The organism is Micromonospora matsumotoense, assembly GCF_900091525.1.
Lineage (GTDB): Bacteria > Actinomycetota > Actinomycetes > Mycobacteriales > Micromonosporaceae > Micromonospora > Micromonospora matsumotoensis.
In genome coordinates, this window is record NZ_FMCU01000011.1 from 1 (window position 1) to 57,415 (window position 57,415).

Below are 57,415 nucleotides of genomic sequence, written 5' to 3' on the forward strand. Positions count from 1 at the left end.
GTCGATGCCGGCTTCAAGAACCGTGTCGTCGAACACGGCGCCCACCTCGGCGTCGACGTCGAGATCGTCACCAAAGACCCACAGATCAAGGGCTTCAGCGTCGTCAAACGCCGATGGGTCGTCGAACGCACCATCGGCTGGCTCATGCACCACCGCCGACTCGTCCGCGACTACGAAACCCGACCCCACAACTCCGCCAGCATGATCACCCTCGCCATGATCGACAACCTCGCCAAACGCCTCACCACCGAAACCACCCCAACCTGGCGAGAACCCCCACAACCACAACACACACAAAATACGTGAATCAGACGTCCTCTGATCGGCGTCCACCCTGGTTCAGGGTGCGTTCCTGCTGCTCTGGTGGCGGAGGGTGTGGGATTCGAACCCACGAAGACATCGCTGCCTTACCGGTTTTCAAGACCAGCGCCATCGGCCACTAGGCGAACCCTCCCGGACCGCCACCCGGGGGTGCGCGGCCTGTACCTAGTCTGCCACGAACCGCGTCCGGACGAGCCGGCCCACCACCGTCGGGCGCGGTCCGCCGTACCGGAAAGGGGTCCTTGATCCATGGCATGACCAGCGTGACCTCACCCGGACGGTCCACTGTGGCCGAAATTTCGGCCGTCCTGGACGAGCGGTGGTCCGCCCCGGGCGACGGGTGGTGGATATTGCCGACCGAAGGTGGTCGGAGTGGCAGTTGTCGTCAGACCGACGTGGTTTCGGATCGGATCGGGTAAGACTGGGCCATGCGCGCGATCACGATCCCGGTACCCGGTGGACCCGACGCACTCGTCTGGGCGGAGGTGCCCGATCCCGAGCCCGGCGCGGGTGAGGTGATCGTCGAGGTCGCCGCCAGCGCGGTCAACCGGGCCGACCTGCTCCAGCGGCAGGGGCACTACCCGCCGCCGCCGGGCGTGCCCGCGTACCCCGGCTTGGAGTGTTCGGGGGTGATCGGCGCGGTCGGTGCGGGGGTGACCGGGTGGGCGGTGGGTCAGCCGGTGTGCGCGCTGCTGGCCGGCGGCGGGTACGCCGAGCGGGTGGCCGTGCCGGCCGGGCAGTTGCTGCCGGTGCCGGCCGGCGTCGATCCGGTCGACGCCGCCGCGCTGCCCGAGGTGGCCTGCACGGTCTGGTCGAACCTGGTCCGGGTGGCCCACCTGGGCAAGGGCGAGACCCTGCTGGTGCATGGCGGCGGGAGCGGGATCGGCACGTTCGCGGTGCAGTTCGGCGCGGCGCTGGGGGCGACCGTGGTCGCGACCGCCCGGTCGACCAAGCACGACAAGCTGCGGGAGTTGGGTGCCGCGCACACCGTCGACTATCGCGAGCAGGACTTCGTCGAGGAGACCCGGCGGGTCACCGACGGACGGGGTGCGGACGTGATCCTCGACATCATGGGCGCCTCCTACCTGGCCCGGAACGTGGCGGCGCTGGCCGACGGCGGCCGGCTGGTGGTGATCGGCATGCAGGGCGGGCGCAGGGCCGAGCTGGATCTGGGCGCGCTGCTGGCGAAGCGGGCCTCGGTGGCGGCCACCGCACTGCGCTCCCGCCCGCTGGCCGACAAGGCGGACATCGTCCGGGGTGTCCGGGAGCAGGTGTGGCCGCTGGTGGAGTCGGGCGCGGTCCGGCCGATCGTGGACCGGCGGCTGCCGATGCGCGACGCCGCGCAGGCGCACCGGCTGGTCGAGTCGAGCGACCACGTGGGCAAGGTGCTGCTCACCACCGCGTGACGGCCCCGACCGGACGGCCACCGCCGGGACCGCGACGCCTCGCCGGCACCGGACCTGATCACCACCCGGGCAGCCGCGGGTGAGGACTCAGGACGGCGTGACCGGGCCGTCGCGGCGGGGCAGCACCAGACGGGCGCCGGGGCCCTCGCCGGCCAGCGTGTCGCCCGGGTTGTAGAGGGTGCAGCGCTGCAACGACAGGCAGCCGCAGCCGATGCAGCCGTCCAGGTCGTCGCGGAGCTTGCCGAGCAACTTGATCCGCTCGTCCAGCCGCTCCCGCCAGGTGCGGGACAGGGCGGCCCAGTCGTCGGGGCTGGGTGCGCGCGAGGAGGGCAGCGAGTCCAACGCGGCACGGATCTCCTCCAGCGAGATGCCGACCTGCTGGGAGATCCGGACGAACGCCACCCGGCGCAGCTCGGTGCGGGCGTACCGCCGCTGGTTGCCGCCGGTGCGTTCGGCGCTGATCAGCCCGAGCCGTTCGTAGTAGCGCAACGCCGACTGGGCCACCCCGCTGCGCGCGGAGAGCTGGCCGATGGTGAGTGACTCGTGCATCACTGCCCTTGAGTTGAAGTGAACTTCAGGTTGCACGCTAGCCACATGACCACATCGACCGCAACCCGTCCGCCGGGCCGCCTCCTCCCCGCGCCGGTCGTCGCTCCGCTGGAACGAATCCGCGCCGGTGACGCCTACGACGCCAACGTGTACTCCACCGTCGACGTGCACTGGGTGCTCTACGACCGGGTCCTGAGGGTCACCCCGGCCACCGTCGACGACCCCGACCGGGACCGCTTCCTGCTCTCCAAGGGGCACGCCGTGGCCGGCTACTACGCGGTGCTCGCCGCCAAGGGGTTCATCCCCGTCGACTGGCTCGACGACGCGGGCGGGCCGGACAGCCGGCTCGGCGGCCACCCCGACCGGACCCTGGTCCCCGGCGTCGAGATCGGCTCCGGCTCCCTCGGCCACGGCCTCGGGCTGGGCGTCGGCACCGTGCTCGGCCTGCGGGCCCAGGGTCGCACCACCCCAAGGGTGTACGTCCTGCTCGGCGACGCCGAACTCGACGAGGGCTCCAACCACGAGGCGATCGCGTACGCCGGTGCCGCCGGGCTGGCCGGGCTCACCGCGATCGTGGTCGACAACTCGTCGGCCAGCCACGGTTGGCCGGGTGGGGTGGCCAGCCGGTTCACCGTCAACGGCTGGACCGCCGCCACCGTCGACGGGCACGACCACGACGCCCTGCACGCGGCCCTCACCGGCCACGACGGCCACCGCCCGCACGTCGTCGTCGCGGTCGACACGCCCCGCCACCCGGCACACCGACCAGCCGACGCAGACCGACCGGAGCAGGCGGGCCGATCAGAGATCCAGGCCGTCCGGCCGGACCAGCCGGGCCGGTCGGTGGCCGGCGACGGACCTACCCCGGGGAGCGGGAAATGACCATGCGGGACGCCTTCGTCGCCAGCGCCACCCGGTTCCTCGACGATCCCCGGACCACCATCGTGCTGGCCGACATCTCCGCCGACGCCTTCGCCGGGGCGGCCCGCCGGTATCCGGGCCAGGTCGTCAACGTGGGCATCCGGGAACAGTTGATGGTCGGGGTCGCCGGTGGGCTCGCCCTCACCGGGCAGCGCCCGATCGTGCACAGCTACGCCCCGTTCCTCGTCGAGCGGGCGTACGAGCAGATCAAGCTGGATCTCGACCACCAGGGGGTCGGCGCGGTGCTGGTCAGCATCGGCGCGTCCTACGACCGGGCGGAGGCCGGCCGGACCCACCTGGCCCCGGCGGACGTCGCGCTGATCGACACCCTGGACGGCTGGACCGTGCACGTGCCCGGCCACCCCGACGAGGTCCCCGACCTGCTACGGGACGCGGTCTGCGGGCAGCACTCGACCTACCTGCGGCTGTCCACCCGGAGCAACGCGCGGGCGTACCCGCAGGCGGGTGGGTTGCACGTGGTGCGCGACGCCGGGCCGGGCGCGGCGCTGCTGGTGGCGGTCGGTCCGGTGCGCGACGAGGCGCTCGCGGCGGTTGCCGACCTGCCCGTGACGGTGGCCTACACGCACCGGCCCCGACCGTTCGACGTGACCGGGCTGCGGGCGCTGGCCGGCAGCGAGATGATCGTGGTGGAGCCCTACCTGGCCGGCACCTCCGCGCGGGTGGTGGCCGAGGCGCTGGCGGACCGGCCGCACCGACTGCTCAGCCTCGGCGTGGGCCGTGCGGAGCTGCGGCGCTACGGCACCGCCGAGGACCACGACCGGTGGCACGGCCTCGATCCGGCCGGGCTTCGCCGCGCGATCGGCGACTTCCTGACAGCGGGAGCCCCGGTCGGGTAATCGGACCGGACACCGGGCGACCCGACGCGGTGCCCGGACCGGAGGCGGCGACGGGACCCGGAAACAGGGGCGGGATCAGCGGGGTGAACGGGCGGGGCGGGGGCGGGGGCGGGTGCGTTCCCGGCCGAGGATCCAGATCGCCTCGACCCCGTCCTTCCACGTGATCTTCTTACCCTCCTCGCGCCCCCGCGCCCGGTAGCTGATCGGCACCTCATACGGACGGATCCGACGACGCAACAACTTGCCGGTCACCTCCGCCTCCATCCCGAAACCCCGCGACCGGACACCCAACGACCGGTACAACTCCACCGGCATCAACTTGAAACACGTCTCCAGATCACCGATATACGAGTTGAACAACACATTCGCCGCCATCGTGACACCCTTGTTACCCATCACATACCAAAAGCTGTACGCGCTGTGACTACCGAAGGTGCGGTTGCCATAGACCACAGTCGCCCGCCCATCGAGCACCGGAGCCAACAACCGGGGAATGTCCTGCGGGTCGTACTCCAAATCAGCATCCAGGATGACCATGTACTCACCCTCGGCACTGGCCACGGCCGTCTTGATCGCCGCACCCTTACCCGCGTTACGCGAATGGGTGATCACCCGCAACCGGCTGTCGTCCGCCCGACCGAGGATCTCCCCGGTGCCGTCCCGGCTACCGTCATCCACCACGACCAACTCGATCTCACACGGATAATCGACCGCCAATGCCTGCTTCAGGGCATCCGCGATGCGTTCTTCCTCGTTGTAGACCGGCATGAGGATCGAGAGCTTCACGGGAATCTCCACGGTGGCGACAGTGAGTCGGCCCTAGCCTAGCCTGGCAGGTCAGTTGGCGTGTCGACGCTGGCGGTGGGATCGGCGGGCTCGGGCTTGGGATGTTCGTCGCCGGGTCGACCAGCGCAGGATGTGCTGGGGTGGGAGCGACACGGCGAGGACGAAGGCGTGGAGGAGTCGACGGACTTCGGCGACGGTCAGCGATGATCGGCGATGACCAACTCCGGGGCGTCGTCCGCCAGCGTGAGAGCGCCGCGACACCCGCGCCGCCCTCAAGTCGATCCGGGCCGCCCCCGACGGGGCCCCGATCCACGTCATCCTGGACAACCTGTCCGCGCACAACGGCCGCAAGATCCGAGCGTGGGCGGACCACCCCCACCACCCGACGCTGACCCGGAAGCTGCAGGCCTGCCTGCGCTGGCGCAACGCCAACGCCCGCCACCCCGACATCCTGGCCGCCCAACGCCGTGAACGCGCCCGCATCCGCAGCGAACGCCGACGACGCTGGTGGACAACCCGCCACCCGCGCAGCCTGACCCCAACACCCTGAACGTTCGTGGTCACGGCACTAGCCAGGCCGTACCCGATCCCACGGTGTTCCAGATCGATGGGTGCGCCGTAGACCTCGTCACCGGTCACACAGATTTCTCAGGACATCCTGTCTCCGCGAGGCTGTTCAAGGCGTGTACGAGATCAAGCGCCAGCCGCGACGCGCATAGCAGCTGGGGTCGCCCACGAAATAGCGCCTGCAAATCAACTGCCAGGTCGACGTCAAGCGCTGGCACTATGGCCGTTGGTGGCAGACGAAAACTCGATACTCCCCGACGTCCTGGACCTCAATGATGTCCACCCTCGCGGGGGTCGATCGTGCAAAGGTATCCGGAAGTCCACTCGTGCGGGGCAGTACGTATGCCACGCGATCCGCTTGCTCCACCTGGGCGCGATACGGGCGATACCGATCGTGCCCGGGGTTCAGGTTGTCATCAACCACAGCGCAACGAATCTTCTCCGCGCTTGCATAGGCCAGTCTGTTGCACGTCCAATACTCGGTATAGATCCGTGTAAGCCCAGCAGCGAGCAGATGATCCTTCAATTGCCTTTCCTCAACTGCCTCTGCCGCGTACTGTGGCTGATGAAGAACTAGTTGTCCGGTGGCGACCAGCAAGCTGCCCACGAACGCACCGACCGTCGCGACACGGGCGATAGTCAAAACAAAGCCGCCGCCCACCTTTCGAGCCATCGTCGGATGGTTCGCACCGAAGTTGCGCGGTACCACGCTGCGGGACGTGAGACTCAGACCGGCCCACAGCGGCCAGAGAACTGCTGGCAGCGAAATGAGACCGTAGTGGAGATAGCGAGCGCTCTCCACGGGGGTCAGTGCTGATGAGGCGCTGAGAACGTAGGCGATCAGGGTCAGCCCGCCGCCGGCAAGGAGAGCGAGTCGGCTGGCATGTAGCCGTCGATCCTGAGTATCGGCCTGACGAAATGAAACTGCCCCCATTATGACCGCCGCGATCAGCAAAGTCAGATAGCCGGGCCCCCACCACATCTGCCACGCTTCACAGCGGCTCGGGCCACACACGCCAGAACTCAGTGGTAAACCGAGAAGAACTGCTCCGTGCAGTCGGTCGACCAACGGGGCCGACTCGGCGGCACCGCTGATGGAAAGCAGGACCGACAGTGAGTCGGGGTGGCCGGGCCGGAGGTTATACCAGATCAAGGGAGCCGCGCCCAGGGCGAAGCCCGCGGCGACAAGGAGTAGTCGCCCTTTAGTCAACACCTCTCGATTCGCCCAGCCTAGGAGGAACACGGCCACGGCTACGTATGGCAACGCAAGCCAGTGGGTCCACACGATGTAGCCGGCCAGCAACCCCCAACCAAAGTATATTCCCAGCCCTCCCGTTCTGCGCAACGCCAAGAGTGCCGATGCCGCCATCAATGCCGCCGTGGCCGCAGCCACGTCAGAGTATCCGCCAGCACCGATTAATTGGCTTTTTATGACGCGATCGGAACCGAATGCCATGATCGCTACAGAAAAAGCGGCAAACCATGGCGTGTAGAGAGTTCTCGTTAATTGGTAGAGCAGTATCAGAAATAGCGCGTACATGGCCAGAGCCGGCACCCGCATGACCCACCAATGCACGCCGAAAACCTGGACCAGGGGTGCCGCCAGGTAGGAATGGAACGCACCCATGTAGTGCTGGCCGTAGAAGAAGACCGGCCAGTGCCGGCCTTCCCCGATGTGCAGTGCCGCCAAGCCGGCGGTGCCTTCATCGCTGTTGGCGGGTGGAACGTCAAACGCCACCAGGAGAACCCGATAAAGGAGGCCAGCGAGACCGACGGCAGTGGCCAGCCGGCCGGGGGTCACTATTCGTACTACTCGCTGGGCGTTCGGCCCACCCGAAAGGGCGGCAGTTGCCTCACCATAATTACGAAGTCGATCATTGCTAACTGACCGCACCACCGCGCCCCCGTAATTACGAAGTCATCGAGCCAAGGCAGGATAGCTTATCGTCAGGCGACGCTGGCACCACACGATTGGTAGCGCTCAAGCCGTCGGCAGCGGCCTGGGGCTCGCGGTGGAGATTGACCTGGGCGATCAGACCGTCGCCACTCTCAAGACCTGGAGAGCCTTGGCGAAGCTATGGTGCTGCCACGCCGCGCCACCGCGACAGTGCAGGCCGTCCTCTCACGTCAGCGCTTGAGGCAGGGCCTGCGGCGATACGGCACGTCGATCGACACAGCGCTGTACGGACTTGACGCTGCCGGGCCGCGCCGGCCAATCAGCGCCTTACCAGGCTGGCACGCCGGCGGGTGCGTTCCCGGCCGAGGATCCAGATCGCCTCGACCCCGTCCTTCCAGGTGATCTTCTTGCCCTCTTCGCGCCCGCGCGCCCGGTAGCTGATCGGCACCTCGTACGGGCGGATGCGGCGGCGCAACAGCTTGCCGGTCACCTCCGCCTCCATCCCGAAACCCCGCGACCGGATGCCCAGCGACCGGTACAGCTCGACCGGCATCAGCTTGAAACAGGTCTCCAGGTCACCGATATAGGAGTTGAACAACACATTCGCCGCCATCGTGACGCCCTTGTTACCCATCACATACCAGAAGCTGTACGCGCTGTGGCTACCGAAGGTGCGGTTGCCGTAGACCACCGTGGCCCGCCCGTCGAGCACCGGGGCGAGCAACCGGGGGATGTCCTGCGGGTCGTACTCCAGGTCGGCGTCGAGAATGACCATGTACTCACCCTCGGCGCTGGCCACGGCCGTCTTGATGGCCGCACCCTTACCCGCGTTACGCGGGTGGGTGATCACCCGCAGCCGCGCGTCGTCCGCCCGGCCGAGGATCTCCCCGGTGCCGTCCCGGCTACCGTCATCGACCACGACCAACTCGATCTCACACGGATAATCGACCGCCAATGCCTGCTTGAGGGCATCCGCGATGCGTTCTTCCTCGTTGTAGACCGGCATGAGGATCGAGAGCTTCACGAGAATCTCCACGGTGGCGACAGTGAGTCGGGCCCTAGCCTAGCCTGGCAGGTCAGCCGTGCGAGGGTCGCCACCGGGCCGGCCGAGGCCCTGCCATTCGTCGCCACCGTACCGACCGGCAACGGCTCTTTCAGGGGGATGGTGTTTACTTCCGCCCATGTCGGCAGCCGGCTGGATGCTCGTGGCGGCCCCCGTCGTCGCGCTCGTGGTGCTCTCCGCTCTGCTGCGGCCCCGGGCCGCCGGGGCGGTCGCCCCGCACCGCCTCGGCGTCGTCCGGGCCGCCCTGCTGACCGGCGTCTTCGCCGTGCTGACCGTGGAGCTGCTCGGCGTCCTCGACGCGCTCACCCTGCCCGCCTTCGCCCTGGCCTGGCTGCTCTTCGTCGCCGGGGTGGCGGTGGCCGCCGGCCGGCGACGCGGCCGGGACACCCTCCGGCCCCGGACCGCCGCCGCCGAGACCCGCCAAGCGGTGCTGGTCGGCGCGACCGTGGGCGGCCCGACAGCGGAAAGCCCGACCGGGAGCGGCCCGACGACGGACGACCCGACCGGGGGCGGCCCGACGACGGACGGCCCGACCGGGGGCGGCCCGACGACAGACGGCCCGACCGGGGGCGCGGCCGCCGGCAGCGGGGCGACACCCGGACCGGAACTGCCGGCCACCGCCCGGGACGGCCTCGCGGCGCTGCTGTCCGGCTGGGCGGCCCGGCTGTCCCACTTCCGGCGTACGGCGACCCGGGGTGAGCGGCTGCTCGCCGGCGGGGTGCTCGCGATGGTGTCGATCGAGCTGGTGGTGGCGCTGCTGGCCGAGCCGAACAACTTCGACTCGCAGACCTACCACCTGCCGAAGGTGGAGCACTGGGTGGCCCAGGGCAGCCTGGAGTTCTGGCCCACCGCCATCCACCGGCAGGTGACCATCCCGCCCGGCGCGGAATACCTGCTGTTGCACCTGCGCCTGTTCACCGGCGGGGACGCCCTGCACCACCTGGTGCAGTGGGCCGCAGGGATCGGTTGCCTGCTGGCGGCCACCCGGATCACCGCCCAGCTCGGCGGGGGCCGGCGGGCCCAACTGCTCACCGCGTTCCTGCTCGCCACCACGCCGATGGTGGCCCTCCAGGCGACCAGCACCCAGACCGACCTGGTGGCCGCCGCCTGGGCCGCCTGCGCCGCCACCCTGGTGCTGGACGGCCTGCGCCGCCGGGCCGGCCTGGGCGATGCGCTGGCGCTCGGCGCGGCCACCGGCCTGACCGCGCTGACCAAGACCAGCGGGCTGATCGCCGTCGGGCCGCTGCTGCTGCTCTGGGGCCTGGCCCAACTCCGGCTCGCCACCCGCCCCACCGGGGTCGGCACCGGCGACTCCACCGGGCTCGCTCCCGGCGACTCCACCGGGGTCGGCGCCGACCGGGTCGGGCGGGCGGTCGGCGGTGTCGGGTCGGGCCCGGCGACCGGGACGGCCGACCGGCCGGCACCTACCGGGGTCCGGCAGGTGGCCCGGACGGTGGGCGGTTCGCTGCTGGTGCTGCTGGTCGCGGCGACGGTGGTGGGGCCGTTCCTGGCCCGGGAGACCGCCGAGTTCGGCCACCCGTTGGGGCCGCCCCGGCTGCGGGAGTCCATCCCGATGGAACGACACGATCCGGTCGCCGTGCTGGTCAACGCGCTGCGGATCGGGCACACCGCCTTCGACACCCCGCTCTCCCCGCTGCGCGCGGGCACCGCCGAGGCGATCATGGCCGGCTCCCGGGCGGTCGGTGTGGACCCACAGGACCGGACCATCACCTTCGGCCGGGAGGTCTTCCCGGTGCCGGCCTGGTATCCCGACGAGGACCGGGTGGCCTTCCCGCTGGCCGGGTCGCTGGCGCTGCTCGGGGCGGTCTTCGCGCTGGTCCGACCCCGCCGGGTCAGCCCCGGTCGACCGGGGGCGCTGCGGGCGTACGCGGCCGTGGTGGTGCTCGCGGTGGTCCTGCACACCGCGATGATCAAGTGGCAGCCGTGGGGGAACCGGCTGCTGCTCTACGCGCTGGTGCTGGCCGTACCGCTGGCCGGGCTCTGGGTGGACGCGGTGCTGCGGCGGCGGGCCGGGGCGGGCCGGCGGTCGGTGGCCGCCGGGCTGGTGGTGACCATGCTGGCCACCTCCGCGCTGGCCGGCGTCCTGGCCTTGTCGTACGGCTTCCCGCGCCGGCTGGTCGGTGCCGGCTCGGTCTTCACCACCACCGAGTGGGACACCCGGTTCCTGCGCCGGCCGCAGTGGGCCGACGAGTTCCGCTGGGCCGCCTCGGCGGTCCGGGCGAGCGACGCCCGACGGATCGGCCTGGTGCAGCAGAACGACAACTGGGAGTACCCCTGGTGGTTGCTGCTGCGCGACGACGACGGCCGGTCGCCCGAGCTGGTGGCGTTGCAGTCGGTGCTGCCGGACCGGCCGCCGGCCGACCCCACCTCGGTCGACGCGATCGTCTGCACCGGCCCTCGGACGGAGTGCGCCCGGCTGGTCCCGGCGGGCTGGACGATCGAGTACCGCGACCACGTCGGCTACGCGCTGCCCCCGACCCGCTGAGCGCCGACCCCGACCGCCGGCAGCGCCGGCCGACTGACCGCAGCGCCGGCCGACTGACGGGCGCCGGGCGCCCGGCGTCGGGACAGGCGTCCGACCGGGCGTCGGGGCAGGCGTCGGGCGTCGGGGCCGGCGCGGTGGTCCACGCCGGCCCCGACCGTCCCCTACGGGTCACTTCTGCTTGACCGGCACCACGATCAGCCGGGCGACGCTGGCGTCACCGTCGCGGGCCCCGGCCACGTTGACCCTGGTGCCCACCTTGATGTCGCTGGCCTTGACGGTGGTGCGCCGCTCGACCACCCGGAGCTGGTCGCCGAGCTTCCAGGTCAGGGTGAAGCCGTCGGTGGACTTCACGGTCACCGAGTCGCCGTCGACCGCGGTCACCTCGCCGCGCTGCACGACGACGGTCTTCGTGCCGCCGTCCTTCGTCTGCACCACCGCCTCACCGTGCAGGCCGTTGCGGCCCAGCAGCACCCGGGCCTGCCGGCGTTGCCGCAGCTCCTGCGCCCGCTCGGCACGCTTGCCCTTCGCCCCGGCCGACGGGGACGGGGAGGTCGACTCCCCGGCGGCCGGGGCGGGCGCGGCGAGCAGATCCAACTCGGTCGGGTCGAGGCCCAGCGCGGCCAACGCCTGCCCCTCGACGCCCAGCGCGGCGGCCACGTCGACGGCCGCGGCCTTCGTGCCGTCCTGCGCCACCTGTGCCGGCCCGCAGCCGGCGACGCCCAGCGTGAGCGCCGCGAGCAGCGACGTGGCGGTGACGGCGATTCCCCGATGTGCCATGACTCTCCCTCTGGTCCGTGGTGCCGCCAGCGTCGCGGAGTCCGATGGGCGCGGGGTCAGGCCGATGTTCGGGTCGGGTAAGGATGGGCGGGCAGCCGGACGGTGAACGCCGCGCCGCCCTCGGCCGCGTGGCCGGCGACGATCTCCCCGCCGAGCCGGCGGACCAGACCGGCGGCCAGCGCCAGCCCCAACCCGCTGCCCACCTTCCGGACCCCCCGGTAGCGCTGGTGCAGCGCGCCCCGTTCGAAGGCCACCGCCAGGTCGTCGTCGGTGAAGCCGGGTCCGCCGTCGCGGACCTCGACCAGCCCACCGGCGGCCGGGCCGGCACCGGCCGGCCGGACCGCGAGCACCACCGACGCCCCCGGCGGTACGACCCGCAGCGCGTTCTCCAGCAGCCCGTCCACCACCTGCCGGATCCGCCCCGGATCGGTGTACGCCGGCACCGCCGTGCCCGGGACCTCCAGCCGGAACGGCACCCCGACGGCCGCGCACCGCTCCGACCAGGTCCGTTCGGCGTCGACGGCCAGCCGGGTGAGGTCCACCGGCACCGGTTCCAGCGGAAAGTCCACCGCCTCCAGCCGGGCCAGCGCCAACAGGTCGGCGACCAGCCGGTCCAGGTGCTGCGCCTCGGTGAGCATCGTCCGGCCGGTGGCGGCGGCCTCGTCCGCGCCGATCACCCCGTCGGCGAGCGCCTCGGCCCACCCCCGGATCGCGGTCAACGGGGTCCGCAGTTCGTGCGAGACGGAGAGCAGGAACTCCCGCTGCCGCCCCTCGCTGGTGGCCAGCGCGGCGGCCAACCCGTTCAACGCGTACGCCAGGTCGGCGACCTCGTCGGGGGGTTCGACGGGCACCCGGACGGCCCGGTCACCGGCGCGCAGCCGGGCGGCGGCGGTGGCGGCGTGCCGGATCGGCCGGGCCAGCCGACGGGCGAGCAGCAGCCCGGCCGCCGCCCCGGCGGTGAGCCCGGCCAGCAGCGGCAGCCAGAGGGCACGCAGCACCTGCCGCCACGGCCCCTGCGGGGTGGCCCGGGTCAGCACCACCCCCTCCCCGCCGGGTAGCGCCCGCCCCTCGACGAGGGTCCGTTGGCCGTTGACGAACCGTCGACCGGAGACGTCCCGGCCGGCGGAGATCCGGTTCACCACCTGCCGGGGCAGGCCGGGGCGGTCGGCCAGTCCGCCCTGGACGACGTACACCTCGATCTGTTGTTCCCGGAGTTGGCGGATCAGCCGGTCACCGGCCGCGTCGCGCTGCCGGCTGGGGCGTACCCGCAGGACGTCGGCGGCGAGACGGGCCTGGGCGGCCAGCGCGGCCTGGTCACGGCGCTCCACCCCGCGTACCGCCAGGGGGACCGCGACCAGCGCGGTGACCAGCACCGACACCAGCGCCACCGCGCAGGTCACCAGGACCGCGCGGGCGGTCAGCGTGTGGGTGAACCGGCGTCGCGGCCGACGGCGTCGCGGCCGGACGGCGGCCGGCGGCGGTGCGGCCGGCGACTGGCGGGCCGGCGGCGGTGCGTTCCGGGGTGGAGCGGCCCGGGGTGGAGCGGCCTGCGGCGGGGTGGTCGGCAGTGGAGCGGTCGGCGGCGGCGGGGTGGTGCCGGCCGGGGGCGGGGTGGTCGGCGGCCGGGTGGCGGGCTCAGCCATTGGCGGCGTACCCGACGCCCCGGTGGGTACGGATCACGCTGGCCGGGCCGAGCTTGGCCCGGACCTGGGCGACGTGCACGTCGACGGTACGGGTGCCGGCGTGTGCCGCGTAGCCCCAGACGCCGGCCAGCAGTTCCTCCCGGGTGAAGACCCGGCCGGGGCGGGCCATCAGGTGGGCGAGCAGGTCGAATTCGGTGGAGGTGAGCTGGACGGGGGCACCGGCCGCGAGCACCGTGCGACGGGCCGGGTCGAGGGTGACCGGGCCGACCGTGCGGGGCCGGTCCGGTCCGTCCGGGGCACCGACGGTGCGCCGCAGCACCGCCCGGACCCGGGCCACCAGCTCCCGGGGGCTGAACGGTTTGGTGACGTAGTCGTCCGCGCCCAGTTCCAGGCCGACGATCCGGTCGACCTCGTCGTCGCGGGCGGTGAGGAAGATGACCGGGGTCCAGTCGCCGGCCTCGCGCAGCCGGCGGCAGATCTCGGTGCCGGCCAGGCCCGGCAGGGTGATGTCGAGGACGCAGGCCACCGGGCGCAGCCGCCGGGCGGCGGCCAACCCGGCCGTGCCGTCCCGTTCCAGGTGTACGCCGAACCCGTCCCGGCCCAGATAGAGCCGGACCAGGTCGGCGATGGACGGCTCGTCCTCCACCACGAGGACGAGCCCGCGTTGCCCGGTGGCGTCGACGGTCACCGGCCCATGATGACCGACCCGGGGCCGACCGGGACGTACGGCGGTGTTCGAGTCAGGTAAGGATGCGATCAGCGGGCCGGCAACGGGCGCAGCAACGGGGCCGGCGCGGTGGCCGGGGCGTCGCCGATGGTGGCGACGACCCGCTCCTCGGGCTTGCGCAACCGGGTCCGGAACGCGTGGTGCAGCAGCGTGTCGAGCTGCCACACCTGCTTCGGATGCGGGGTACGGATGACGAACCGCTCCCGCACCCCGTCGATCGCGGTGGCGGCCAACTCGACGGCCTGCGCCCGGGGGTCCGGGCTCCAGGTGACGTTGCTCAGCTCCCGCAGCTCGGTGTTCAGGTGCAGGCGCAGCCGGTGCAGCACCCGGGTCTGCTGGGTGACCACCAGCCGGCGGTGGGTGAGCAGGAGGAGGTATTCACCGCCGACCGGCCGGTCGGGGCGGACGCACCGGGCGACCAGGATGGTGGCGTCACCGGAGCCGACGCACTGCCGGAAGACGGGCATGTGCCGACTCACCGTCTGGACCGCCAACCCGGTCTCGGCGGCGGCCGGGAGGAAGGTGCGCGAGAAGACGTCCATACCTGGCCAACGAGCCGCCACCAGGGGTGATGTGGGTCACTGTCGACTATTGGACCTTCCACTCCCCCGTGTCGCACCGCCGGTGCGTCTTTCACCCGACCAGGTCAGTGGGGTGGGGGACGGTCCGCTGCCGGCACGGGTCAGCGCAGCGCTGCGGCGGCGGACCGGGCCACCAGCCGGGACAGCCCGGTGCCCCACTTCGGTGGCGCCTGCGGTGCGGGCCGCGACCGCGACCGCGCCGGCTGCACCAGGTCGAGATAGTTGCTGTCGATGTTCATCCGGACCCCGCCCCAGGTCTCGTGGTGGTCGCCCTGGTACTGCTTCATCCGCCGCCCGGGAGCCCAGTGCGACGCCGGCAGGGCCGGGTCGGTGACCGTCCGCACGCCGTCCCAGCGGGCGAAGTCGAGCAGGTCGGGGACGCCGTGCCCCGGCCGGTGGTAGGCGGCCACCTGGTCGCCCAGGCCGGCCGAGGTGACCTTGGTGTAGAGGCCGGCGAGAAAGCCGCGCTCGTGCAGGCGGAGGGTCCACGCGCTGACGAACCCGTCGACGGCGGCGGTGCACGCCGCGTCGCCCGACGGGTAGTGCTCCAGGTCGAGGATGAGCGTGCTGCGGCGAGCCAGACCGAGATCGTCGGCCCTGGTCGCCGCGTCGTCGGCCGCCGCACGCCCCTGGGCCGTGGCCCGGGTCGGGTCGATCCGCCGCTGGTACGTGGAGCAGGGCGCCTGCAACCCGACGTAGAGCGGGAAGATCCGCCAACCCGCCGCCTGCTGGGTCGCCACCCAACTCCGGGTGAGATTGGGCTGGGCGCATCCCCGGTTCACCCCGCCGAGATAGACGCCGACGGCCCGGTACGGCGACTTCAGCCAGGCGGTCATCGCCGCGTTCGAGGGGGCGGCGCAGGTGTCGAAGCCCAACCCGGTGAAGGTGCCCGGCTGCGGCCCGGAGTAGCCGGCGGCGCGGACCGGGCCGGCGGCCACCACCGGCGCCACGGTGGCGAGGAGCACCCAGGCCACGGTGGCGGTGATCAGCCGACGCAGGGCCGAGGGGGCGGAACTGTCCGGCACGGGTCTCCCGTTCTCGTGACGCGACGACGGTGGCGCAGCTCCGATCAGACCGACGCCGTACCCGCACCGGTCGTCACCGGCCGAGGCACGGAGCAGGCGGTGGCTACGGCGCTGGCGACGTGGTCGCGGATGCCGTGGGGATGGCCTGACGACACTGGTGGTGGGTCGACGTGGCTGAGGTGACGAGCGGCGGGCTGGGGCACGCCGGCCCGGCGGGACGCGGCGCAGCGTTCCGGGGGATCTTCCCCGGACACCGGTCGCCGTGTCCACCCCGCCCGGGCCGTCCACCTCCGACGGTGGTCGCTACGGGACGATCACCACGAGCGGTCAGACGGGCATCGGGGCGAAGAGTTCGCCGAGCCAGCCGGGCACCGCGTCGGCGTACTCGGTGCGGCTCGGGTCGGTGGTGTCCAGGGCCCGCCGCCAGGACAGCGCCCGGCTCACCGTGGTCACCCGCATGGCCAGCCCGGCGATCTCCCGCAGGGTGGCCCGGTCGTGCCGGTCGGTCCACGGCTCCAGATAGGCGTCGCGCAACCGGACCAGCATCGGATCACCCTCGGGCAGCGAGAACGTGTGTGCCGCCGAGCGCAGGGTCACCAGCAGGGTGCCGAACGGGTGCGCGACGGACGAGTCCCCCCAGTCGAAGAAGCGGTAGCCGTCGGCGGTGACGAACACGTTCCCGTCGTGCAGGTCGTCGTGCTGGACACTGGCCGGGATGCCGCTGTCGGCGAGCCGTCGGCAGTCCTCGGCGAAGCGCGGCAGGTGCGCCCGCAACCGCTCGTGGGTCGCCGCGTCCAGGCCACCCTCGAGGTCTAAGAGCAGGGCGGCCCGGTCGTCGAGCAGGTCGGCGAGGAGGCCCGGCATGGCCGCCGGCCGCTGGTCGGGTACCCCGAGCGCGACCAGTTCGTCCGCCGCCGAGGTCGCCTCCCGCTGGAGTTCGGCGTAGGCCACCAGCACGTCGACCCAGCGGGCGGGATCGGGTTCGGCCAGTTCACGCAGGGTGGGACCGCCGTCGGGCAGCAGGGACCAGCCGCGTCCGGTGTCCACCGCGACCGGGTCGAGCACCCGACCGGGGGTACGCCGGGCCAACTCGGTGAGGAGCACCGCCTCGTACGCCGTGCCGGTGTTGTTCGCCTTGAACCAGTACGACCCGGCGTCGGTGGGCACCCGCCAGACCAGCGACCAGGGGCGAAGCCGGGCCTCGACCGGGCCGGTGACCCGGCGGCCGTGCCGACCGAGTTGCCCGGTGACCCAGTCGAGGGCGGCGGACCGCCACTGCGGGTCGGCCCAGCTGGCGGCTACGGAGGTGATCGTCACGCAGCGCAGGGTAGGCCACCCACCCGCCCCGACGCCCGCCATTTCCCCACCCACCCCCGACCCCGCCCGCCTCCCGCCCAGCCCGCCCCGTGGGAGGCCCCGCGACAAGGGGAGCGATGTTGCGGTATCGAGCCACCCTGATACCGCAACATCGCCCCCGTGGTGATGACCTTGATCGCGAGCCCGGCCCAGGCGACGGTCGGGCGGTGGCCGGGGCCGGGGCCGGGGCAGGTGGGGGCGGGGCAGGTGGGGGTTAGAGCAGTTCGAGGATGGTGGCGTTGGCCATGCCGCCGCCCTCGCACATGGTCTGCAGGCCGTACCGGATGTCGTTGTCCCGCATGTGCTGGAGCAGCGTCGTCATGATCCGGGCACCGGACGCGCCGAGCGGGTGGCCCAGCGCGATCGCGCCGCCGCGCGGGTTGAGCCGCTCCGGGTCGGCCTCGGTCTCGGCCAGCCAGGCCAGCGGCACCGGGGCGAACGCCTCGTTCACCTCGTACACACCGATCTCCTCGATGCCCAGGCCGGCGCGGCGCAGCGCCTTCGCGGTGGCCGGGATGGGGGCGGTGAGCATGGTGACCGGGTCGTCGGCGGCGACCACGGCGGTGTGCACCCGGGCCAGCGGGCGCAGGCCGTGCCGGCTGGCCCACTCGCTGGTGGTGACGGCGAGCGCGGCGGCCCCGTCGGAGATCTGCGACGCGGACCCGGCGGTGACCACGCCGTCGGCGCGGAACGGGGTCTTCAGCCCGCCGAGCACCGAGAGTGAGGTGTCCCGGCGGATGCCCTCGTCGGCGGTGAAGGTGCCGCCGTCGGCCAGCGGCACCGGGGCAAGCTCCGGGTCGAACACCCCGGCGTCCTGCGCGGCGGCGGCCTTCTCGTGGCTGGCCAGCGCGAACTCGTCGAGCTGACTACGGGAGAAGCGCCAGCGGGCGGCGATCAGCTCGGCACCGACCCCCTGGTTGAACGGCAGTGGCTGGTCGTCGGCGAAGCCCTCGACGCCCCGGTAACGCTCGCGGAGCCGGGCGCTGAACGGCATGCCGTCGCCGACGCTGGACCCCATCGGCACCCGGGTCATCGACTCGACACCACCGGCCACCACCAGGTCGGCCTGACCGGAGAGCACCGTCGCGGCGGCGAAGTGCAGGGCCTGCTGGCTGGAGCCGCACTGCCGGTCGAGGGTGGTGCCGGGCACCGACTCGGGCCAGCCGGCGGCGAGCACGCCGTTGCGGGCGATGTTCCAGGACTGCTCGCCGACCTGGGACACACAACCCCAGATCACGTCGTCGACCTGACCGGGATCGATGCCGGTCCGGTCGGCGAGGGCGCGCAGCACGTGTGCCGAGAGGTCGACCGGGTGGACCTCGGCCAGGCCACCCTTGCGTCGCCCGACGGGGGTACGCACCGCACCGACGATGACTGCGTCACTCATGACTACTCCCCGGTAACTTCGGCTGCGTCGATCCTACGTCGTCGACGCCAGGGTGGGCCGGCCGACGCGGGCCGGCCGTCGACGCGAGGGTAAGCCGGTCGGGGCTGGCATGCTGAGGTGATGCATCCACCCTCGTCTCCGGCCCGCCAGTGGCGGGTCCCCCCGGCGGTCCCGGCGGTGAAGCTGGCCGGCGCGGTCGGGCTGGCCGCCCTCGGGCTGCTGCTCGCCGACGGCGACCCGGTCCCGCTGGCGCTGGCCGTCGCCGCCGCCGTGGGCCTGGTCGGCTGGGCGGTACGCGACCTGGTCGCCCCGGTCCGCCTCGCGGTCGATGCCGGCGGCGTCACCGTCGTCCGGGGGTACGCCGGGCGGCGGCACCTGCCGTGGGACGCGGTGGAGACGGTCACCGTGGACCGGCGCAGCCGGTTCGGGTTGACCGGGGAGACCCTGGAGATCGACGCGGGCGAGAGCCTGCACCTGCTCGGCCGGGCCGACCTGGGCGCGTCGCCGACCGAGGTGGCCGAGGAGGTCCTGGCCGCCCGCCCCTGATCAGCCGAGCAGCATCACGGTGCGGACGATCACCAGGCCGAGCAGCGCCACCACGATGACCGCCGTGCCGGCCGCCTGGAAGACCGAACGTCGCATCCGGGGGGCGTACGCCAGCACCAGCGCCATCAGCGCCCCGACCACGAGCCCGCCGACGTGGCCCGGGATGGAGATGCCCGGCACGGTGAAGGTGAAGATCAGGTTGATCACCAGGATCGGCAGGATCGCCGAGGTGTCCCGGCCGAGCCGGCGCATCAGCACGAAGACCGCCGCGAACAGTCCGAAGATCGCCGTCGAGGCACCGGCCGACGCGGTGTTGGGGCTGCTGAACAGGTATGCCGCGACGTTGCCGCCGAGCCCGGCCACCAGATAGAGGGTGAGGAAGCGCAGCGGCCCGAGCAGGGCCTCCAACTCCCGCCCCAGCACCCAGAGCGCCCACATGTTGAGCAGCAGGTGCACCACGCCGTAGTGCAGGAACATCGCGGTGACCAGCCGGTACCACTCACCGGAGGCGACGCCGTGCGCCTCCCCGAACGGCACGTACGAGGCGTAGCTGAGCACCGAACCCCATTGGGTCAGCGGGGTGCCGCCACCGAGCAGGCCGCCGAAGCCGGACCCGCCGATCATCGAGTCGCCGCCCCGGTCGCTGAGCACCGAGACGATCATCACCAGCACGTTCAGGGCGATCAGGACGCGGGTGACCAGGCCGCGACGGCCGGCGGCACCGCCACCGAAGGCGGTACGCGCCGGCCGTACGCTGCGGCGTCCCTCGTTCACGCACTCCGGGCACTGGTGGCCGACCGGGGCGTCCCGCATGCACTCCGGACAGATCGGCCGGTCGCAGCGGGAGCACCTGAGGTACGTCTCCCGGTCGGAGTGGCGGTAGCAGACCGGGGCGGTCGGCACCGACCCGCCGGTGGCGTCGCCGGCCGGCCCGGAGCGTTCAGTCATGCGTGCAAAGGTACCTCGCGGACGCGATCAGGCCTCGGTGCGCTCGATCTCGACCCGCTCGATCACCACGTCCTGCAGCGGCCGGTCACTCGGACCGGTCGGGGTGTTCGCGATGGAGTCCACCACCTTCGCCGACTGCTCGTCGGCCACCTGGCCGAAGATGGTGTGCCGGTTGTTCAGGTGCGGGGTCGCCCCGACGGTGATGAAGAACTGCGACCCGTTGGTGCCCGGCCCGGCGTTCGCCATCGCCAGCAGGTACGGCCGGTCGAAGCGCAGCTCCGGGTGGAACTCGTCGGCGAACGTGTAGCCCGGACCACCCCGGCCGGTGCCGGTCGGGTCGCCCATCTGGACCATGAAACCGCTGATCACCCGGTGCGAGATGGTGCCGTCGTAGTACGGCCCGTTGCCCGGCTGACCGGTGCGGGGATCGGTGTATTCCTTGTTGCCCTCGGCCAGGTCGACGAAGTTACGAACCGTCTTCGGAGCGTGATTACCGAAGAGCTCCAGCCGGATCGGGCCAGCGTTGGTGTGCAAGGTGGCGTAGACAGCCTCGGCCACGGGTACTCCTCACTCGTTGGTCAGTTCCATGCGGATCCTCCCATGTGCCCCATCTGGCAGTGCGGAGGCATCCGTTGGTGGAGGATGACGAAGGAACAACTCCCAGGAGGTGGGACCGTGTTTGGAATCGGGCGGCGCAAGACCCAGGGGCAGCTGGCAAAGGTGGAGCTGCACCAGGGCATCGGTCACCTGAGGCAGGCCGCCACGCATGCGGCGAAGGGTGCCGGGGCCACTGTCGGCCCGCGGGTCCAGGCGGCCCGGGGCGCGGTCGCGCCGACCGCGGTCGTGGTGCGGGACCGGGCTTCCAGTGGCCTCGCGTCGACGGTCGCGGCCCTCGCCCCGGTGGCCCTGGCGGTGCGCAACGCCCAGGCCGATGCTGCCGGTAAGGCGGTGGCCGGCAAGAAGGCCGCCGCCGCTAAGCAGGCCGCGGTGAGCAAGAAGATCAAGGCGAAGACCCCGAAGGCCCGGAAGAAGAAGCGCACCTCGCGCGGCATGCTCGCCGGTCTGCTGGTCGCCGGCACGGTGGCCGGGGTGGCCGGGGCGATGGCCGTACGTCGCCGTCGCGAGCAGCAGGAGTGGGCCGAGTACGACCCGACCCGGGGCATCGAGACCGCCCCGGTCAGCCGGACCACCCCCGGGTTCGACACCCCCGCCGTACCGGCCGGCACCGGCATCGACGCTCCCCGCGACGAGGTCGACGTCCTGGTGGTGGAGACCCCGTCGGCCGACGGGTCCACGCCGACCGGCTCGGCCACGCCGCCCGCCACCGGTGTGGGCAGTTCCACCGTGGCTGCCGCCACCTCGCCCGGCAAGCCGGTGATCCACCCGAACGACAAGGTTCCCTCGGTCGCCGAGGGTGCCACCGACGTCTCCGGCCGGCCGGCCGACGACCTCGGCAAGGCGCTCGGCGCCGGAAAGGCCGGGGCCCAGCACGGCACCCGTCGCTGACCCCCCGCACCTCGCCGGCGGCGCGGTGACGACCCCCCGGTCGTCCCGCGCCGCAGCCGCGCCCAGATCCGTCCGCCGCCGGTCCGGCCGGAACCCGCGATTCACGGCCCACGGCCCGGCCGCCTGCGGCCACGGCGACGCCCGACCCCCACGTCAGGGCGGGGAGATCAGGGTTCTCCCCGACCGGTCCGGGCTCACCCGGCGGGCCGCCGGCTCCTACAGTGCTCGTTATGCCGCCGACCAACGACCCGGAGCTCACAGGCCCGGAGCCCGACAGTGCTCCGTCGTCCGGGCCCCACGACCAGCTCGTCGAGCGACCGGTCGAGCACGACCGGGCGCTCTCGCGGCGACGTGTCCTCTCCGGCGCCGCCGCCGCGCTGGCCGGCGCGGGAGTGACACTGACCGGCGAGTTCGGGTACGCCGAGGCCACCGCCGACAGCAAGCTGCCGGTCTACGGCGGGTACGCGGCCACCGTGCACGCCGACCGGAGCACCCCGCCCCGGTCGTCCCGGGTCGACGTGGTGTGGAGCGTGGACACCACCCGGCGGTTGATCGCGCTCACCTTCGACGACGGTCCGGCCCCGAACTGGACCCCCCGGGTGCTGTCGATCCTCGCCCAGACCGACACCCCGGCCACCTTCTTCATGGTCGGCCGCCGCGCCCGTGAGTACGGCCGGCTGGTGGCACACCGATTGGCCGGTCACGAGGTCGGCAACCACACCTGGGCCCACCGGGACCTGGCAAAGATGACCTACGAGCAGGCGTGCACCGCGATCGGTCGGGCGCACAACGAGCTGACCCGGCTCTGCGGGCGGGAGCCGACCCTGCTCCGCCCGCCCTACGGGCACCTTTCCGGCAGCACCCTGCTGGCCGCCAACGACCTGGGCTACCAGGTGGTCCTCTGGAACCGGCAGATGCTCGAATCCCGGTTCACCCAGAATCCGGACGGCCTGGTCGACTACATCGTCGAATCCTGTGACCCGGGCACGATCCTGCTCGCCCACGACACCGGGCCGGTGGACCGGCTGGTCGCGATCCGGGGGTTGGCCGCGATGATCGCCGGTCTACGGCGGCGGGGCTTCGAGTTCGTCACCGTCTCCGAGCTGATGGCGGCGGCGGCCCCGGCCACCGCCCCGGCCCACTGACCGGGACCCCGCACAGACCCGACCCGGGCGGTCAGAGCCAGCCGTTGCGGCGGAACCACCGGTACAGCGCCAGCGAGATGGCGAGCATCAGCGCGAGCACGCCCGGATAGCCGTACGTCCATTTCAGCTCGGGCATGTTCTCGAAGTTCATGCCGTAGACCCCGGCGAACGCGGTCCAGACCGCCGCGATGCCGGCCCAGGCGGCGATCTTGCGCATGTCGTTGTTCTGGTCGACGGTGACCTGCGCCAGCCGGGCCTGGAGGATCGAGTTGAGCAGGTCGTCGTAGGAGTTGACCTGCTCGACGGTGCGGCTGAGGTGGTCCTGCACGTCGCGGAAGTAGCGCCGCACCTCCTGCGGCACCTCCCGGTGCACCTGCGCGGTCAGCGTCATCAGCGGCCGTTGCAGTGGGATCACCGCCCGCTTGAACTCCACCAACTCCCGCTTCATCTGATAGATCCGCTGGATCCGCCCGCTGCTCTGCCGGTCGAAGACGTCCGCCTCCAGCACGTCGAGGTCGTCCTCCAGCTGGTCGGCCACCTCCAGGTAGAGGTCCACCACCCGGTCGGTGATCGCGTACGCCACCGCCCACGGCCCGTGCCGCAGCAGGTCCCGCTTGGCCTCCAGGTCGGCCCGTACCGGGGCCAGCCGGCAGGCGTCCCCGTGCCGGACGCTGATCAGGAAGTTCGGGCCGATGAAGAGCATCACCTGGCCGGTCTCGACCACCTCGGAGGTCTCGGTCAGCTCGGTGTGCTCGCAGTACCGAGCGGTACGCAGGACCAGGAAGCTGACCTCGCCGAAGCGCTCCAGCTTGGGCCGCTGCTGGGCCTTCACCGCGTCCTCGACGGCCAGCTCGTGCAGCCCGTACGTCGCGGCGATGGCGGTCATCTCGGCCAGTCCCGGTTCGTGCAGGCCGAGCCAGACGAACCCGTCGCGTTCGTCGCGCGCGGCGGCCAGCGCCTCGGCGTACTGCCACTGGCCGGGGCGGCGTTCGCCGTCGACGTAGAGGCCGCAGTCGACCACGCCGCTGCGGCCGGGGCCGGTGGGCGCGGGGGTCCGGGGGGAGCCGTCGGCGTTGAGAATGCGGGACATCGCCCGGACCGGGGACACCCAGGCCCGGGGGTTGAGCACCCGACCGCCGTGGGGTGTCGCCGGCCGCTCCCGTTCCGCCCGGTCCGTCATGGCGTTCCCCCTCCCGGGTGTGCTGCTGCGGCTTGCAGGCTACGCCGCCGCCGGGCCGGCAGCCCTCGGACGATCGGCGGCCCCTGCGGCGGGACGGGCAGCGGAAGGCACGACGGCCGTGATCCTGGTCACGTGGGAACCCGACCGAGGGCCAGGCGGTCGACGGGGAGCCGACCGGGTGGTGGCACCGGGCGGGTCGGGCCGCGTTCAGGGGGTGAGGGGACGACCCGACCCACCCGGCACCGTTGGGGGGCGGGGATAAAGCTGCGGCGTCACCGACCGCCCGGCGGCAGTGGCCCTGAGCGGGTCACCGGCCAGACGTGAGTAACGCTCGCAGCATTGTGGGTCGTCGGACCGGCCGAGGGGAGCCCTCGACCGGCCCAGGTCGCGCTTCTGTCAGAAACCCGACAGATTCTCAGCCGCGGACGGCCGCCACCGCCTCCGACAGCCGACGGACGCCCTCGTCGATCCGGTCCGCCGTCACCGCGGAGAAGGCCAGCCGCAGCGCGTGCCGCCCACCGTCGACCATGAAGTCGCTGCCCTTGACCACCGCGACGCCCCGCTCGGCGGCGGCCGGAGCCAACCGGTCCACGTCCACGTCGTCCGGGAACTCCACCCAGAGGAAGTAGCCGCCGTCCGGCTCGACGAAGGTGACCTCCGGCAGGTGCCGGCGCAGCGACTCGGCCAGCACCCCGGCCCGCTCGCCCAGCGCCGACGACACCGTGGCGATGGACCGCTGGATGTCACCCGAGACGCAGAACTGGTGCACGATCGCCTGCGCCACCATGCCCGGCGAGATGTAGAGGCTGGTCGCCGACTTGGCGATGTCCGCGATCAGGCTCGCCGGCCCGACCAGGTAACCGACCCGGACCCCGGGGCAGACGGTCTTGGTGAAGCTGGACGCGTGCACCACCACGCCCCGGGTGTCCATCGACAGCATCGACGGCAGCGGCTCGCCCCGGAACCGGATGTCGGCGTAGGGGTCGTCCTCGAAGATGGTGAAGCCGTACTCGGCGGCGAGGTCGAGCAGCTCCCGGCGCTTGTCCAGGGAGAGCGTCACGCCGGCCGGGTTCTGGTAGTTCGGGATCACGTGGGCCAGTCGGGGGCGTACCCCGGACTCCAGCAGCTTGCGCAGCTCGGCGGTGTCCAGGCCGTCCGGCTCGATGCCCACGCCGTGGATCTCGCCGCCCATCCGCTGGAGGTTGAGCAGGGTCCGGTCGTACGTCGGACGTTCCACCACCACGGCGTCGCCGCGCCGGACCAGGTGGTCGAAGAGGAACGCGTCGGCCTGGAGCGAGCCGTTGGTGACCAGCACCTGATCCGCCTCGACGCCGTGCTTCTCGGCGATCCACTTCCGCAAGGGTGGGTAACCGACGGAGGTGCCGTAGGCGGTGACCCCGGCGGGGTCGGCGTCGAAGGCACGGACGGCGGCGGCCTTGAGCCCCTCGACATCCACGATGTCCAGCGAGGGCGCGCCACGGGCGAACGAGATCAGCTGCTCGGCGGTCATGCGCACGAGCCTAGGGCCTGGCCGGGCCGCTCCGGCCGGGATACACGCCGAGTTCAACATGCGGGCACGACCGTCGGCCCCGGCGCGCTGGCGGCGGTCCAGCTCGGCGGCCTCCTGAAGGTGCGGCCGGTGCGCCGGGCAGGGTGGGCCGAACCGGTCGACTCCGGTGCAGGTCGGGACGGGACCGGACATCGGCGCGGGCGGTCGGCGCTCGCTACTGTCGAAGTGTGCCCACCGAGCCCCTCCGCTGCGCCGGCGCGTTGATCGTGGACGATGGCGTCGAGCTGGCACCGCACCGGTTCACCGGGCTGGTCGCCCCGGCGGTCGAGCGGGCGTTCGTGGCCGGGATGTTCGCCGGCCACGACGGTGGCGGCGCCGAGCTGAGCCAGCGGTACGGCGGGCCGGCCGCCACCGGTTTCCTGGTGGAGTTCCGCACCCGGCTCGCCGTGCCGGGCGGCACCGTCGACCGGGCGGGCTTCGCGGCGGTCAACCGCTACCGGGACCCGGCCACCTGCCAGCGGGCGCTGGACAAGCAGATCGCGCACGGCATGATCGCCCGCCAGCCGGACGGCGGGCTCACCGCCACCGAGCGGGGCGTCGACTTCCTCGCCGAGCTGTACCAGGTGCACGCCGAGGTGACCGAGGAGCTGTGGGCCGGGCACGACGACCGGGTGCACCGGCTGGTCGAGGCGTACGGCCGGGTGCTGGCGTACGCGGTGCTGCTCGCCGGGGAGCCGGAGGCCGAACCCGGGCCGGCGTTCGCCGCGATGGCCCCGCCGTACGAGCCGGACGGCATCCCGTCGGGGGTGTTGCTGCTCAACCGACTCGGCACGCTGCGGTACCACCGGGCGGACGCGCACGCCGCCGCGTGGACCGCCGCCGGGCACACCGCCATCAGCGTCGGGGAGCTGCCCGACGGGCCGGAACGGCGGGCCATCGAGCTGGAGACGGACCGTCGGGCGGCCGGCCCGTATTCGACGCTGACCGCGGACGAGCGGCTGGGCGTGCTCGCCGACCTGGCCGCCCTGCCCGGCTGAACCCCGCCCGGCCCGGCTGCGCTCCCGAATGCCCGCTGAACTCCCGCACTGCCGGCTGACTCCCCCGCCCGCCCGACCCGCGCTCCCCGGCTGAACTCCCGGTTGGCGGCGGCTGCCCGGTGACGCACGGCTATCCTCCACGGTGACCTGGAACGGTGACCTGGAACGGTGACCTGGAGTCGTACGAGGGAGGCCCCGCATGATCGGGATGGTGCTCGCGGCCGGTGCGGGGCGCCGACTGCGCCCGTACACCGACACCCTGCCCAAGGCGTTGGTGCCGGTGGACGGTGAGACCACCATCCTGGACATCGCGCTGCGCAACCTGGCCGAGGTGGGGCTCACCGAGATCGTGATCGTGGTCGGCTACGCCGCCGACGCGGTCGTGCAGCGGCAGTCGGCCCTGGAGGAGAAGTACGGCGTCACCCTCACCCTGGTGCACAACGACAAGGCCGAGGAGTGGAACAACGCCTACTCGCTGTGGCTGGCCCGGGAGCACTTCGCCCGGGGCGTGCTGCTGGTCAACGGCGACACCGTGCACCCGGTGAGCGTGGAGAAGACCCTGCTGGCCGAGCGCGGTCCGGGCATCCTGCTCGCCGTCGACACCCTCAAGACGCTGGCCGACGAGGAGATGAAGACCACCTTCGACGCCGCCGGCCAGCTCACCCGGATCACCAAGCTGATGGACCCGGGCGAGGCGTACGGGGAGTACATCGGCGCGACGCTGATCGAGCCGCAGGTGGCCGGGGCGCTCGCCGACGCGCTGGAGGCGACCTGGCGGCGGGACCCGAACCTCTACTACGAGGACGGCTACCAGGAGTTCGCCGACCGGGGTGGCGAGGTGCGGGCCGCGCCGATCGGGGACGTCTCCTGGGTCGAGGTCGACAACCACGACGACCTGACCCGGGCGCGGGAGATCGCGTGCCGCTACTAGCCCGTACCATCCTGACCCCGCTGCACATCGACGTGCGGCGCGGGGCGGTCGCCGACCTGGCCGCGATCCTCGCCGACGGGCGGATCTCCGCCGGCGGCGACGTGGCGGTGGTGGTCGGCCCCGGGCAGGGCGGGCAGATCGCCGAGCTGATCCGGCCCTCGCTGCGCTCGGCGGACGTGTTCACCGTGGCCGGCGGCACCCTCGACGCCGCCGACGAGCTGGGCGGCAAGCTCCGCGAGCGGTCGTACGACGCGGTGGTCGGCATCGGCGGCGGCAAGACCATCGACGTGGCGAAGTACGCGGCCACCCGGCGCGGGCTGCCGATGGTGACCATGGCGACCAGCCTCGCCAACGACGGCATCGCCTCCCCGGTGGCCAGCCTGATCAACGGCGGCATCAAGGGCTCCTACGGGGTGCACATCCCGATCGCGGTGATCGTCGACCTCGACTTCGTGGCGGCCGGCCCGGACCAGCACAACCGGGCCGGCATCGGCGACGTGATCAGCAACATCAGCGCCCTGGCCGACTGGGAACTGGCCCGCCAGGTACGCGGCGAACCGGTCGACGGCCTGGCCGCCTCGCTGGCCCGGATGGGCGCGGAGGCGGTGCTCGCGCACGGCGGCGACATGACCGACGACGCGTTCGTCACGGTGCTGGCCGAGGCGCTGATCTCCAGCGGCCTGGCGATGGCGGTCTGCGGCAGCAGCCGACCGGCCAGCGGCGGCTGCCACGAGATCATGCACGCCATCGACGCCCTCTTCCCGGGCACCTCGTCGCACGGCGAGCTGGCCGGGCTCGGCGCGCTGTTCTGCACCTACCTGCGCGGCGACCAGCGGCGCTTCGCGGAGATGTCGGCCTGCCTGGGCCGGCACCGGCTGCCCCGGCTGCCCGCCGACGTGGGGCTGACCGACGAGCAGTTCGTCGAGGCGGTGCAGTTCGCCCCGGCCACCCGCCCCGACCGGTACACCATCCTGGAGCACCTGGCCATGTCGGTTACCGAGACGCGGGAGCGGCTGGCAGACTACGCCGGTGCACTCCGCGACCACAGTGGCTGAACCCCGTCCCACCGTTGCCGACTTCCACCGGGTGAACCGGGGCGGCGGCCTGTTCAGCGAGTCGGTCAGCCAGTGGCTGGGTGCCGTCTTCGCCCTGGTCGCCCAGCGCCTCGGGCTGCGCCCGACCGCGCTGACCATCACCAACCTGGTGCTCGGCCTGGCCGCCTCGGTGACCGTAGTGGCGCTCGCCGGCCGGGTCGCCGCCGGCACCGTGCCGGCGTGGGTGGTCGGGCTGGTCGCGCTGGTCGGCTGGCAGGTCGCGTACGCCCTCGACTGCGCCGACGGGCAGCTCGCCCGGGTGACCGGCCAGGGCAGCGCGGCGGGGGCCCGGGTCGACGTGCTCTGCGACGTGGCCGCCCAGATCGCCCTGGTCGCCGCGTTGTCGGCCACCGCCGTGGCGCAGCGCCCGAGCACCCCGACCTGGCTGATCGCCACCTTCGCCGGCACCTGGATGGTCAACCTGGTGACCTCGGTGATGCAGGCCGGCCCCAACGCGGCCAGCATGGTCACCTCGACCTCGCTGCCGGTACGCCTGGTCAAGCTGGTCCGCGACTACGGCGCGGTGATCTTCGTGGCCGGGCTGGTGCTGATGGTCGTGCCCGCGCTGGTGTTCTGGGTGATCGTGGCGTTCACGATCGTGAACGGCGGATTCCTGCTGGCCAGCATCGCCTTCTCCGCCCGCGCCTCGCTGTAGAGGGGAATGGGCGGTCACCAACTTGTGCCGGGATCGTTCTTCAGGTGGCAATAAGACGCATCAGAGGGGGTCTGCTGCACTGATAGGTGACAGTTTCAGTCACGCGGCCTGACTGGCCCGTGGGACCATGATGGTCAAGGCCAACCAGCCGACGTTGTTCGCCCCACTGACGCGGCTGCCGTGGGCAGATGTGCCGGTCGGGGACCAACACCGCGACGCCGGGCACGGCTGTCGTGAGACCCGGACCGTCAAGGCGTTGACCGTGCAGACTTCCCGATGGTATCGGCTTCCCCCACGCCCAGCAGGCCGTCCGGATCACCCGTACTCGCACGGCGGCCGGCAAGCGCACACGGGAGGCCGTCTATCTGGTGGCGTCACTACCCGACGCCGAGATCCTGATCGGATAAACTGCTGTCACTTAAGCGGGTCGATCGACGAGAGATTGGCCTATCGGTCACGGTTCACCTCTCGCGGACCTACCCGAAGAAGGGCGATCGCGCCGGCCAATAGGAGGATGAACGCTGTGACGGAAGCTGAGTAGTCATGGTCCACCCGCACAGGCCAGTCCCACGCGAAACCGGTGTTGACGGGGCTGCCGATGGTCATGGCGGTCATCGCCGACGCGACCGGAAGTAGCCAAGAGAGGCGAGCCCCCATGAGCGCTGCCGAAACCAGGGCGAGCCCGGTGAACCCGACGAGGTTGCGGACAGATGCCGTCATGCCGATCGGGCCGTTCAGATGCTGGGTCATGCCGATCGTCCCGAGCAGCGCGACTGATCCAAGAGCAGCGGCTTGCGCTGTCCGGTACCAGGCCAGTGCGCGAACGGCAGAACCGTCGATCTCGGGGGAAGGCGTGCGCAACGACACGCCGATAGCCACCGAGGAGACGAGCGGCAGAAAGACGACCCAGGGAACAGCAAGCTCGGTGTAGGAACTCGTCCGGAATTCCGATGCACCGACGACGAGGCCGGCGGCTTGGGCGACTATCACCGCCGCCGCGGCGGCAAGCACGCGGCGGCTACGAAGATACAGCAATATTCCGATCACCGATCACCCTCACCGGTAAAGACGTTGTCACTCAGCCGGCATGCCTGGATTGAAGCGTAGTTCCTGGCGAACCAGGCCCGACGACCGGCCTCGCCGATTTTGGTGAACCAGGTGAGTCGGGCGACTGCGGCGTCATCACCAAAGAACTGTCTCATATCGTTGCTCAGCCACGCACGAACGATTTCGATGTTGGCAAAACTGCTGCCGTTGGCCGCCTGGCGGCCAACGCAGGCGAAGCCCCCAATTCCGATACCGTCCAGATATTCGGAAACCGCACCGCGCATATCCGCCTCGGAGAGGCTGTCGAGGGCGAAGCGATTTGCGCCCGGTCGGGGCTGCATGGCCACGTCTCGCGGGAGTTGCTCGACCCGGACGAAGTCGGCAGGGGTTCCCTGAACCTTCTCGTGAAGTTCGACAAAAATTGTCGTCAACCGCGGAAGCCCATCGCCGAAAGCCGGGTGAATGCAAATCTGAGGCGTGGTCCGGGAACAGCGGTAGGCTATCTTCTCAGGCTCGCCCAGAATACGCCCATGCTGACGAAGCACCACACCAGCGGATACTGATGCAACAATGAGGGCCGCGATCATCGTCAGCAGTGGGGCTGTTCGTAGACCCCCCTTGAGCACGATAGCCAGTATTCCCGCAGCGAGCGCGATGAGCGCGAGATACCACAGCCCCTGTCCGACAATGAGCAGATTGTTCATCGGGCGGAAGATACTGACTTGCTGCATGGTGACCGGCGACAGGTAGGACCAGGGGGTTCCAGCGTGCCGAAGATTCCAGGCGAAGTACAGGTAGGAAATTAGGGCGACCGTCGGCGGGGTCCACACCCTGGGGAATAGTCGACCGCACAGGTAACCGACCGTTGCGATGAGAACGAGAGCGATCAGCCCGACCGAGAGCCAGACGAGATTCGGCGCGCCCGCAGTGGCGCCCAGGGCAGTCTTTACGCCGAGAACCACCGCTACCGTGACGTAGGAGGCGGCAGCGACGAGCACGATGGTTGCCCACTCCAGTGCCGGCGCGGCCAGCACGCCCCGGGCCGCACCCATACGCAGGTACGCCGCATTCCTACGGTGCTCGCGCGTCGCAATCCAGGCTGCCAGTCCGGCGATTAGTGGGCCGGACAGCATCGATGCGCCGACCATTGCCGAGGTCATGTTCAACCATATGTTGGTTGACGGCCACAGCCACTGAACGGCGAGCGCGCAGTGGGCGAAAATAACAATGGGAAACGCCAGCAGGGCGACGCTGTGCCGCAGTTCGTGCCGGAAGGCGATCACGGCGTCGGCCGCCCGCCCGCGCTCAGCACCGCGCTATAGCCGCGCTCCAGGACCGTGTCGCCGATCGCGTCGTCGTGCGACTTAGCACTCAGCTCGTCGGCGGAGCCGTCGAAAGAGATTTGCCCGTCGCTGAGTACCAGCACCCGGTCGGCAACGTGCTGGACCTCGTCCACAAGGTGCGTACTGACCAGAAAGCTCGTCTGATCGCTCAGAACGCGGATGAGCGCCCTGAACTCGATCCGCTGCTGGGGGTCGAGACCAACTGTTGGCTCGTCGAGGATAACCAATTCGGGCGAGTGAACCACCGCTTGTGCGATACCGACGCGCCGGAGCATTCCACCGGACAGGGTCCGCATGGTCTGTGATGCACGGTCCTCCAGACCTACTCGACTCAGCGCCTCACGGGAGAGCTTCACGATATACTTGTTGGGAACGGCCTTCAACCAGGCGCAGTACTCCACGAACTCCTGTGCCGTGAATCCAGGAAAAAAGCCAAAGAACTGCGGCAGGTATCCCGTCCGGCGACGAATATCACGAATCTCCGCCGCACGTGTGGCCGACGCTCCAACAACCGACAACGCCCCTGCCGCCGGCTTCCTGATCGTAGCGATCATCTCGAGAAGCGTCGTCTTGCCGGCACCGTTCGGACCCAGCAGAACGGAGACACCTTTGGGGACGGAGAAACTAAGGTCTCTGATTACCCAGTTCTTCCCGTACCGCTGCCCGAGCCGGTTACCTTCGACTATGACGCTCAACACTCTTCCCTACTTCTAGCCGACGTGGCAAGGCCGCCGGCAGCCCCCACCTCGCGGCGGGGGCCTGGCCCGCGAGGTGGGTTGCTGCTAGCGCACATAGGAGACGATTCTCGCACGTCATCCCGCCTGAACAGATCGGTAATCATGTAGATGACGCTTCTGAACGCGTAGCGGGGCCGAGCGCCGGAGGCGGAAACCACCGGCAGCCTTCGGCCCCCCTCTCCTTGGCTGAGCGGCTTGTCGGCCCGCGCATCACGCGGGCGATGACCGCTTCGACATGAAGCGGATGACGGCTCAGGCGGACATTGCCGATCGCCTCTGGGCGTCACGGCTACGCGTCGCCCGCTCATGCTGCGGCAATGGGCAACATGAGAGCGACACGCAGGCCCCCGGCAGAGACGACTTCGCCAAGAAGCTGCGGACACTCAGAGGGCGGGAGTCACGGTCTTCTTGCGGCCGACCCCTTCCGTAGCATCGACGCATGTCGTACTGTGAGGCTCCTGGGCAAGCGCTTTCCTGCTGGTGGCGGTTCGCTGACGAGCGCCCCGTCAGGGTGGGTCCTTGTCCGCCACCACCCCCGTCCCTTGAGCCATTCGGAGGACCACGTGAGCACACGTGAGAACGGCGCGACGCCACGCCACCGGCGGTGGCGACTCGCCCTGGTGCCGCTCGCCACCGTCGGCCTGGTCGCCGCCGGCCTGGCCGTGACCCAGACCGGCGCCCAGGCCGCCACCTGGCCCACGGCCAAGAGCACCACCACCGTGACCAGCACCCAGTCGGTCAGCGGCACCAAGGACTACGGCCTGGTGCGCTTCAAGGCCGGCGGCGCGATGGGCGACGGCGGCCAGAGCGAGAGCCAGAAGCCAATCCTCGAACTGGCCGACGGCGCGACGATCAAGAACGTGATCATCGGTTCGCCGGCCGCCGACGGCATCCACTGCAAGGGCACCTGCACGCTGATCAACGTGTGGTGGGAGGACGTCGGCGAGGACGCCGCCACCTTCAGGGGCGGCTCGTCGGCGAACTACACGGTCGACGGCGGTGGTGCCCGGTCCGCCTCGGACAAGGTGTTCCAGCACAACGGCGGCGGCAAGCTGACCATCAAGAACTTCGACGTCAGCAACTTCGGCAAGCTGTACCGGTCGTGCGGCAACTGCTCGACCCAGTACAAGCGGACCGTCGTCATCCAGAACGTCACGGTGACCGCCCCCGGCAAGTCGCTCGCCGGCATCAACACCAACTACGGCGACACCGCGACCTTCTCGGGCATCACCATCTATGGCGACAGCAGCCGGAAGATCTCCATCTGCGACCGCTACACGGGCAACAGCTCCGGTGCCGAACCCGTCAAGACCGGCAGCGGCCCCGACGGCACGTACTGCAAGTACACGTCGTCGAACATCGTCTACAGGTAGAGCCGGCTGCAAGTAGGGTCCGGCATCGACGTTCGGCCACAGCCGAGGCGGGCCGCGCACGCACCCAGGTGGGCGTGCGCGGCCCGTCGCCGTCGCTAGCACCGACGCCCCAGCGAGCGGGCCGCCAGCTTGTCGCCCACGAGAACAGGGCAGGTCACAGCTGCGGAAGGTGTGACGGAAGACGAATGACAGTTGGCCGTGACATGCGGACGCCTGGACGTCAGAGGTGCGAGAATAGGCGACGTTCCAAGACGCAGGAGGTGAGCCGTGATGTCGAGCAGCGCCGAGCAGATGCCTGAATGGCCGACCGCTGAGCACGTACCGGCCGAGGAGATGGCCCGTCGCCAGGGTGTCCGGCCAATCGCCTCCGTCGACGACCTCGCACGACCGGGCCTATTCGAGTCCGACGACGAGCTGGACGACTTTCTCGCTGATCTGTATGCCTCCCGCCGGGCCAGCGCCGCGTGAGCCTGGTAGTCCTGGACACCGACGTCGCGTCGGCCATTCTGCGCGGCCGGCTACACGACAGGCTCCGCACCCGACTGGTCGGTAAGACCCTGTGCATCACATTCGTCACGCTCGGGGAGCTGACCAAGTGGACTGCGCTGAGGAGTTGGGGGCCACGCAAGCTGGCCGACCTCGCGCAGTGGCGATCCGGTGTGGTGCTGCTCCCCTTCGACGAGGCGGTGGCGACGACCTGGGGTCATCTTCAGGCTCGGGCGCAACATCGCGGGCGGCCCCGGCCGACGAATGACTCCTGGATCGCGGCGTGCTGTCTCGTCGATCGGCTGCCGCTGGCGACCTTCAATGACAAGGACTACGCCGACTTCGCCGAGTACGACGGCCTCCGGCTCTTCGACGTCTCCTAGCTTCCGGTGCGGAAGCGGGATGTCCGTCAAACCGGGTCGGGCCCAGATGCGCCTTGGGCGTCTTCGACCGCCGCACCCACCTTGATCGACTCAGTTGGGGCGAAGTTGGGGTGTCGGCCGCGACGGGATACCGCTACTTCGGCCCACAGGCTTGCCGCTCAGCTCTCGGGCGGCGGTTCGTCCGCACACAGCGTGCCCCGGCTCCCGAGACGGGAGCCGGGGCAGGTCACTGCCGCAGTGGGTACGAGGGCAGCATCAGTTGCTCTTGAGGGAGTCGACGAAGGCGCGCCAGCCCTGGGCGTCGAAGGCCAGGGCAGGGCCGGACCTGTCCTTGCTGTCCCGGACGGCCACCCCGCTGCGCAGGTCAGCCACCTCGACACACGCGCCGCCGTTGCCGTCGCTGCGGGTGGACTTCCGCCACACCGCGCCGGTGAGGTCCGGGTTCGACATGTCAGCCTCTACTTCATCTCGCCTGCAATCCGCAGGATGAGCCTGCGGGACTCCACTGGCCCCAAGGCCGCAGCCCGGAGACGGTCCCAGTGCCGATTGTAGGCCCGGAGCGCCTCGGGGCTGTCGAGGTAATCCGCGTCCGTGAACGTCTCCAGGTAGACGACGTCCGAGGCGACTTCCTCCCCGAATCGGAGGAGGATGAAGCTGAACGAGGAAACGACATACGTCTCGGCATCCAGCGGAAACACCTGGATCGTGACGTTCGGGCGGTCGGCAAGCGCAGCGAGCTGGGACAGCTGATCCCGCATCGTCGCCCGGTCGCCGAGGTTTCGCCGGAGGGCCGACTCGCTGAGGATGAAGTTCAGTTCCGGCCCGTCCGGGCGGTCGATGACCTTCTGTCGTTCGAGGCGCACCTCGACCTGCCGCTCCACGTCATCTCTGTCGATGATCGCCCGGATGTAGGGCTCGGTCTGGAGGATGCCGGGGATGACCTCGGACTGGTACCAGCGGATCTCCGCCGCGTCCGCCTCCAGGTCGAGGTACTGCCGGAACCAGTCCGGCACCACATTGCGGTACCCGCTCCACCGCCCACGCTGCCTGCCGGCGCGGGCGAGTTCCCGTAGCGGTTCGGCCTCCTCGGCCGACACGCCGTAGAAGTCGAGCAGCAGCTTCAGGTCCGTCAGCCGGATGCCGGACTGACCCAGCTCCATCCGGCTGACCTTGCTCGATGCGGAGTCGATGACCTCCGCCGCCTCGTCCTGACTCTTGCCGGCCGCCTCGCGGGCTCGTCGGAGGGCGTTGCCGAGGCGACGTCGCTGGATCGTCGGGGTGACCATCCGGCGAGTATCCCGCCCTTCCCGCCCACGCTCCGGCGACACGCCGTGGGTTCCCAAATCAGGGATCAGCTCCTAGCATCTGTTTTTAGGTTCCTAAATTAGGGAACCAGAGACAATCTCGGGAGATCCCCATGGCTCAGCATGCGAAGAAGCCGTCACGCTCCAACCTGCTGGCGAGGTGCTGGCCGTTCGGGCGGCGGCGGGTGAACCCGCTCGACCGTCTCCGCCCGGCGACGAACCATGCGGAACGCGTCGCGGCGTACCGGGTGATAGGGGTGGCGCGGGTGCCCCACCTGCCGGAACGGCCGCTGCTGACGCTGGCGGGGGAATACCGGGCGGGGTGCTGGTCGTGACGGCCCGGCGCGGGCCCGACCACGAGGACCGGGGCGAGCAGATCCAGGCGGCGGAGCGCGAGGCGGCGCGGCAACGGATACTCGCCCAGGCCGAGGCGGAGCGGATACCGGCCGAGGAGACCACCCGGGCGGTGCCGGACCGGCGGTGGCGTCGTGGACAGCAGTGAGTTGCTGCCGGTCGGCCGGCGGGTGGCGTACTGGCGGGGGCGGCGGAAACTGTCGCAGCAGGTGTTCGCCGATCGGCTCGGCCGGTCGAAGTCGTGGGTCGACAAGGTCGAGCGGGGCGTCCGGTCACTCGACAAGGTGTCGACGTTGCGGGACATCGCCGCCGTGCTGCGGATCGACACCGCCGTGCTGCTCGGCCGGGACACGCAACCCGCCACGACGACCGCCCGGATCGAGGGGGTGGAACGGATTCGGGAGGCCCTGTCGGCGTACGACATCGCGCTCGGTCGAGCGGCGACCCGACCGGCGCTGCCGGCCGACCGGGTGGTGCGGGACGTCGGGCACGCCTGGGTGCAGTTCCAGCATGCCCGGTACCCGCAGGTGACCGCCGTCCTGCCCGGTCTGCTGGCCGGCGTGCAGCGGGTCGCCGCCGACGATCACGAGCGGAGCCGCCCGCTGCTGGTGGAGGTGTACCGGCTCGCCGCAGCGCTGCTGGTGAAGCTCGGCGAGGCCGACCTGGGCTGGCTGGCCGCCGATCGGGCCATGGCCACCGGGGCCGGCGATCCCCTGCTGGTGGCCGCCGCCACGGTGCAGCTCGGCCAGGTGTTCCGCGCCTCGGGACGGGCCCGGGCGGCGCAGTCGGCGGCGCTCGCTGGCGCGTACCGGATCGCCCTGCTCGGACCCGGCGATGGTGGCCCTGGTGAGTTGTCGTTGTGCGGGGCGCTGCTGGTGCAGGCCGCGCTGGGGGCGGCCCGCCTGGGTGACGACCGGGCCACCGCCGACCTCCTCGACGAGGCCGCCGGAATGGCCGCGCAGGTCGGTGAGGGCCACGACCACCACCGGACCGCGTTCGGGCCGACGGCGGTCGACCTCGCCCGGACCGCCGCCGCCCTTGAGTTGGGGCACGCGGGTGAGGCGGTGGCCTGGCACGAGCAGACGACCCGGCGGGACGCCTGGCGGTGGCTGCCGCTGGAGCACCGGGCGGCGCACCTGGTCGATGCGGCCCGCGCCTACCTCCAGGCCGACGACCCGACCAACGCCGGCCGGGTGCTGGCCGACGCCGACCGGATGGCACCCGCCGAGGTACGCCACCGGCCCGCCGCCCGGGAAGTGCTCGCCCAGGTGGCCCGCGCCCCACACGCCCCGGCCACGATCGTCACGCTCGCCGCCGCCCTCGGGGCGACCTGACCATGACCGCGCCGCACCTGTCGCTGGCGCAGATCCGCAACCGGCTGATCCTCACCGCCCGCGCGGTCCTCCGCGACCACCGCACCGACCCGACCGGTCACTGCCGGGTCTGCCGGATTCCGGACTGCCGGCTGTCGCCCGCCGCCCGCAACGTCCTCGACGCCGCCGCTGCCTGCCTGCCTGCCGCCCGGCAAGCCTTACCACCGGGCGTGAAACGCCGCCGCACCGGAGCACCTCACCGCCCATCGTCCTCGCGGGCGGCCAGCAGGAGTTCGAGAGGCGACACCTGCGGCGGTACGTCGGGCCCCGCACCACGGCCGAGACGACTTGCCCACAAGCGGTATGCCGCGCTGGCATAAATATGCCAGCGCGGCATACCACTCCGATCAGATGTCTCGGTCGACCCGCGACACGCCCGGCCGTCCTTCCCGGCAGCAATCCAGCGCGGAGATCTTGGAGCGAAACGGCCCCTATGAGGGCCATTCTTTTCCAAGATCTCTGCGAGGTCTGCCGCTGGCGGCAACAGGGTCAGTGGGGGCGGGTGAGGGCGGCGTAGATGGCGAGGTGCCGCTTGAGGACCACGTCGGGATGGAACGTCTGCTCGTACCGCAGCCGGGCCGGGGCGGAGAGCAGCGCGGCACCGGCCCGCGCGACCGGGAGCGCGGCGGCCAGGGCCCCTGGGTCCGGCGGGACCACCCAGCCGGCGGTGCCGCCGAGCAGGCCGGCCGGGATCGCCGGCGGACCGACCGGCGGCGGGGCGTGACCCGCGACGGCCGAGGCGACAGCGGCCGGGCCGGTGCCGGCGGGCTCGTGCGGGGCGTCCGCACCCACCAGGTACGGGATGCCGCCGAGCGCGGTGCCGAGGACCGGCCGCCCGCTGGCCAACGCCTCGATGATCACGGTGGGCAGCACGTCGTGCCACATCGAGGCGGCGATCACCACGGCACTCGCCTCGACGGCGGCGCGTACCCCGGCCCGGTCGAGTTGGCCCAGGTAGACGACGTCGGCGCGCTCGGCGGCGGCGGCCTCGACCAGCGGGCGCAACTCGCCGTCACCGGCCACCCGCAACGTGCCGAGGCTGCCCACCGGGTGCCGCCGCCAGGCGTCCAGCAGCAGGTCGACGCCCTTCTCCGGGGTCAGCCGGGCCAGGAAGAGGAAACCGTCGCCGAGCGGCGTGGGGGCACCCGGGTCGGGCACCGCGTTGGGCTTGACCACGATCCGCTCGGCCGGAATGCCGTAGTCGGTCAGGTGGTCGGCGATGGCCGAGGTGAGCGCGATGAACCGGTCCACCGAGCGCCAGGTGCCCCGGTGCACGGCCAGGGTGGCCGCCATCAGCGCGCTCTGCGCCCGCGAATCCCGGTAGCAGCGGTGCACGATCGACGGCACCGCCAACGCCCGACCCTTGCAGTCCTGGCAGATCACGCCGTCGCGGAAATAGATCCCCGACGAGCAGACCTGCCGGTAGTTGTGCACCGTCTGCACCACCGGCACCCCGTGCTTGTGCGCGGTCCGCACCACCCAGGGCGAGAGCAGCGGGTACGGGTTGTGCAGGTGCAGCACGTCCGGCCGGTGCTCGGTGAGCAGCCGGGACAGGTCCTGCTGGGCGCGCGGGGCATAGATCGGTGAGATCGGCAGCAGCACCTTGGCCGACTTCGGCATCGACGGGATCTCGTCCGAGCTGCGGATGAACGGCAACACCTCGACCCCAGCGGCGGTGAGCTGCCCGATCTCCGAGTCCACCATCGTGTTCTCACCCGACGGCTGGGCTTCCCGGTACCGGTTGTGCGCCACCACGATTCTCACGGGAACGAAGGCTACCGTGAGGTGGTGCCCGAACTACCGGAGGTGGAAGCGCTCGCCGGCTATCTGCGTGAGCGTGCCGTGGGGCGACGTGTCGACCGGGTCGAGGTCGCCGCGATCAACGCCCTGAAGACGTACGACCCGGCACCCACTGCGGTGTCGGGCCGGGCGGTGGTGGACGCCCGGCGGCACGGCAAGTTCCTCGACGTGATCTTCGACGGTGACCTGCACCTGGTGGTGCACCTGGCCCGCGCCGGCTGGCTGCACTACCGGGAGGCGTTCCCGGCGACCGTCCCGCTGCGCCCCGGCAAGGGCCCGATCGCCCTACGGGTACGCCTCGACGACGGCTCCGGGTTCGACCTCACCGAGGCGGGCACCCAGAAGAAGCTCGCCGCCTACCTGGTGACCGACCCGACGCAGGTCCCCGGGGTGGCCAAGCTCGGGCCGGACGCGCTCGACGCCGACCTGGCCACCTTCACCGAACGGCTGCGCAGTCGACGGGGGCAGGTCAAGGGGGTGCTGACCGACCAGGCGGTGCTCTGCGGGGTCGGCAACGCGTACTCCGACGAGATCCTGCACGCGGCGAAGCTGTCCCCGTTCGCGATCACCGACCGGCTCACCGACGACCAGCTCGCCACCCTGCACGCGGCGACCCGGACGGTGCTCGGTGACGCGGTACGCCGCTCCGCCGGACACCGGGCGGCGGAGCTGAAGGGCGAGAAACGCTCCGGGTTGAAGGTGCACGCCCGCACCGGGCTGCCCTGCCCGGTCTGCGGCGACACGGTGCGGGAAGTGTCGTTCGCCGACTCCAGCCTCCAGTACTGCCCGACGTGTCAGACCGGGGGCAAACCGCTCGCTGACCGTCGGTTGTCCCGACTCGTACGCTGAGTGACAGACCGCCATTGTTACGGAGAGGTATCGCCCGCGGCGCGTGAAACCTCCCCGTCCGCGCTCTACCCCGGTGGCCGTCCATCGGTATAGTGGCTCGGTCCCCGGCTTCGAAAACTGACGTGAAGTCGGCCGGTTCCTCGTTGGCGACGCCAGACGCAAAGCCCCTCGGCTCCGCGTTTGGCCCGCTGCCAGCGTGGGGAGACGGGAACGGTGGGCGACCCGGGCCCCTCACGGCGAGTGAGCGGCGCGTGTCATGCGGGAGGACATGGGTTGAGGTGACGACAAGCCTCCAGCGCCCGGTAACCAACACAGGCCGGAGCAGACTCGTGCGGCACGTGGACAGCTTCGAGATCCAGCCGCCGACACCGCCGTCACACAACGGGGTGCCCCGGTCGGCCTGGGCACGCGCCCGCCGCCGGGTCTCCCGCTGGCACCGCCCGTACACGGCTGTGCTGCTGCTGCTCGACTTCGGAGCCGCCGCGCTGGCGAGTCTCCTCGCCATCCAGATCTTCGACCAGGCGGCCTCCGGCTTCTACGGCGTGGAGGAAGATCCCACCTGGTTCCACACCATCGCCTTCGTCCTACTGCCGCTCACCTGGGTGATCATTCTCTGGGGTAACGGGGCATACGACCGCCGTTACCTGGGACTGGGCCCGGACGAGTTCAAGCGGGTGATCCGGGGCGGTGTCGCGACCGCCGCGACGGTCTCGTTCGTCGCCTTCGCCACCGTGACGCAACTCTCCCGGTGGACGGTCGGCTTCGCGCTCCTCGGGGCGTTGGTACTCGTCCTCTTCGGCCGGATCACCGCGCGGTTCGTGCTGCACCGCATCCGGGGTCGGGCCGGACACGCCGGGCACCGGATGGTGCTGGTGGGCACCCTGCCGGAGTGCCTGGAGGTCTACATCGCGGTCACCCGCAACCCGAGCGCCGGCCTGGTGCCGGTGGCCATCCACATCACCGACGGGTACGCCGCCGCCCGGGGCATCGAGACCCCCGTCCCGGTGTACGCCGGCCGGGACGTGCTGGCCCTGGTCCGGGAGGTCGGCGGGGACACCATCGCGGTCTGCGGCTCGGCCAGCGCCGAGCCGGGTGAGCTGCGCCGGCTGGCCTGGCAGTTGGAGGGCTCCGGCGTCGACCTGGTGGTCGCCCCGCAGCTCACCGACATCGCCGGCCCCCGGGTGCACATCCGCCCGATCGAGGGCCTGCCGCTGCTGCACGTGGAGGAGCCGACCCTGTCCGGGCCGGCGCTGCTGGCCAAGAACCTGATGGACCGGGTCGCCGCCGGGCTGGGCCTGCTGATGCTGGTGCCGGTCTTCCTCGCCGTCGGGCTGGCCATCCGGCTCTCCGACCCCGGGCCGGTCTTCTTCCGCCAGCCCCGGGTCGGCCACGAGGGGCGGACCTTCCAGGTCTGGAAGTTCCGCACCATGTACGTCAACGCCGAGGAACGACTCGCCGGCCTGGTCGACCAGAACGAGACCGACGGCATGCTGTTCAAGATGAAGCAGGACCCCCGGGTGTTTCCGGTGGGCCGCTTCCTGCGGGCCTCCTCGCTGGACGAGCTGCCCCAGCTGATCAACGTGCTCTGGGGGGAGATGTCGCTGGTGGGGCCGCGTCCGCTGCCCGCCGACGACGGCGACTTCCTGGGCGACGTACGGCGTCGGCTGCTGGTCCGTCCGGGGATGACCGGCCTGTGGCAGGTCTCCGGCCGCTCCGACCTGTCCTGGGACGAGGCGGTCCGGCTCGACCTGTACTACGTCGACAACTGGTCGCTGGCGTACGACCTGAGCATCCTCTGGCGGACGGTCGGTGTGGTGCTGGCCCGCAAGGGCGCGTACTGAACCCCTTGGCGTGGCGGCCCGGACAGGCCAGGATCGCGGGGTGGGTGGCAACCTCTCCGCCGTGGTCGGCGTCGTCTCGCTGGTGACCGCGCTCGCCGCCGCGCTCTGGGCGGCGCTGCGGCTGCGCGGTCGACGGGGCATCGCCACCGCCACCCAACGGGCCACCTACGAGGTGCTGCACACCGCCGGCCTGGCCGCCGAACCGCTGCGCACCGGACTGCACCCGGCGGGCGCGGCGAAAGCCGTACGCCATCTGCGGGCGTTGGTGGGGGCGGCCGGGCTGGCGTTGACCGACGCCGACACGCTGCTCGCCCTGGACGGGCGCGGCGGGCACCACGGCGACCAGTTGCTCGCGGCGGCCCGGCGGGTCGCGGAGACCGGCCGGTCGACGGTGCTGGGCGAGTCGGAGCTGCACTGCGACCGGGTGGACTGCCTGGTCCGGGGGGCGGTGGTGGCGCCGCTGTCGGCGGACGGCCGGGTGGTCGGGGCGCTGGTCGCGGTGGCCGACGGGCCGCCCGCGCCCGGCCTGGTGCAGGCCACCCTGGAGACCGCGCACTGGGCCGGCAACCAACTCTCGCTGGCCGAGCTGGACTCGTCGCGGGAGCGGCTGGCCCGTGCCGAGATCCGGGCGTTGCGGGCGCAGATCAGCCCGCACTTCATCTACAACGCGCTGACCGCGATCGGGTCGTTCGTCCGCACCGACCCGGAGCGGGCCCGGGAGCTGATCCTGGAGTTCGCCGAGTTCACCCGGTACTCCTTCCGGGCGCACGGGGAGTTCACCACCCTCGCCGAGGAACTGCGGTCCATCGACCGCTATCTGACCATCGAGCGGGCCCGGTTCGGCGACCGGCTGCAGGTGCGGTTGCAGATCGCCCCTGAGGTGCTGCCGGTGACCCTGCCGTTCCTCTGCCTCCAACCATTGGTGGAAAACGCGGTCCGGCACGGGTTGTCGCGCAAGCCCGGTACCGGCATGGTGAGCATCGAGGCCCGGGACGCGGGTGCCGAGTGTCACATCACTGTGGAGGACGACGGAGTGGGGATGGACCCGGCCACGCTGACCGCGGGGATCGCCGAGCTGACCCGGGCCGGCAGCGACCCGACCGACGACCCGGGCCAGCACGTCGGCCTCTCCAACGTCGACGAGCGGCTCCGCTCGGTCTTCGGCGACGGGTTCGGCCTGGTCGTCGAGACCGGGCCGGGCTCGGGCACGAAGGTGAGCCTGCGGATTCCGAAGTTCCACCCGGGCGTACGGGCCGGCGCGTGAACGAGCGGGCCGGCACGGTGAACGCGTCCGGGTTCCTGCGGGTGCTGGCCGTCGACGACGAGCCACCGGCGCTCGACGAGTTGGCGTACCACCTGCGGGCCGATCCCCGGGTGGCCCGGCTGCACACGGCGGGTGACGCCACCGAGGCGCTGCGGGTGCTGCGGGACACCGACGTGGACGTGGTCTTCCTGGACATCCGGATGCCCGGCCTGGACGGGATGGAGCTGGCCCGGGTGCTGCGCCGGTTCGCCCGGCCCCCCGCGATCGTCTTCGTCACCGCGTACGACGACGGGGCGGTGGACGCGTTCGACCTGGGCGCCACCGACTACGTCCGCAAGCCGGTACGCGCCGAACGGCTGGCCGAGTCGCTGCGCCGGGTGATGGGCTCCCGGGTGGTGCCGTCGCACCCGGTGGCGCTGGCCCGTGCCGAGGAGGACCCGACGATCCCGGTGGAGCTGGCCGGGACGACCCGGATGCTGCCCCGCTCGGCGGTGCGCTGGGTGGAGGCGCAGGGCGACTACGCCCGGCTGCACACCGCCGACGGGTCGCACCTGGTCCGGGTCTCGCTGGCCACCCTGGCCGAACGCTGGGCGGACGCCGGTTTCGTCCGCATCCACCGGTCGTACCTGGTGCAGTTGCGGCTGATCGCGGAGCTGCGCCTGGTCAACTCGGGGTACGTGGTGCTGATCGACGCCGCCGAGCTGCCGGTGAGCCGGCGGCACACCCGGGAGCTGAAGGACAAGCTGGTCCGGGCCGCCAAACAGGACTGGAACCGCTGACCCGGGTACGCGCTCGCGGCCATGATCGTCGCAATATCGGCGACGTTGCGGTGACTGGGCGCCCGGATGCCGCAACATCGGCCCCCTGGCGCGGGAACGGCGAAGGGCGCCCCGGCCGAGGCCGGGGCGCCCTTCGCGCGGGGGGCGTGGCTAGGAGGTGCTCGGCGTCCAGCCGCTGGCGGTCACCGTCGGTTTCGCGGTGGACCGACGACTGCCCGCCGCCGTGCCCGCGTACACCTGGAACGTGCCGACCACGTCGGCCACCAGGTGGGTGCTGCCGGACAGGTTGCTGACGTGGAACGCGTCCTGCGGGCCCAGCACCCCCAACACCCCGTTGGAGACGACCTGACCCGGTGCCGGGTTCAGGTTGCTCGCCGTCGGCTTCGGCCGGCCGGTGTCGGCGGGCCAGACCGTGACGACGGTGTTGGCCGTGGGAGCGACCGCGGTGACGTTCATCGCCAGCACCTGGGTCGCGTCGGTCACCATCGCGGACGGCGCGGTGACCTTTCCCATCGCGTTCGGCCCGAGCGCCGTCGGCAGGCCCTGCCCGACGCGGCTGTCCACGATCCGGGTCGGACTCATCGGGGTGAACCGCATCCCGTCGACCTCGGTGCCGTCGTCGACCACCCCGACCAGGTCCACCACGATGTGGGTGGTCGCCGAGGTGTAGAGCCGGTACCGCGCCGCGCCGGTGGCCCCGTTGCAGCTGCCCGAGGGGCACGGCATCGTCTTCACGTACGTCAGGTTCGGCACCACCTTGCCCGCCGCGTAGTTGACGGTGGACGTGTTCGGCCGTGGCCCCTCACCCGACCAGACGGTGAGGAAGCCCGCCTTCTGCGGGCTGACCGCCGTGACGTTCAGGATCAACCCCTTCACCTTCGGGTTGTAGCGGGGGAAGTCGATCCAGGCGTTGAACTCGCCACCGGCGGGAATCACCCCTCGGGTGCGGGTGTCCATGACCCGGAAAGGCTCGTACCACTGCACCTGGGCGCCCATGCCGCGGGCGGCCATGACGCTCTCGTCTCCGGCGTAGAAGCCGATCACGTCGATCACCACGTCGGTCTCACCGTTGCGGTTGTAGACCGACACGTCGCCGCCGGCACCGAGTTTGACGGTGGCGTGGTTGGAACCCAGCCACCCCTTGGCGAAATTGATCGTGGAAGCTGTCGGCAGAGCCTCCCCGCCCGGATAGACGGTGACGAAGCTGTTCGCCGTGGGACCGCTGACGGTCACGTTGAGCACCGCGGCACCGATGCCGGTCCACGGCAGCCCGTCCCGACCGGCGACCTTGAGGTCGATCTTCCGCCCCGCGCCGATCTTGCCCTTCACCCCGCCGTTGCCGGTACGCGTGTCCATGATCCGGGTGGGCGTCGCCATCGGGTAGTAGGTGCCGACCACGCTGCGGACCGCCGACACGTCGAGCGGCACGGCCCGCCGCCCGGCCACACTGTTGTCGGGCAGGTGCAACACCGCCCTCCACTGACCGGGGGACGTCGCCCTCGACCGCACCGTCACCGCGCACTCGGCCCCGACGGCCAACGTACGACCCGAGCAGGTGTCTTCGGTCACCTCGAACCGGCCGGCACCCGTACCGGCGACGACGGCTGCCCCGAACGTGCTCGGGACGCTGCCGACGGCCCGCACCCGGACGGTGCGGCTCACCCGGTCGGCGACGTCCACCGTGCCGAAGTTGAGGCCCGCCGGAGCGGTCACGGCGGCGACGTAGTCCACCGAGGAGTTCCAGCGGATCTCTCCGGTGATCGCCACCACATCGCCGTCGCAGTGGAACTCGTAGGAGGCGCCGAAGGCCGTCAGGGCTCCGGACACGTCGTGGGCGACGTCGCTGACCGTGATGGATCCGTTGGCCCGGGCACAACCACCGGCCGTGCTGCTCATGTCGAACAGCGCCTGGGTGGCGTCCCGCCCACCCCGTACGGTCGGATAGGTCTGACCGGCGTGCCACGTCTGCCCGGCGGGCGGCGCGGCGTCGACCCGGACGTACCGGTCCGACCGGATCGCGGTGATCCGGAACTGGTCGCCGGCACCGGTGGCGGCGTCCATGGTCTCGGTGGAGCCGTCGTAGACGGTGGACTCGGTGATCGGGCCGGATGGGCCTTCGGCCAGGTCCACGGTGAGGATCGTGTATGGCGCGGTGGGCGCGGCGAGAGCGACCGCCGGCAACGCGGCGGTGAGGCAGGTCCCGGCGACGAGAACGCCGACCAGGCTGCGGACTCTGTTCATGAGGACCCCGTGGTGTCAGAGAGAACTGACCGGGGGTGGGGCACAGTCCAGTGCGCCGGTGCCCCACCCCCGGATCGGATCAGCGGCGGACCGGAGCGGACGCGCCCGCGCCCACCACCGTCGGCCGTGCGGAGGTGCGGGCGGAAGCAGACCCGACGTGACTGTCGGTGCCGGAGTACCGGTAGAACGTGCCCACCACGTCCGCCACCAGGTGGACGTCGCCCGAGAGGTTGTGCACGTTGAACGCCTGGTTCGGCCCCAGCTGACCGAACACGGCGTTGGAGACGGTCTGCCCCGCTCCCGGGTTGAGGTTGCTCGCGTTCGGCCTGGGCCGGGTCGTGTCGGCAGGCCAGACCGTGACCACCGTGCTCTTCGTGGGCGTCACCGCGGTCACGTTCATCGCCACCACCTCGGTGGTGTCGGTGAGCATGGCCGACGGCGGGGTCACCTTCCGGACCGAACCCGGACCGAGCACCCCGGGGATGCCCAGCCCACTGCGGCTGTCGACGATCCGGGTGGGGCTGCGCGGGGTGAACCGGAGGCCGTCCACCACCGTCGCGTCGTCGATCACACCCACCAGGTCGACCACGACGTGCGAGGTCGCCGAGGTGTAGACCTCGTACGACGGTGCCCCGTAGGAGTCACCGGTGCAGAAGTCGGCGTAGCAGGGGCTGGACTCCACGATCGCCAGGTTTGGCACCACCTTGCCGGCCGCGTAGTTGACGGTCGACGTCGCCGGCACGTCCCAGCCGCCCTTCCAGGCGGTCAGGTAGCCGTTCTTCTTCGGCGAGACGGCGGTGATGTTGAGAACGTAGGCCCGGACGTGGGAGCGGAACTCCGGGACGAAGTTCACCCAGCCGGTGATCGACCAGCCACCCGGCAGGGCGCCGCCACCGCCCGAGCGGGTGTCGAGGATCCGGACCGGGTTGAACCACTGGTACTGGCCGCCCATGCCCTGGCTGGCCAGTGCCGCGTCGCTACCCGCGTACCAACCGACCACGTCGACCACGGCGTCGGTGGCACCGGCGTGGTTGTAGATCGACACCTTGCCACCCGAGCCGAGCTTGACGGTGACGTTGTTGGAACCCAGCCAGGACTTCGGGAAGTTGATCGAGGAGGCGGTCGGGCGTCCTTCGCCGGCCGGGTAGACGGTCAGGAAGCTGCTCGCCGTCGGGTTGGCCACTGTCACGTTCAACACGACCGAACCGGCACCACTGGACGGCACCCCACCACGGCCGGTGATCTGGAGGTCGACCTTCTGCCCGGCCCCCAGCTTGCCCTTGCGGACGCCCAGCCCGCTGCGGGTGTCCATCACCCGCGACGGGCCGACGGCATAGTAGGTGCCCACGGCGGTGTCGACCGCGCTGAACTTCAGCCGCACCAGCCGCTTGCCGTAGGGGCTGTCGTCGGCCAGCACCAGGTTGGCGGCGAAGGAACCGGCCCGCCGGGCGGTGGCAGCGACCGTCATCGTGCAGCTCGCCCCCGGGTCGAGGGTCCGACCGGTGCAGTCGTTGCCGGTGATCAGGAACGACGCGGGATCGGTACCGGCCAGCGTCGCGCTGCCCAGGGTCACCGGCAGGCTGCCCGCCGAGCGGTAGGTGACCTTACGCGTCTGGGCCGGGCTCTCGACCTTGAGTTCACCGAAGTCCACCGGCGCGGGAGAGGACAGCAGGGCCGCGTACTCGACGTCGGAGTTCCACCGGATCTCACCGGTGGCGTCGCCCCGGTTGTCGCAGTTGTAGGAGTACGAGGCGGCCAGGCCGGTCAATTCCTGAGTTTCCGGGTCGAAGGCGGCCGACCGCACGGTGAGGCTGCCGGTCGGATTTCCGCAACCCCAGTCGGACGAGATGTCCAACCTCGCATTGTCCGCGTCTCCGAACCTCGTCGTGGGGTACGTCCGGCCAGCGACGAACTGCTCGCCCGTCGGGGCCTTGAACAGGAGAGAGAGCCGGGGGTCCTGCGGGCCGTCCCGGAAGTACATCCACGTGCTGCCTTCGGTCTGCGGTTGCACCGACACGGTGAACCCGTCAGCGGAGAAGACCCTCGACTCGACCGCAGGGGAGGAGGTTTCTCCGATGTCGATCGTGACGAGCGTGTACGGCGCGGTGGGCGCGGCCAGCGCCGCCCCCGGCAGTACGGCCAGCGCACAGGCCCCGGCGACGCTCATGCCGAATAGAGCGCGAAAAATGCGCATGAATACCCCGTGAAGAAGGAAGAGTGATTGTGGACCACACACTATGGGTGGTGATCACGAGCGGCAAGGCCATATCGATGGAATGCCAAGAAAGGGCATTGCGCCCTTACCGGATCGACGACCGGCACCATGCCCGGAGCGGGTTCACCCTGTGTGGGGGGCGTCCGGCATTCACCGTCGGGAGAACGCGAGAGCGCCCCGACCGTGTGGTCGGGGCGCTCTGCGGGTGACGACTGACGGTCAGCCGTCGGGGTGGCTGTCGGTCAGCTCCGGTTCGCGGCCGGAACCGCGCTCGGCTTGGCCTTGCCGCCCTTCAGCGACGAGGCCGACTTGGCCTTGGACGCCGGCGGGTAGTAGAACGTGCCGACCACGTCAGCGACCAGGTGGGTGCTGCCGGACAGGTTGTTCACGTTGAACGCGTCGTTCGGGCCGATGACGCCGAGCACGCCGTTGGAGACGACCTGGCCCGCGTACGGGTTCAGGTTGCTGGTGGCGGGCTTGCCGATGCCGTCGAAGTCGGCCGGCCAGGTGGTGATGACCGTGTTGTTGGTCGGGGTGACGGCGGTGACGTTCATCGCCAGCACCTCGGTGTCGGCGGTGAGCAGCTCGGACGGCGTGGCGACCTTGCGGGTGCCGCCGGCCGGGATGGCCCCGGAGATGCCCAGGTTGGAGCGGCTGTCGACGATCCGGGTCGGGCTCAGCGGCGCGAACCGCATGCCGTAGGCGGACTCGCCGTCGTCGACCACACCGACCAGGTCGACCAGGACGTGCGCCGCCTGCGAGGTGTAGATGTGGAACTTCGGCGCACCCTTGGTGCACCACTCGTTCAGCTCGGTGCCGGTGCAGGGGGTGGTCTGCACGAAGGTCAGGTTCGGCACGTTCTTGCCGGCGAGGTAGTTCACCGTCGAGGCGGTCGGCCGGGCGCCCTTACCGGACCACGCGGTGAGGAAGCCGGACTTGGCCGGCGCGACCGCGGTGACGTTGAAGACGAACGACGTGACGTGCGGGTTGTACTCTTCGCCGAAGTTGAGCGAGTACTCCAGCACCTGGCCGGCCGGGGGCTTGCCCTCCGGGTCCTCGCGGCTGTCCCACATGCGCTCCGGCAGGTACCACTCGTACTGGCCGCCGTTGCGGTTGGTGAGGCTGTTGTCGCCCGCGTAGAAGCCGACCACGTCGACGATCACGTCGGTCGAGCCGCTGTTGTTGAAGACCGAGACCTTGCCGTTGGCAGGGAGCTTCACCGTCACGTTGTTGGAGCCCAGCCAGCCCTTGGCGAAGTTGATCGAGGAGGCGGTGGGCCGCGACTCACCCGTCGGGTAGGCGGTGAGGAAGCTGGCGGCGCTGGGACCGGCGACGGTCACGTTCAGCACGACCGCGCCGACGCCGCTGGCCGGTACGCCACCACGGCCGGCGACCTGGAGGTCGACCGTCTTGCCGGCGCCGATCTTGCCGACCGGGGCGCCCACACCGGTGCGGGTGTCCAGCAGCCGGGCCGGCGCGACCGGGTAGTAGGCACCGGTCACGTCGTCGAGGGCCGCCGCCTTCTGCAGCGGCGCGGAGACCGGAGCCGCGGACGCCGTGCCCGGCACCACGGCCAGTGCACATGCTCCGGCGAGAGTCGCGCCGAGGATAGTGCGGATTTTGCGCATAGAGACCCCGTGTTCGAAGAGAAAGGATTGGCCGCCCCAGCGTAGGGGCCTGGGTCAATGCCGGCAAGGTCGATACAGATGACCGCCCGGTGACGTTCCGGTGAGGACGAATCAGACTTAACGCCATCGTCATCCTCGGCTTACCGTCGTCGTCCACAGGGCGACCGCCTTGTCCACAGGTTGTCCACACCCCCCGGTGGACGACACTTGACATTCGGGCGGGGCAGGCGAGACTGCCCGGGTGACCGCCCACGACGATCCGGAACCGACGCCCCGGGACCCCGGGCCGCCGCCCGCCCGGCCGGCCGGGCGGGTACGGATCGTGCTGGCCGGCGTCTCCCGGCGGGACACCCGGGCCGACCACACCCGCACCGAACTGGCCCAACAGACCCGGGTCGGGGAGGCGCTGGTCCGGGGCCTGATGCGGGCACAGCTCACGCTGGCCCTGCGGTTGAGCCTGCTGGTGCTGATCGGGCTGGGCGGGCTGCCCTGGTTGTTCGCCATCGCACCCCCGGTCGGCCGGGTCACCGTGCTCGGCGTCAACCTGCCGTGGCTGCTGCTCGGGGTGGTCTCCTTCCCCTTCCTCATCGCCGTCGGCTGGGCGTACGTGTGGCTCGCCGAACGCAACGAGCAGGACTTCGTCGACCTCGTCCAGCGGCCGGAGCGCTGAGGTGGGCAACGGGTACGTCGTACCGGCGATCGTCGCGGTCACCCTGGTCACCGTCGGCATCGGCTTCTACGGCCTGCGCCTGGCCCGGACCACCTCCGACTTCCTGGTGGCGTCCCGGACGGTCAGTCCGACCTGGAACGCCGCCGCCATCGGCGGGGAGTACCTGTCGGCGGCGAGCTTCCTCGGCATCGCCGGGCTGATCCTCAAGTACGGCGTCGACGTGCTCTGGTACCCGGTCGGCTTCGCCGCCGGCTACCTGGCGCTGCTGCTCTTCGTCGCCGCGCCGCTGCGCCGCTCCGGCGCGTTCACCCTGCCGGACTTCTGCGAGCTGCGGCTCGGCTCCCGCCGGCTGCGCACCCTGGCCACCGTCTTCGTCATCTTCATCGGCTGGCTCTATCTGGTGCCGCAGTTGCAGGGTGCCGGGCTCACCCTGGCCACGGTCGCCGGCTCGCCCTACCCGCTGGGGGCGCTGCTGGTCGCGGCGGTGGTCACCACCAACGTGGCGTTCGGCGGGATGCGGGCGATCACCTTCGTCCAGGCCTTTCAATACTGGCTGAAGCTGACCGCGCTCGCCGTACCCGCGATCTTCCTGGCCCTCCAGTGGCAGGCCGACGCCCGCCCGGCGGTGACCCCGCCCGACGGCCCGGCGTTCCGCACCGCGACCACCGTCGTGGTCGAGCACCGCGCGGCCCTCACCTTCCCCGACGGCACCATCCGGGAGGTACGCCCCGGCGACGAGCTGAGCTTCGCCGCCGGGGACCCGGTGCCCGAGGTGTCCGGGGCGGCCACCGGGGCGGCTGACTGGTTGCTGCCCAGCGCCGCCGGGGACGACGACCGGGGCCTGTTCGCCACCTACTCGCTGATCCTGGCGACATTCCTCGGCACCATGGGACTGCCGCACGTGCTGGTGCGCTTCTACACCAATCCCGACGGCGCGGCGGCCCGGCGGACCACCCTGGTGGTGCTGGCCCTGGTCGGCGTCTTCTATCTGCTGCCCACCCTGTACGGCGTGCTCGGCCGGATCTACACCCCGCAACTACTGGTCAGCGGGCAGACCGACGCGGTGGTGGTGCTGCTGCCCGAGGCGGCGCTGGGCGACGGGGTGACCGGCCGACTGCTCGCCGCGCTGGTCGCCGCCGGGGCGTTCGCCGCCTTCCTGTCCACCTCGTCCGGGTTGCTCACCAGCGTCGCCGGGGTGATCTCCACCGACGTACTGGGGCGCGGCTCGGTACGCGGCTTCCGGCTGGCCACGGTGATCGCCGGCGGGGTGCCGGCGGTGCTCGCCCTGAACGTCTCCGGCCTGGACGTCTCCCAGGTGGTCGGGCTGGCCTTCGCGGTCGCCGCGTCCAGCTTCTGCCCGCTGCTGGTGCTCGGCATCTGGTGGCGCGGCCTGACCGACCTCGGCGCGGCGGCCGGGGTGCTGGTCGGCGGTGGGGCGGCGATCGGCGCGGTGCTGGTCACCGTGCTCGGGCCACCGTTGTCCGGCTGGCCGGCCACCCTCACCACCCAGCCGGCCGCCTGGACGGTGCCGCTCGCCTTCACCGTGATGATCGCCGTGTCGATGGCGACCCGACGCCGCACCCCGGTCGACGTCGGGGCCACCATGCTCCGCCTGCACACACCCGAGTCACTGCGTTCCTGACCGGTTCGTCCCGGTCGCCCGGTGCGCCGCCGGAGGCACCCGGGCCGCGACGCGACCGATGGCCACCGTGCGTCCCGCATGCTGCACCGTGCGCGACCGTCCGCCTCGGGGATGAGCCGGGATCGTCCCCCGGCGGGAGCAGCCACTCGCCCGGCCCGGATACGGTCGACACATGACTGGTGAACACCCCGCGCTGGCGCTCCGCGGCCTGGCCAAGCAGTTCGACGGCAAGGTGGCGGTCGCCGGGGTGGACCTGGCCGTCCCCGCCGGCTCGTTCTACGGCCTGCTCGGCCCCAACGGCGCCGGCAAGACCACCACCCTGTCGATGGCCGTCGGGCTGCTCCGACCCGACCACGGCCATGCCTGGGTGCTCGGGCACGACGTCTGGGGCGACCCGGTCGAGGCCAAACGGCTGCTCGGCGTCATGCCCGACGGCGTCCGGCTGTTCGACCGGCTCACCGGCGCGGAACTGCTGGCGTACCACGGTCTGCTGCGGGGCATGGACCCGGCGGTGGTCGACCAGCGGGCGGCGGAACTGCTCGACGTGCTGGCCCTCACCGACGCCGGCCGGACCCTGGTCGTCGACTACTCCGCCGGCATGAAGAAGAAGATCGGCCTGGCCTGCGCGCTGCTGCACGGCCCCCGGCTGCTGGTGCTCGACGAGCCGTTCGAGGCGGTCGACCCGGTGTCGGCGGCGCTGATCCGCGACATCCTGCACCGGTACGTGGTCGGCGGCGGGACCGTGGTCTTCTCCAGCCATGTGATGGAGGTCGTCGAGCGGCTCTGCTCGCACGTGGCGATCCTCGCCGACGGCACCATCAAGCGGGTCGGCACCCTCGCCGAGGTGCGTGGCGAGCGCTCCCTGGAGGACGTCTTCGTCGAGGTCGTCGGCGGCCGGACCGCGACCGGTGAGGAGTTGGCGTGGCTGTCCCGGTGAGCACACCCGCCGAGCGGGTCCGCCCGGTCTCCCCGCGCCACTTCGTCCGGCTCAAGCTGCGGGTGATGGGCAACAACTTCCGGGGCCAGGGCTGGCGGATCGCGCTCTTCGTGGTCGGGGTGCTGGTCGGGCTCTGGTTCGCGGCCGGCGGGTTCCTGATGTTCGCCGCCCCCGGCTTCGCCGACGAACCCCGGTACGCGGTGATGGCGGCGGCGTTCGGCGGCGGCGTGCTCGTCCTCGGTTGGCTGCTGCTGCCACTGGTCTTCTTCGGCGTCGACGAGACCCTCGACCCGGCCCGGTTCGCCCTGCTGCCGCTGTCCCGCCGCACCCTGGTCACCGGCCTGTTCGCGGCGGCGCTGATCAGCGTGCCGGTGTTCGCGGTGCTGGTAGCGGTCGCCGGGCTAGTGGTCAGCGCCGCACTGCTCGGTGGCGCGGTGGCCGGCATCGTCGCCGCCCTCGGCGTGGTCGTCGGGGTGCTGCTCTGCGTCGCCGCCAGCCGCGCGGTGACCAGCGCGTTCGCCACCATGCTGCGGTCCCGCCGGGTCCGCGACCTGGCCGCCGTGCTGCTGGCCGTGGTCGCCGCGCTGCTCGGCCCGTTGCAGCTCGTGGTGCTGGCCGCGGTGCGGTCCGCCGACTGGGACCGGCTGGTCGGGGTGGCCCGGATCGTCGGCTGGACCCCGTTCGGCGCACCCTGGACGATCGGCCTCGACGTGGCCGAGGGTCGGGCCTGGGCGGTCCCGGTGAAGCTGATCATCACCGCGGTGACCATCGGTGCCCTGCTGCTCTGGTGGTCCCGGTCGCTGGAGTCGGCGATGGTCGGCGCGGCGAGCGCCGCCCCGACGAAGGCCCGCCGGGCACCGACCGGCGGCGCGATCGCCCAACTCTTCCCCCGCGCGGTCGGCTGGGCCCGCCGGGACCGGTTCGGCGCGCTGGTGGCCCGCGAGTGCCGCTACTGGTGGCGGGACGCCCGGCGACGGGCCAACCTGATCACCATCGCGGTGGTCGGCATCTTCGTGCCGGTGATGGTCAACCTCGGTGGCGCCGGGTTCGCCGGCGGCGAGGAGGGCTTCGAGGCCGCCGGGGACCCGTCCCCGGTGCTGCTCAGCATCTCGATGCTCTTCGTCGGCGTGCTCGCCTCGGTGACCCTGGCCAACCAGTTCGGCTTCGACGGCAGCGCCTACGCGGCGAACGTGGTGGCCGCGGTCCCGGGTCGGCTGGAGCTGCGCGCCCGGATGACCGCCTTCTCTGTGTACGTGCTGCCGATGCTCGGCATCGTCTCCCTGATCATCAGCGGGGTGCTCGGCCGGCCGGAGTGGTTCGGGGTGGCGGCGGGGGCCCTGCTCGCCTCGTACGGGGTGGGGTTGGCGATCAACGGGTTCATCTCGGTGCTCGGGGCGTACTCGCTGCCGGAGACGAGCAACCCGTTCGCGATGAACGGCGGTTCCGGGATCGCCAAGAGCATGCTCACCCTGCTGTCCATGGTCGGCTCGGCGGCTGCCGCCGTACCGATGGTGGTGGCCGCAGGGCTGCTCGGCGACGGGTGGCTCTGGCTGTCCCTGCCGGTCGGCGCGGCGTACGGGCTGGGGGCGGCCCTGCTCGGGGCGTACCTGGCCGGGGACGTGCTGGACCGCCGGATGCCGGAGCTGCTGTCGACCGTCACGCCCCGCCGCTGATGCCGGTCGTCGAGGCGGTCACCACCGTCGCGGTCCCGCCGGAGGTGGCGTTCGCGGTGTCGCAGACCGTCGCGCCGGTGCGCTACCGGTGGGACCCGTTCGTCCGCGAGCAGCACTTCACCGACGGGGCCACCCGCCCCGGCAAGGGCGTGCGCACCTTCACCCGGTCCCGGCACGGCCTGGTGATGATCAGTGAGTACGTCTCCTTCGCCCCGCCCACGAACGTGGGGATGAAGATGGTGCGCGGCCCGTGGTTCTTCGAGATGTTCGCCGGTGGCTGGCGGTTCGCCCCCGCACCCGAGCCGGGCCACACGGTCGCCACCTGGCGGTACAGCTTCCGCTGCCGGCCGGCGTTCCTGCGCCCGATCGCCGACCGGATCGGCGTCCGGCTGCTCACCCGGGACATCCGCCGCCGGATCGCCGGTTACGCCGCCGGGTGCGCCGACCCGGAGGTGCTGGCCGCCGCCCGTGCCGCCCTGTCCGCCGGGACGGACGGCACGCCCCGGGCGGCGGACCTCACCCCTGGGGGTACTGACTCCGCCCCTCGGGATGCAACGGTCGACGACGCGGGACCACCCTCCGGTAGCTGATCCGCCAGCCCGTCGCCGGCCGCCGCGCACCGACTGTCCCTGCCGGAGGCTGCGCCTCGACCCGACGGACCACGTCCTCGTAGACCACCGTGCCCACCGGGCCGTCGACCGGCACGCCGAGCCCCTTCGAGCGGACCCGCACGGTACCGTCGGCGTCCTCGCTGACCACGATGTTGGTCACGTGGTGGCCGAGCGGGTTGCCGTCGCCCAGGGTCCGCGCCGCCTCGGCGAACGCCGCATATCCCCGCAGTACGCCGAACCCGTAGGCGGTGACGTCGTAGGCGAAGTCGTCGGTGAACAGCTCGGACAACCGGTCGAACGCCCCGTCGTCCATCAGGTGGCCGTGCAGTGCGACGAGTTCATGGATCGCCAGCCGGTCGTCGGCGCTCAGCGGCACACCCGTCGTCCCTCCAGCCGGGCGGCGGTTCCCGTCGAGCTGACGAAGGAACGCCAGGTGTCGGGGGTGAAGTGGAGCGTCGGGCCCGCGCGGTCCTTGCTGTCCCGGACCAGCACCACCCCGGGCAGATTGTCCGCCACCTCGACACAGTTGCCGGAGTCGTCGGAGCGCGACGAGGTCCGCCAGCGTGGCTCGTCAGGGGTCATGGCGTCACCTTCAGCTTGTTGACCAGATCATGCGAGGCGCGCTCGGCCAGCGCCTCACCCAACAGACTCTCCCACTTGCGCAGCATCAGTCGAATCCATTCCGGATGGTCCGCGATCTGTCCCCGCGCCGTGTTGTCCAGACACAGGACCTGCTCGCTCCCGGGCAGTTCCGCCAGCACGAACCCGCCGCCCAGCGAGACGTGCGCGCCGGCATCGAGCCGCAGCACATGGAGCCGCACATGGGGAAGCTCAGCAGCCTCCATCAGCCGTCCGAGCTGCCGGTCCATCACCGCCGGCCCACCGATCGACCGCCGCAGTGCGCTCTCGTCGATGACGAAGACACACTCAGGTGGGTCGTCCTGGCCCAGTACCGCTTGTCGGCTCATCCGGAGCGCGAGGAGTTCCTCCACCCGATCGTCCCGCTGGAGTCCGCCGGCCGAGAAGACGGCCCGCGCGTAGTCCTCGGTCTGGAGCAGCCCGGGTACCAGACACGGCTCGAAGTTACGCAGTCGAACCGCCTGGGCCTCGTAGCTCTGCCAGGGCAGGAACCATGACAGCGCCCGCTCCCCTTCCTGTTCTCTGAGGAGGCCGGCGAGGAGGCCGCCGGTGCCGAGGGCTTCGTCGGCCGCGACGGCGAACCCGTTCCGCACCGCTTGCCGCTCGCGGCACCGCAACGGCGACGGGCAGTCGTACTCCCGGATGCCGCTACCGCCCGAGGTGGCCCGGATCTTGGTGGGAAACGGCCCCCGTGGGGGCCGAAAGTCCCCAAGATCCTTCCTGGCGTACCCGGAATGTCGGCGCGGCGAGGGGTGGAGCAGGTGGTGAGACGGTTCGTGCCGCACGTGCCGATGCGACCGCTGTGGCGCTGTTGGGCCTGTGGCGCACCCTGGCCCTGCCAGCCGGCCCGGCTCACGTTGCTGGTCGAGTACCGGGGCCAGCGGACCGCCCTGCTGGTCTACCTGGGTGCGCTGATGGTCGAGGCCGGCGACCAACTCAGCCAACTCACCGACCACGCCCGCCCGGCCGAACTGCACGAGCGCTTTCTCGGCTGGGCGCGCGCCCGCTCGGCGGGGAGGCCCGGTGATCGTCTACGCGTGAGCGGCACCGAACCGGCGTGTCGTGATCGCCCCCGCGCAGAGGATCAGGAAAGCGCGGCCGTCTCTCGCCCCGACCCGGCAACGCGGGACGGGGCGGGGGCCACAATGTTTCACGTGAATCCAGAACCGGGCGCCGAGATCCACCACACCGACCCGTTCGCGGTGCCGACCGGGCAGCGCTCGCCGGCCCGTCGACTGCGGGGGCGGCTCGCCGCACCGGTGACGCTCTGGACCGCCCCCGCGCCGGCCGGGCTGACCGTGTCGT

The 57,415-nt window shown here is 71.4% G+C and carries 53 protein-coding genes, 1 tRNA gene and 3 pseudogenes (1 of these 57 cut by a window edge); 29 read left to right on the top strand and 28 right to left on the bottom strand.

Going from position 1 to position 57,415, the window contains the following annotated elements:
* Positions 1–306, top strand: a 306-nt coding sequence (locus tag GA0070216_RS20860; protein WP_141723149.1) for a transposase, incomplete at its 5' end; no start/stop codon positions are given.
* 58 nt (positions 307–364) lie between these two features.
* On the opposite strand, the gene GA0070216_RS20865 is transcribed toward GA0070216_RS20860, so the two are convergent.
* Positions 365–454, bottom strand: a tRNA-Ser gene (locus GA0070216_RS20865).
* A 295-nt stretch (positions 455–749) separates the two neighbouring features.
* Between GA0070216_RS20865 and GA0070216_RS20870 the strand changes: the two genes are divergently transcribed.
* Complete coding sequence (locus GA0070216_RS20870) at positions 750–1,727, top strand: NAD(P)H-quinone oxidoreductase (protein ID WP_091248674.1); 978 nt, start codon at positions 750–752, stop codon at positions 1,725–1,727.
* 87 nt (positions 1,728–1,814) lie between these two features.
* On the opposite strand, the gene soxR is transcribed toward GA0070216_RS20870, so the two are convergent.
* Complete coding sequence (gene soxR / locus GA0070216_RS20875; protein ID WP_091248676.1) at positions 1,815–2,276, bottom strand: redox-sensitive transcriptional activator SoxR; 462 nt, start codon at positions 2,274–2,276, stop codon at positions 1,815–1,817.
* 45 nt (positions 2,277–2,321) lie between these two features.
* Between soxR and GA0070216_RS20880 the strand changes: the two are divergent.
* Positions 2,322–3,026, top strand: a pseudogene (locus tag GA0070216_RS20880) (transketolase); the annotation flags it as partial.
* A 134-nt stretch (positions 3,027–3,160) separates the two neighbouring features.
* Entirely contained in the window at positions 3,161–4,054 is an 894-nt protein-coding gene (locus GA0070216_RS20885) for a transketolase family protein (protein ID WP_091248683.1), read from the top strand.
* Positions 4,055–4,129: 75 nt separating this feature from the next.
* Here the strand turns inward: GA0070216_RS20885 and GA0070216_RS20890 are convergent, their stop codons facing one another.
* Positions 4,130–4,840 (bottom strand): glycosyltransferase family 2 protein, encoded by a 711-nt coding sequence (locus GA0070216_RS20890; protein WP_091249285.1) that lies wholly within the window; start codon positions 4,838–4,840, stop codon positions 4,130–4,132.
* Positions 4,841–5,046: 206 nt separating this feature from the next.
* On the opposite strand from GA0070216_RS20890, the pseudogene GA0070216_RS35620 reads away from it, so the two are divergent.
* Positions 5,047–5,376 (top strand): annotated as a pseudogene (locus GA0070216_RS35620) (IS630 family transposase); the annotation flags it as partial.
* 248 nt (positions 5,377–5,624) lie between these two features.
* Here GA0070216_RS35620 and GA0070216_RS33905 read toward each other — a convergent pair.
* Together GA0070216_RS33905 and GA0070216_RS20900 are read right to left on the bottom strand one after the other, a co-directional pair.
* On the bottom strand, positions 5,625–7,145 hold the full coding sequence (locus tag GA0070216_RS33905; RefSeq protein WP_141723150.1) for an ArnT family glycosyltransferase: 1,521 nt from the start codon (positions 7,143–7,145) through the stop codon (positions 5,625–5,627).
* Between the two features lie 478 nt (positions 7,146–7,623).
* Positions 7,624–8,328, bottom strand: coding sequence for a glycosyltransferase family 2 protein (locus GA0070216_RS20900; RefSeq protein ID WP_091248686.1), 705 nt, complete (start codon positions 8,326–8,328; stop codon positions 7,624–7,626).
* A gap of 157 nt (positions 8,329–8,485) precedes the next feature.
* Here GA0070216_RS20900 and GA0070216_RS20905 point away from each other — a divergent pair, with 157 nt between their 5' ends.
* Positions 8,486–10,873: a hypothetical protein gene (locus GA0070216_RS20905; RefSeq protein ID WP_245722618.1), complete on the top strand. Its 2,388-nt coding sequence runs from the start codon at positions 8,486–8,488 to the stop codon at positions 10,871–10,873.
* A 168-nt stretch (positions 10,874–11,041) separates the two neighbouring features.
* On the opposite strand, the gene GA0070216_RS20910 is transcribed toward GA0070216_RS20905, so the two are convergent.
* The 7 genes from GA0070216_RS20910 to GA0070216_RS20940 form a co-directional block, all read right to left on the bottom strand.
* A complete protein-coding gene (locus GA0070216_RS20910; protein ID WP_091248689.1) occupies positions 11,042–11,650 on the bottom strand; it encodes a hypothetical protein in 609 nt (202 codons plus the stop codon).
* A 56-nt stretch (positions 11,651–11,706) separates the two neighbouring features.
* The gene (locus tag GA0070216_RS20915; protein WP_342670776.1) at positions 11,707–13,293 is read right to left on the bottom strand and encodes a sensor histidine kinase; all 1,587 of its coding nucleotides are present in this window, start codon (positions 13,291–13,293) and stop codon (positions 11,707–11,709) included.
* Complete coding sequence (locus GA0070216_RS20920; protein WP_091248693.1) at positions 13,286–13,981, bottom strand: response regulator transcription factor; 696 nt, start codon at positions 13,979–13,981, stop codon at positions 13,286–13,288. Before GA0070216_RS20920 ends, GA0070216_RS20915 begins: the two co-directional genes overlap by 8 nt.
* A gap of 68 nt (positions 13,982–14,049) precedes the next feature.
* A complete protein-coding gene (locus tag GA0070216_RS20925; RefSeq protein ID WP_091248696.1) occupies positions 14,050–14,562 on the bottom strand; it encodes a hypothetical protein in 513 nt (170 codons plus the stop codon).
* Between the two features lie 140 nt (positions 14,563–14,702).
* Positions 14,703–15,626 carry a DUF1906 domain-containing protein gene (locus GA0070216_RS20930; protein ID WP_091248699.1) on the bottom strand — a complete coding sequence of 308 codons (924 nt, stop codon included), beginning with the start codon at positions 15,624–15,626 and terminating at the stop codon, positions 14,703–14,705.
* A gap of 327 nt (positions 15,627–15,953) precedes the next feature.
* Complete coding sequence (locus tag GA0070216_RS20935; protein WP_245722619.1) at positions 15,954–16,943, bottom strand: aminoglycoside phosphotransferase family protein; 990 nt, start codon at positions 16,941–16,943, stop codon at positions 15,954–15,956.
* 253 nt (positions 16,944–17,196) lie between these two features.
* Complete coding sequence (locus GA0070216_RS20940; protein ID WP_091248704.1) at positions 17,197–18,369, bottom strand: thiolase family protein; 1,173 nt, start codon at positions 18,367–18,369, stop codon at positions 17,197–17,199.
* 120 nt (positions 18,370–18,489) lie between these two features.
* Between GA0070216_RS20940 and GA0070216_RS20945 the strand changes: the two genes are divergently transcribed.
* Positions 18,490–18,915 (top strand): PH domain-containing protein, encoded by a 426-nt coding sequence (locus tag GA0070216_RS20945; protein WP_091249292.1) that lies wholly within the window; start codon positions 18,490–18,492, stop codon positions 18,913–18,915.
* On the opposite strand, the gene GA0070216_RS20950 is transcribed toward GA0070216_RS20945, so the two are convergent.
* Both GA0070216_RS20950 and GA0070216_RS20955 read right to left on the bottom strand, forming a co-directional pair.
* Positions 18,916–19,863: a rhomboid family intramembrane serine protease gene (locus tag GA0070216_RS20950; protein WP_091248707.1), complete on the bottom strand. Its 948-nt coding sequence runs from the start codon at positions 19,861–19,863 to the stop codon at positions 18,916–18,918.
* A gap of 27 nt (positions 19,864–19,890) precedes the next feature.
* On the bottom strand, positions 19,891–20,421 hold the full coding sequence (locus GA0070216_RS20955) for a peptidylprolyl isomerase (RefSeq protein ID WP_091248712.1): 531 nt from the start codon (positions 20,419–20,421) through the stop codon (positions 19,891–19,893).
* An 84-nt stretch (positions 20,422–20,505) separates the two neighbouring features.
* On the opposite strand from GA0070216_RS20955, the gene GA0070216_RS20960 reads away from it, so the two are divergent.
* Positions 20,506–21,369, top strand: a complete 864-nt coding sequence (locus GA0070216_RS20960; protein WP_091248715.1) for a hypothetical protein — start codon at positions 20,506–20,508, stop codon at positions 21,367–21,369.
* A 230-nt stretch (positions 21,370–21,599) separates the two neighbouring features.
* Positions 21,600–22,514, top strand: a complete 915-nt coding sequence (locus GA0070216_RS20965; protein WP_091248816.1) for a polysaccharide deacetylase family protein — start codon at positions 21,600–21,602, stop codon at positions 22,512–22,514.
* Between the two features lie 31 nt (positions 22,515–22,545).
* Here the strand turns inward: GA0070216_RS20965 and corA are convergent, their stop codons facing one another.
* Positions 22,546–23,694 carry a magnesium/cobalt transporter CorA gene (corA, locus tag GA0070216_RS20970; protein WP_091248818.1) on the bottom strand — a complete coding sequence of 383 codons (1,149 nt, stop codon included), beginning with the start codon at positions 23,692–23,694 and terminating at the stop codon, positions 22,546–22,548.
* Positions 23,695–24,109: 415 nt separating this feature from the next.
* Complete coding sequence (locus GA0070216_RS20975) at positions 24,110–25,204, bottom strand: aminotransferase-like domain-containing protein (protein ID WP_091248821.1); 1,095 nt, start codon at positions 25,202–25,204, stop codon at positions 24,110–24,112.
* Positions 25,205–25,431: 227 nt separating this feature from the next.
* On the opposite strand from GA0070216_RS20975, the gene GA0070216_RS20980 reads away from it, so the two are divergent.
* From GA0070216_RS20980 to GA0070216_RS20995, 4 genes are all read left to right on the top strand, one after another.
* Entirely contained in the window at positions 25,432–26,241 is an 810-nt protein-coding gene (locus GA0070216_RS20980; protein ID WP_245722620.1) for a helix-turn-helix domain-containing protein, read from the top strand.
* 199 nt (positions 26,242–26,440) lie between these two features.
* Complete coding sequence (locus tag GA0070216_RS20985; RefSeq protein ID WP_091248825.1) at positions 26,441–27,172, top strand: phosphocholine cytidylyltransferase family protein; 732 nt, start codon at positions 26,441–26,443, stop codon at positions 27,170–27,172.
* Positions 27,160–28,227: an iron-containing alcohol dehydrogenase family protein gene (locus tag GA0070216_RS20990; protein WP_091248829.1), complete on the top strand. Its 1,068-nt coding sequence runs from the start codon at positions 27,160–27,162 to the stop codon at positions 28,225–28,227. Before GA0070216_RS20985 ends, GA0070216_RS20990 begins: the two co-directional genes overlap by 13 nt.
* Complete coding sequence (locus GA0070216_RS20995) at positions 28,202–28,921, top strand: CDP-alcohol phosphatidyltransferase family protein (protein WP_091248832.1); 720 nt, start codon at positions 28,202–28,204, stop codon at positions 28,919–28,921. Before GA0070216_RS20990 ends, GA0070216_RS20995 begins: the two co-directional genes overlap by 26 nt.
* Positions 28,922–29,368: 447 nt before the next feature.
* On the opposite strand, the gene GA0070216_RS21005 is transcribed toward GA0070216_RS20995, so the two are convergent.
* Genes GA0070216_RS21005 through GA0070216_RS21015 form a run of 3 tightly spaced genes read right to left on the bottom strand, consistent with a single transcriptional unit; the run spans position 29,369 to position 32,009 of the window.
* Complete coding sequence (locus tag GA0070216_RS21005; RefSeq protein ID WP_091248836.1) at positions 29,369–29,968, bottom strand: hypothetical protein; 600 nt, start codon at positions 29,966–29,968, stop codon at positions 29,369–29,371.
* A complete protein-coding gene (locus GA0070216_RS21010; protein ID WP_091248839.1) occupies positions 29,965–31,251 on the bottom strand; it encodes a hypothetical protein in 1,287 nt (428 codons plus the stop codon). The genes GA0070216_RS21005 and GA0070216_RS21010 overlap by 4 nt, the downstream gene beginning before the upstream one ends.
* Positions 31,248–32,009 (bottom strand): ABC transporter ATP-binding protein, encoded by a 762-nt coding sequence (locus tag GA0070216_RS21015; protein WP_425413174.1) that lies wholly within the window; start codon positions 32,007–32,009, stop codon positions 31,248–31,250. The genes GA0070216_RS21010 and GA0070216_RS21015 overlap by 4 nt, the downstream gene beginning before the upstream one ends.
* A gap of 602 nt (positions 32,010–32,611) precedes the next feature.
* On the opposite strand from GA0070216_RS21015, the gene GA0070216_RS21020 reads away from it, so the two are divergent.
* From GA0070216_RS21020 to GA0070216_RS21030, 3 genes are all read left to right on the top strand, one after another.
* Positions 32,612–33,421: a pectate lyase gene (locus tag GA0070216_RS21020; RefSeq protein ID WP_091248843.1), complete on the top strand. Its 810-nt coding sequence runs from the start codon at positions 32,612–32,614 to the stop codon at positions 33,419–33,421.
* Positions 33,422–33,691: 270 nt separating this feature from the next.
* On the top strand, positions 33,692–33,889 hold the full coding sequence (locus tag GA0070216_RS21025; RefSeq protein WP_091249301.1) for a hypothetical protein: 198 nt from the start codon (positions 33,692–33,694) through the stop codon (positions 33,887–33,889).
* Entirely contained in the window at positions 33,886–34,290 is a 405-nt protein-coding gene (locus GA0070216_RS21030; protein WP_091248847.1) for a type II toxin-antitoxin system VapC family toxin, read from the top strand. The genes GA0070216_RS21025 and GA0070216_RS21030 overlap by 4 nt, the downstream gene beginning before the upstream one ends.
* A gap of 255 nt (positions 34,291–34,545) precedes the next feature.
* Here the strand turns inward: GA0070216_RS21030 and GA0070216_RS21035 are convergent, their stop codons facing one another.
* Entirely contained in the window at positions 34,546–34,740 is a 195-nt protein-coding gene (locus GA0070216_RS21035) for a DUF397 domain-containing protein (RefSeq protein WP_091248851.1), read from the bottom strand.
* Positions 34,741–34,748: 8 nt separating this feature from the next.
* Positions 34,749–35,576 (bottom strand): helix-turn-helix domain-containing protein, encoded by an 828-nt coding sequence (locus tag GA0070216_RS21040; RefSeq protein ID WP_091248855.1) that lies wholly within the window; start codon positions 35,574–35,576, stop codon positions 34,749–34,751.
* Positions 35,577–35,707: 131 nt separating this feature from the next.
* On the opposite strand from GA0070216_RS21040, the gene GA0070216_RS33910 reads away from it, so the two are divergent.
* The 3 genes from GA0070216_RS33910 to GA0070216_RS21050 are packed head-to-tail and all read left to right on the top strand — an operon-like array spanning position 35,708 to position 37,282.
* The gene (locus GA0070216_RS33910; protein ID WP_141723151.1) at positions 35,708–35,929 is read left to right on the top strand and encodes a hypothetical protein; all 222 of its coding nucleotides are present in this window, start codon (positions 35,708–35,710) and stop codon (positions 35,927–35,929) included.
* The gene (locus GA0070216_RS34640) at positions 35,926–36,096 is read left to right on the top strand and encodes a hypothetical protein (protein WP_176739070.1); all 171 of its coding nucleotides are present in this window, start codon (positions 35,926–35,928) and stop codon (positions 36,094–36,096) included. Before GA0070216_RS33910 ends, GA0070216_RS34640 begins: the two co-directional genes overlap by 4 nt.
* A complete protein-coding gene (locus GA0070216_RS21050; RefSeq protein WP_245722621.1) occupies positions 36,083–37,282 on the top strand; it encodes a helix-turn-helix domain-containing protein in 1,200 nt (399 codons plus the stop codon). The genes GA0070216_RS34640 and GA0070216_RS21050 overlap by 14 nt, the downstream gene beginning before the upstream one ends.
* 528 nt (positions 37,283–37,810) lie before the next feature.
* On the opposite strand, the gene GA0070216_RS21055 is transcribed toward GA0070216_RS21050, so the two are convergent.
* The gene (locus tag GA0070216_RS21055) at positions 37,811–39,085 is read right to left on the bottom strand and encodes a glycosyltransferase family 4 protein (RefSeq protein WP_091248864.1); all 1,275 of its coding nucleotides are present in this window, start codon (positions 39,083–39,085) and stop codon (positions 37,811–37,813) included.
* Between the two features lie 24 nt (positions 39,086–39,109).
* On the opposite strand from GA0070216_RS21055, the gene GA0070216_RS21060 reads away from it, so the two are divergent.
* The 4 genes from GA0070216_RS21060 to GA0070216_RS21075 all read left to right on the top strand — a co-directional run bounded on the left by GA0070216_RS21060 (position 39,110) and on the right by GA0070216_RS21075 (position 43,854).
* Positions 39,110–39,970, top strand: coding sequence for an Fpg/Nei family DNA glycosylase (locus GA0070216_RS21060; RefSeq protein WP_091249306.1), 861 nt, complete (start codon positions 39,110–39,112; stop codon positions 39,968–39,970).
* A gap of 329 nt (positions 39,971–40,299) precedes the next feature.
* The gene (locus GA0070216_RS21065) at positions 40,300–41,811 is read left to right on the top strand and encodes a sugar transferase (RefSeq protein WP_091248869.1); all 1,512 of its coding nucleotides are present in this window, start codon (positions 40,300–40,302) and stop codon (positions 41,809–41,811) included.
* Positions 41,812–41,851: 40 nt separating this feature from the next.
* Entirely contained in the window at positions 41,852–43,075 is a 1,224-nt protein-coding gene (locus GA0070216_RS21070; RefSeq protein ID WP_091248871.1) for a sensor histidine kinase, read from the top strand.
* Positions 43,076–43,092: 17 nt separating this feature from the next.
* Positions 43,093–43,854 (top strand): LytR/AlgR family response regulator transcription factor, encoded by a 762-nt coding sequence (locus tag GA0070216_RS21075; protein ID WP_091249309.1) that lies wholly within the window; start codon positions 43,093–43,095, stop codon positions 43,852–43,854.
* 150 nt (positions 43,855–44,004) lie between these two features.
* Here the strand turns inward: GA0070216_RS21075 and GA0070216_RS21080 are convergent, their stop codons facing one another.
* The 3 genes from GA0070216_RS21080 to GA0070216_RS21090 all read right to left on the bottom strand — a co-directional run bounded on the left by GA0070216_RS21080 (position 44,005) and on the right by GA0070216_RS21090 (position 49,938).
* Positions 44,005–46,095, bottom strand: coding sequence for a hypothetical protein (locus GA0070216_RS21080; RefSeq protein WP_091248875.1), 2,091 nt, complete (start codon positions 46,093–46,095; stop codon positions 44,005–44,007).
* Between the two features lie 79 nt (positions 46,096–46,174).
* The gene (locus tag GA0070216_RS21085) at positions 46,175–48,289 is read right to left on the bottom strand and encodes a choice-of-anchor D domain-containing protein (RefSeq protein WP_091248877.1); all 2,115 of its coding nucleotides are present in this window, start codon (positions 48,287–48,289) and stop codon (positions 46,175–46,177) included.
* Positions 48,290–48,552: 263 nt separating this feature from the next.
* Positions 48,553–49,938, bottom strand: a complete 1,386-nt coding sequence (locus GA0070216_RS21090; RefSeq protein WP_141723152.1) for a hypothetical protein — start codon at positions 49,936–49,938, stop codon at positions 48,553–48,555.
* A gap of 241 nt (positions 49,939–50,179) precedes the next feature.
* Here GA0070216_RS21090 and GA0070216_RS21095 point away from each other — a divergent pair, with 241 nt between their 5' ends.
* The 5 genes from GA0070216_RS21095 (at position 50,180) to GA0070216_RS21115 (ending at position 55,450) form a co-directional block, all read left to right on the top strand.
* On the top strand, positions 50,180–50,608 hold the full coding sequence (locus tag GA0070216_RS21095; RefSeq protein WP_425413175.1) for a hypothetical protein: 429 nt from the start codon (positions 50,180–50,182) through the stop codon (positions 50,606–50,608).
* Between the two features lies 1 nt (position 50,609).
* Positions 50,610–52,250, top strand: a complete 1,641-nt coding sequence (locus GA0070216_RS21100) for a sodium/solute symporter (RefSeq protein WP_091248882.1) — start codon at positions 50,610–50,612, stop codon at positions 52,248–52,250.
* A gap of 172 nt (positions 52,251–52,422) precedes the next feature.
* Entirely contained in the window at positions 52,423–53,187 is a 765-nt protein-coding gene (locus tag GA0070216_RS21105) for an ABC transporter ATP-binding protein (protein ID WP_091248886.1), read from the top strand.
* Positions 53,172–54,860, top strand: coding sequence for an ABC transporter permease (locus GA0070216_RS21110; RefSeq protein WP_091248891.1), 1,689 nt, complete (start codon positions 53,172–53,174; stop codon positions 54,858–54,860). The genes GA0070216_RS21105 and GA0070216_RS21110 overlap by 16 nt, the downstream gene beginning before the upstream one ends.
* Positions 54,860–55,450, top strand: a complete 591-nt coding sequence (locus GA0070216_RS21115; protein ID WP_245722622.1) for an SRPBCC family protein — start codon at positions 54,860–54,862, stop codon at positions 55,448–55,450. Before GA0070216_RS21110 ends, GA0070216_RS21115 begins: the two co-directional genes overlap by 1 nt.
* On the opposite strand, the gene GA0070216_RS21120 is transcribed toward GA0070216_RS21115, so the two are convergent.
* From GA0070216_RS21120 to GA0070216_RS35625, 3 genes are read right to left on the bottom strand one after another with little or no spacing between them, the layout of a single operon-like run.
* Positions 55,377–55,847 (bottom strand): nuclear transport factor 2 family protein, encoded by a 471-nt coding sequence (locus GA0070216_RS21120; RefSeq protein ID WP_091248895.1) that lies wholly within the window; start codon positions 55,845–55,847, stop codon positions 55,377–55,379. The genes GA0070216_RS21115 and GA0070216_RS21120 overlap by 74 nt on opposite strands.
* Positions 55,838–56,053 carry a DUF397 domain-containing protein gene (locus GA0070216_RS21125; RefSeq protein ID WP_091248898.1) on the bottom strand — a complete coding sequence of 72 codons (216 nt, stop codon included), beginning with the start codon at positions 56,051–56,053 and terminating at the stop codon, positions 55,838–55,840. The genes GA0070216_RS21120 and GA0070216_RS21125 overlap by 10 nt, the downstream gene beginning before the upstream one ends.
* Complete coding sequence (locus GA0070216_RS35625; RefSeq protein ID WP_245722623.1) at positions 56,050–56,703, bottom strand: DUF5753 domain-containing protein; 654 nt, start codon at positions 56,701–56,703, stop codon at positions 56,050–56,052. Before GA0070216_RS35625 ends, GA0070216_RS21125 begins: the two co-directional genes overlap by 4 nt.
* Positions 56,704–57,240: 537 nt before the next feature.
* Here GA0070216_RS35625 and GA0070216_RS21140 point away from each other — a divergent pair.
* Positions 57,241–57,415: pseudogene (locus GA0070216_RS21140) on the top strand (flavin reductase family protein) (its annotated part continues 371 nt past the right edge of the window); the annotation flags it as partial.

Coding starts and splice junctions, on each gene's coding strand:
- GA0070216_RS20870 (WP_091248674.1), top strand. CDS start 750: ATGCGCGCGATCACGATCCCGGTACCCGGTGGACCCGACGCACTCGTC.
- soxR (WP_091248676.1), bottom strand. CDS start 2,276: ATGCACGAGTCACTCACCATCGGCCAGCTCTCCGCGCGCAGCGGGGTG.
- GA0070216_RS20885 (WP_091248683.1), top strand. CDS start 3,161: ATGCGGGACGCCTTCGTCGCCAGCGCCACCCGGTTCCTCGACGATCCC.
- GA0070216_RS20905 (WP_245722618.1), top strand. CDS start 8,486: ATGTCGGCAGCCGGCTGGATGCTCGTGGCGGCCCCCGTCGTCGCGCTC.
- GA0070216_RS20910 (WP_091248689.1), bottom strand. CDS start 11,650: ATGGCACATCGGGGAATCGCCGTCACCGCCACGTCGCTGCTCGCGGCG.
- GA0070216_RS20915 (WP_342670776.1), bottom strand. CDS start 13,293: ATGGCTGAGCCCGCCACCCGGCCGCCGACCACCCCGCCCCCGGCCGGC.
- GA0070216_RS20925 (WP_091248696.1), bottom strand. CDS start 14,562: ATGGACGTCTTCTCGCGCACCTTCCTCCCGGCCGCCGCCGAGACCGGG.
- GA0070216_RS20940 (WP_091248704.1), bottom strand. CDS start 18,369: ATGAGTGACGCAGTCATCGTCGGTGCGGTGCGTACCCCCGTCGGGCGA.
- GA0070216_RS20945 (WP_091249292.1), top strand. CDS start 18,490: ATGCATCCACCCTCGTCTCCGGCCCGCCAGTGGCGGGTCCCCCCGGCG.
- GA0070216_RS20950 (WP_091248707.1), bottom strand. CDS start 19,863: ATGACTGAACGCTCCGGGCCGGCCGGCGACGCCACCGGCGGGTCGGTG.
- GA0070216_RS20960 (WP_091248715.1), top strand. CDS start 20,506: ATGACGAAGGAACAACTCCCAGGAGGTGGGACCGTGTTTGGAATCGGG.
- GA0070216_RS20965 (WP_091248816.1), top strand. CDS start 21,600: ATGCCGCCGACCAACGACCCGGAGCTCACAGGCCCGGAGCCCGACAGT.
- corA (WP_091248818.1), bottom strand. CDS start 23,694: ATGACGGACCGGGCGGAACGGGAGCGGCCGGCGACACCCCACGGCGGT.
- GA0070216_RS20975 (WP_091248821.1), bottom strand. CDS start 25,204: ATGACCGCCGAGCAGCTGATCTCGTTCGCCCGTGGCGCGCCCTCGCTG.
- GA0070216_RS20985 (WP_091248825.1), top strand. CDS start 26,441: ATGATCGGGATGGTGCTCGCGGCCGGTGCGGGGCGCCGACTGCGCCCG.
- GA0070216_RS21025 (WP_091249301.1), top strand. CDS start 33,692: ATGTCGAGCAGCGCCGAGCAGATGCCTGAATGGCCGACCGCTGAGCAC.
- GA0070216_RS21035 (WP_091248851.1), bottom strand. CDS start 34,740: ATGTCGAACCCGGACCTCACCGGCGCGGTGTGGCGGAAGTCCACCCGC.
- GA0070216_RS21040 (WP_091248855.1), bottom strand. CDS start 35,576: ATGGTCACCCCGACGATCCAGCGACGTCGCCTCGGCAACGCCCTCCGA.
- GA0070216_RS33910 (WP_141723151.1), top strand. CDS start 35,708: ATGGCTCAGCATGCGAAGAAGCCGTCACGCTCCAACCTGCTGGCGAGG.
- GA0070216_RS21080 (WP_091248875.1), bottom strand. CDS start 46,095: ATGAACAGAGTCCGCAGCCTGGTCGGCGTTCTCGTCGCCGGGACCTGC.
- GA0070216_RS21085 (WP_091248877.1), bottom strand. CDS start 48,289: ATGCGCATTTTTCGCGCTCTATTCGGCATGAGCGTCGCCGGGGCCTGT.
- GA0070216_RS21090 (WP_141723152.1), bottom strand. CDS start 49,938: ATGCGCAAAATCCGCACTATCCTCGGCGCGACTCTCGCCGGAGCATGT.
- GA0070216_RS21105 (WP_091248886.1), top strand. CDS start 52,423: ATGACTGGTGAACACCCCGCGCTGGCGCTCCGCGGCCTGGCCAAGCAG.
- GA0070216_RS21115 (WP_245722622.1), top strand. CDS start 54,860: ATGCCGGTCGTCGAGGCGGTCACCACCGTCGCGGTCCCGCCGGAGGTG.
- GA0070216_RS21125 (WP_091248898.1), bottom strand. CDS start 56,053: ATGACCCCTGACGAGCCACGCTGGCGGACCTCGTCGCGCTCCGACGAC.